This is a genomic window from Exiguobacterium sp. s143, from assembly GCF_018618895.1.
Classification (GTDB): domain Bacteria; phylum Bacillota; class Bacilli; order Exiguobacteriales; family Exiguobacteriaceae; genus Exiguobacterium_A; species Exiguobacterium_A abrahamii.
In genome coordinates this window covers 57055-114725 of record NZ_JACSMX010000003.1, presented here as the reverse complement: position 1 = coordinate 114725, position 57671 = coordinate 57055, and the positions used below count along the sequence as shown (strand labels likewise).

Genomic DNA, 57671 nt, shown 5'->3' with positions numbered 1-57671 from the left:
CCATGACACTACCGGCACTGACAGCTTCCGCCCATGGAATACCCATGATGAAAGCGAACGGTGCAAAGATGTATCCGAGGATTTCTTGGAACGAGATGTTTAGAACCATCAAGAAGATATCGTTGACCATTCCGATCAAGGCGTTGTAACCAATCAACATCGCACCGACGATGATTGCGACTTTGAATCCATCCATGATGTATTCGCCGAGCATCTCGAAGAACGTTTGTTTTTCTTCGACGATTTCAAGAATATCTTCTTCCGGATCAACCGTGTATGGGTTGATGATCGAGACGATCATGAAACCACCGAACAAGTTCAAGACGATTGCTGTAACGACATATTTCGGTTCGACCATCGTCATGTATGCACCGACGATCGACATCGAAACCGTCGACATCGCTGACGCACACAATGTGTAGAGGCGGTTTGCTGGTAATTGACCGATTTGTTTTTTGACTGTGATGAATACTTCTGATTGTCCGATCGCAGCTGAAGCAACCGCGTTGTAAGACTCAAGACGTCCCATACCGTTGACTTTTGATAGGACGAAACCGATACCGCGCATTAAGAGTGGTAAAATCTTCGTGAATTGTAGAATCCCGATCAAAGCAGAGATGAAGACGATCGGGAGCAAAACATTGATGAAGAATGGTTGTGCGCCTTCGTTCGCTAAACCACCGAAGACGAAATCAATTCCGATTGCCGCATAACTAAGCAGTTTTTCAAAGACTTTCGCGACGCCACGAATGACGATATATCCGAACGATGTATTGAGTAAAATGAACCCAAGTACGAGCTGAAGAACTAGCATGACCGCAAGCGGTTTCAATTTGATGCCTTTACGGTTACTGCTGACAAGGAGTGCCAAGCCGAAAACGATAGCTAGTCCGAGTAGTGCGATAAGATATTTCATGAAGTACCCCTCTATCTATTAGTTGTTTATCAGTTGTACATTCGTACGATGTCTGACGTTTAATCTCTTTCCAAGTAATAGAATAATCAATATTTCGAAGAACTACAAGAGGAAAAGTTCATTTAGTAACCGCTTTCGTTATTTTCATAGACTTTCAAGACAAACTTTTCCAAGCGTTCCCGAACATTGTCCTGACTAAGGTTTTGCCTTCCATATGCTTTCCACCCCGGATAGACGTCGATCGTTTCCGATCCAAAATCAAAAATAGCCCGAATATCCCAAGCGTGATCGTAAGAACGTTTCGTCTGTTTAAGGTAACTTTTTAAAAAATGATCCGCCATCTCGACGGATTCGAGCAAGGCAAGATTCAAACGACAATGCGCAAGGTCGACTTCAATAGGTCCTACACACGCATTAATCCAATCAATCGTATGACACGTTCCATTCATTTCGTATAACACATTGACCGGGTGAAAATCCCGATGAATGAACCGGATCGTTTGACTTTCGTCCGGTTCGACCGCCAGTAGCTGACGCCATCTCTCCGGATGCTGCGTCCACGTCGGAACGTGACGCTCTGTCGCATACGGCTGATAGACATACCGAGATTCTGGTACCGGTAGCGCATGGATCGCAGCAAGCATTTGTGCCAGTCGATCGACATATTGCTCATCCACCTGATCAAGCCGGATCTCTCCCGGCGAGCGGGTCATATATAACCACGGCGGGACTTCGTCTCTAACATCGGTTTGATAGTCCAACACATCTGGTGCTAAGTCACCTGCTGCTTGTAACGCAAACACTTCATGCAAGACAAGATCCGGCTCCTCATGTAGCCAGTCTTGATTCGTATGGACGCGAAGAATTCCCTCATCGACTCGAAAAACAAGGGAGGATGTCGCGCCTTTTAAGACTTCGACCTCTCCTCCCTCCTGTCCAAGCTGTTGCAAGATTTTCGTAAGGACAGCGGACGATATCATGATGTCACGCTGCCAATCAATAACTGGTCGATTTGCATCTTCTCATTCGCATGTTCGCGCAAGTCATGCAAAATTTCTTGCGGGAAGAACAGCTTCTCATCCGTCTGGCGTGACGTCGCAATGGCTTGAACGAGCGGTGAAACTTGCGAAATTTCTTTCATCTGTCCATCCTTCATCTGTAACATGATCGGTTGCTTACTGATTTCACCGTTGTCTCCATATAAATCGTAAGGAAGACGACTGAGTTTATCTTCAAGCAGATAATAGGTCGGATTCAAGCCGATTGCTTCAAACAACTCACACAGTTTATCGTGGACGAGTTCACGTTTTTCAGCCGGATAATCGACATACTTGAACAACTTCCGGTCAACGAATCGCCCCGATAGATCTGCAAGGATTGGATCCTGTTCATTCGCCCACTGCTGAAAATAGAAGTAGACGATTGTCTCATCCAGCCCAAGGAAATCACGCAACTCCATCTTCTGATCAAATAGCGGCATCAAATGGATTGGTGCAATCGCAAACGGATATGCGGACAGGTACAACTCCTGCGCCCGTTCGAGAATGGCTTTTAATAGGTAATCACTCGATCGTGTCACCGGATGCAGGTAGACTTGCCAATACATCTGATACCGCCGCATGATGTAGTCTTCGATCGAATGCATTCCGGATTGTTTGACGACCATCTGATTATGGGCTGGACGCAATACTCGAAGCATCCGCTCGAGATCGAATTTTCCGTAGCTGACACCGGCAAAGTGCGCATCGCGCAATAAATAATCCATCCGGTCGACGTCGAGTTGTGAGCTGATCATCGTAACGAGCAGTTGATTCGGGTGCGTCTTGTTGATGATCGATGCTACTTCTTCCGCAAATCCGTCTCCGACTTGGTCGAGGACTTTCTTGATTTCCGTATCCCCGAGAATGATCCGCTCCGTCCACGTTTCGTGATTAACACCGAAGACGTTCTCGAATGCGTGCGAAAACGGACCGTGTCCGACATCGTGTAAGAGTGCCGCAGCCAGCGTCAACTCCCGGTACTGATCGTCCCAATCGGCGCGACCATTGAAGACATCGATCAGTTGACGCGTGATTTCATAGACACCGAGCGAATGATGGAACCGTGTGTGCTCTGCTCCATGAAACGTCAAAAAGGATGTTCCGAGTTGTTTGATTCGGCGTAGTCGCTGAAATTCACGTGTACCGATCAGTTGCCAAATCAACTGATCACTGACATAGATATAGCGATGAACCGGATCCTTGAAGACCTTCGTTTCCTTTAATTGTCCTAATGATTGATACATATGTTTCTCTCCTTTAAATCGTGTCTATGTCGTTGTTGTTCGGTTTTGTTTCCAAGGATTCCTGTCTCCCGCGGCGCTTCGCACAGAAACTTTACACACCCTGTGCTATAATGATGTCGCAAATCTACAATAAAGGAACGAGCCTATGGGAATCGAACTCTTAAAACAAGAACATTATCGTATTTTTGATCAAACGTCACTCGGAACTGCTTTCCATGCGACACAATCGTTTGCGATGGACGACACATTATGTGCCTCTGTTGCAACAGAAGGAGCCGCACTTCGCTCTTGGATTCACCACGAAACCGTCGTCCTCGGCATCCAGGATGCCCGTCTTCCTCATCTTACTGACGGTGTAGCCGTTCTGCATGAACATGGTTTCTCGCCCGTCGTCCGTAACTCAGGTGGTCTTGCCGTCGTCCTCGACGCCGGTGTCTTGAATATTTCACTTGTCCTACCGGAACGCGGCGGCATCGATATCGACAGTGGTTACGAAGCGATGCTTGCGCTCGTCCGCCGTATGTTCGCACAAGAAACGGACGCGATCGTCGCTGGTGAAGTCGTCGGATCGTATTGTCCCGGTTCTTATGACTTATCGATTGCGGGTAAAAAATTCGCTGGTATCTCCCAGCGTCGTGTCCGTGGCGGAGTTGCCGTTCAAATCTATCTTTGTGTCAACGGAAGTGGAAGTCAACGCGCCGCTTTAGTCCGTGACTTTTACGCGGCAGCGCTTCAAGGTGAAACGACGAAATTCGTTTATCCGACCGTCGTGCCGGAAACGATGGCGTCACTCGAGGAACTGCTTGGTACTGCATTGACAGTCGAGGAGTGCTTACGTCGTGCATATGAAGCGTTACTTGCGCTCGGCGCTGATTTGACGCCCGCAACTTTGACGGAACTCGAGAATGAGCGTTTCGGCGTCAACTTGAGTCGGATGCTTGATCGAAACGAAAAAGCCCTAGGTTAAGAAAGGAGAGAACGTGATGATCCGATTGATCACAGATAGTGGTGCTGATGCACCAAAAGCCATGTTAGATGCTTATGATTTTACGGTCATGCCATTCGGCGTATTGATCGACGAAGACACGTTCTTCGATGGAGAATCGATATCTCCAAAACAACTGTATGATAAGATGCGTGACGGTGCAGCACCAAAGACATTCCAAGCAGAAGTCAGCCGGATGGTCGAGGTGTTCACGCGTCACTTCGAACAAGGGGATCCCTTCCTCTACCTCGCCTTCTCGAGCGAATTATCGGGAACATATCAAACCGCGAAGATGCTAGCAGAGGAACTCGCCGAAAAGTATCCGAACGTTCCTTATCTCGTACTCGATACGAAAACCGCTTCGACAGGACAAGGATTGTTCGTTCTCGACGTCGCAGAATACGCACAAACGCATTCGTTTGAAGAAACAGTGGCTTATGCTGAAGCCAAGGTAAATACGATTCGTCATCTGTTTACAGTCGAATCACTCGAATATTTGATGCGCGGTGGACGCGTTTCGCGAGCTAGCGCCTTCATTGGTGGCCTCTTATCGATCTTGCCACTATTGACAGTCGAAGACGGGAAGTTGATTCCAAAAGAGAAGATCCGTGGTCAGAAAAAAGTCATGAACCGGATCGTCGAGTGGATGGAAGAAGCACGTCCCGCAATTGACGGACATCGAATCATGATTGGTCATGGGGATTCGATCGAACGCGCAGAACAATTAAAACAATTGATTGAAGCACAGTTTTCACCAAGCGAAGTCATCTTGACGATCGCCGGCGCAGCGATCGGTTCACATACAGGACCGGGACTCGTCGTCATTGGGTATGACCTTCCACGTTAACGGCACTCATTTTTATCTTATAGTACGACAAAATGGGACAGACTCTGTTTAGAGCCTGCCCCGTTTTTTTATGAATTGTATCCAAAGAACAGCAGTGCCATGCTTAATCCAAGCGAAGAGACGATGAACACGATCGCCATCCCACCCATTCCGAAGACTAACAGCTTCGGTAAATCACGTCGCTTCTTCAGAAGGGCAGTCAATAACCCGACGTTGATCAAGAGGACGACGAGGAACGGAAGCAACAGCATCCAACGTTCTTGCAGTAAAAATAAACTATCCATTTCTTTGCTCCCTTCTTTCAGACTCCAAGAATGGTCGGAATAGATCCAGACATAAGAAACGGAATAAGACATAAGCGAACAGAAGTGTCGATACTACTTCGAAACCAACATATCCGACATCACGCCACGTGATTCCTGTCGTCACCCCAGCGAACCAGTACGGGAAGTCGACCGTCAACAAACTGCACATCAAAGCGAGAACGGCTTCCTGACGTGTTTGTCGATCGTAAAATGAGTAAGATACCTTCTTCATGTTAAATATATTCGCGATTCCGTCATCCGATGTGTACCCTTTGATGATTCCAATGACGCCGCCTAGTACCGCTAGTGCATACCATGGAAGCGGCCAAGCGACATGAAAAAGCAGGAGTGCGAACACAATCAATAAGACGCGGATTGCCATCAGTCTTCTCTTTTCGACGCTGCCACCGCATCATGGGAATTCAAGTTGACCGTCAACGGTTTTGCTGTTCCTTTACCGGAGAAGTTCTCAATCAACTCTTTGACATCTAATCCTGACGACGCTTTTAACGTTTCTTGCAGTGACGCCATCAAATCCGTTGCGTAACCGGTGACACGGTTCGCACCGCCACCTTCACCACTACCTGTATCAACGACTGTAATTTTATCGATGTTGCCGAGTGGTGCTGCAATCTCTTTCGCGTACTCTGGCATCATCCGAATGACCATGTCGAGGATCGCTGCTTGTCCGAATTGTTCGAACGCCTGCGCGATTTTTTCTTTTGCTTCTGCTTCCGCAAGACCTTTCAAACGAATGATCTCCGCTTCTGTTTCCCCTTGCGCCCGCTCCGCGTCCGCTTTCGCAAGACCATCCAGACGAATTCGTTCTGCATCTGCTTTTGCCGATGCCTCGATCCGGTATTTCGTTGCATCTGCTTCCGCATATTGCTTCGCACGGTCCGCTTGGGCAGCTTGCTCAATCGAGTAACGATCGGCATCGGCGCGTTTTTTGACTTCCGCATCATATTGTTTCTCACGACGGAGGATTTCGCGTTCTTCGAGCTCGATTTGTTTTTGACGCTCGATGATTTTGATTTGCATCTGTTGCTCCGTGACTTCTTGTTGCGCGCGTGCATTCTCAAGATCATACGCTTGGTCGGCTTTCGCCTTCGCAATATCTTGTTCGCGGCGGTAGTCTGCCATCTTCAACTGATTTTCTTTTTCCGCTTCAGCGATCTCGGTCGCACGTTCAAGTTCTGCTTTTTTCGCATCTTTTGAAGCTTCCGCCCGCTTGATGCGTGTCTCTTTTTCCGCGTCTGCCGTTGCGATATCCGCATCCCGGCGAACCTGTGCAATCCGCGGTTTCCCGAGGGATTCTAAGTATCCGTTCTTGTCACGGACGTCTTTGATCGTAAACGAAACGATGACGAGTCCCATCTTCGCTAGGTCTTGAGACGCGACACGCTGGACTTCTTGTGAGAACTTATCACGGTTCTTATAAATTTCTTCGACGGTCATCGAACCGAGAATCGAACGCAAGTGTCCTTCAAGAACTTCACGCGCTTCGCCTTCTCGCTCCTCCTTTGATTTTCCGAGGAACTGCTCCGCTGCCGTCGCAATCTCAGAAATCGAGCTACCAATCTTGATGATCGCTGTACCGTCAGCCATGACCGGTACACCTTGCTCCGTATAGACTTCAGGTGTCGTGACTTCGAGTTTACTCGATAACAAACTTAGTGGTGTCGCCTGTTGGAAGACAGGTAACACGAATGTCCCGCCACCTCGAATAATTTTTACTCGGTTGCCGGACTCATCGGTATTGACGTTGCGTCCTCCGAGATAACTACCGGATACGATCAACGCTTCTTCTGGACCGACCGTTCGGTACTTCGTAATGAATAAGACGATCAATGCAACGATCAACGCGACCGCGACGATCGATACGATTAATACTGGATTCATAAAAACATCTCCTTTTTCCATTGATGGGGATACGTCACGACAGACGCGACGCCTTGTTTGATTTCGATGATGAGCACCTTCGTGCCTTGTGGTAAGGCAGGTCCTTCAAACAGAACGGCTGACTTTGATACGCGTCCTGAGACGTCATCAAGTAAAATTTCACCATATCCTTCAGTCGGAATCGGCACGATGACGGTTGCGCTGCGACCTTCTAGCATCTGTTCCGAAAATCCAAGCGACTGTTCGGCTTGTGCCATCGGAACGAATAAAAAGATATGCATCAGCGTCGTCACTAATAACGCAATCACACTGCTGATGATTAAAATCAACATCGAACGAAGCGGACTGAGCTGTTCGAGTCCGAATCCGATCGCTGACGTGATGATGACAAAAGATAAGATCAACGTGGGATGAAAGATTTGGTCGACGCCTGGAATGACGTCTGAGAATAGGATGGACACAAACACACCACAAGCAGCGGCCGCTAACGCATATAAATAAAGTGTACTAACGTCCATCTTCGTTCACCTCGATGTAAGGATGTGAGCCATACAGTTCGTGGTAAGCCCTTTGATAAGCAGTCCGGTTTTCCTCAAACAATAAACGAGCCAATTCTTTGTCTCGTTGATCGATTGCCTCTTCTTGACGGCGTAAGTATTTTTTCTGTGCGGCAAAATGACGTGCTAATCTTGCCTCAATCGACGGTTCTCGTTCACGCTGCAACTCCTGTTTCATCGCTCCACTCCTTTCTGAAGTACTGGCTTTCTTTCTCTTCTACGCTTATTTTTTAGAAAATGTTTCAAAATGAATTCCATTTATTTTCCTTTCATTAAAAGAAAAAACGCTCGTCCCATATAGAGGACAAACGTTTTTGAATAACCAACGCTTATGAACGATTCGGTCGACGAACAATCAGACCGTAATAGAGGATGAGCGCCAGGCAATCTAAGGTCATGATGATTATACCCATCGGAACAGCCGATTGCTCTCCCATGATCCCGACGAGTGGTGACACGAGCGAACCGACGAGCATGGGCAAGAGCCCTAGAAGAGCCGAGGCACTGCCTGCCGTTGCTCCGTAATTTTGCATCGCTAAGGTAAAACCGAGCGTCGAGATCAAACCGACGCTTGAAACGACGAAAAACAGTGGAATCATGACGAAGATCAGCTGATCCGTTAACGTCAAGGCGAGGAACAATAAGATACTCGCACTCGCAACAATCGTCAAACTGATTCGCATCAGCCGCTCTGAATCGACACGACCCGCAAGGCGACCAGCAATCTGTGCTGCTAAGATGATTCCGATTCCGTTTAAACCGAACAAAAAACTGAACTGTTGCGGCGAAGCGCCATAAATATTTTGTAAGACGAACGGTGAACCGGAGATGTAGGCGAACATCGCGCCCATGACGAATGCTTGCGCGAACGCATAGCCAATGAAGACGCGATCCGTCAACAAACGTCCGAACGTCTTCAACGTCGTCGTCAGGTTTCCTTCAACACGTCTATCAAGCGGAAGTGTTTCCGGTAAACGGAGTGCGACAGCAAGTAACATCATCGTGCTTAAAATCGCAAGCAAGTAGAAGACGAAATGCCAGTCACCGAACCGAAGAATTTGTCCACCGATGACGGGTGCGAGAATTGGTGCTGTTCCGTTGACGAGTGACAAGGCAGCAAAAAACCGCGTCAATTCAGGTCCGTCAAACAAGTCACGAACGATTGCCCGGGAAATGACGATTCCTGACGCTCCAGCTGCCCCTTGGATGAATCGAAGCGCGATCAACACTTCGATCGTCGGTGCCATCGCACAGGCGAGAGAAGCGAGCAGATATGCGAGCAGAGCAACCATCAGCGGTCGTTTACGTCCGCGAACGTCACTCAGCGGACCAACAATCAATTGTCCGAGCGCCATTCCGAGCATACAAGCCGTCAAACTCAATTGAATCAGTGATGCACTCGCATCAAACGAGCGTGACATATCTGGAAAAGCAGGTAGATACATGTCGATCGAGAGCGGTCCGAGTGCAGCAAGCGAACCGAGGATCAAGATCAACGTTAAGCGGCGTGGGGTCATGGTTTCTTTCGTCATGACGTCACGTAATCCAAATCATGCAAGACATAAGCGAGGAAAAAGACGACCGATGGATTTTCATATGTCATCTGAACCTTTTTAAGTTGTGCGCGGTAACCGGTCTCATACTCGACCCCGTTCAACTTCCGTTCCATGTTCATTTTAATCAATGCGTCGAGTTTATCGATCACATCGACCATCTGTCCTTCGTATGTCTCGTCTTTTGCTTCAACGACGAACCGACGGAACGGTGCTCGGATTTCTTTCGGTAGATTATTGATCAACGTCTCTCCTTCTGCCCGTTCGTAAGCTTCGAAGGCTGCTGCTGTGACCGGTGTCGCATGTTTGACAGGTCCAAGAACATCTCCTGTCGTTCCTTCAACAAGATCATGACACAAGAGACGCGAGACGACTTCTTCGATGTCGATCGTGACGCCGTACTTCTCTGATTCAATCAGACCATTGAAGATACCAAGCGAGGCTGCTCGAAACGCATGTGTCGCGTCGTTATCATCAATCGTGTTGAAACGTCCTTTCCAGCGCCGAATCGTATCCATCATCAAGACGTTTTCAATGAAATGAGACATCTCGTCCTCTTCCATGACCGACTGTGTCAAGCGACGGATCGAAACGAGTGGATGTCGTTCCAGAACAGCCTGTAATTCCGCTGCCTTTTGTTCGAAAAAGACGGACTCTGTCATCCGTGCTTCCCTTCGTGCGTACAACATCGCATCGAACGTATCGATGGCTTCGACGATCCGTCCTTCCGGTGATTCATCTTCTGCATGTACGAGGTATGTCGTGAACGCTGGTTGAAGCGACTTTGAGAGTAAGGCAACGAGCTGTTCACTTGCTTGTTGTTCCATTGCCTGAATGTGTGCATGTAACGTTGGCTCTTTTTTTGTCCGGTGTTTGATTGGTCCGGTGATGACTTCGTTCATGTCATGGAATAGAGCTTTTCCGAGCAATGTCAGGCGATCGACTGGTGTTTGCCCGTCTGCTTCTTCTAAATAGCTTGCCATCAAACTGAATAAGGCAACACGAAAGCTGTGACTGGCTGCGTTATCCGGAAAACGTGGTGCATATTCATCCCACCGTGGAACGTTTTGCATCCGCGTCAGCATTCGAATGAAATTACCGTTTTGCATGAAATCTCTCCTAACGAAAGACGGACAGAGAGTACCCTGCCCGCCATTGTATTATTTTGCTGATTTGGTTGAACTGCTTCCGCTACGGAACCAACCAATGATTAAAATCAGAGCAAGTACGACCCAGAAGATCGTTTGCCATAGTGTACTCTCTGGAAACTCATGCGGCAAGACGTCGATTGACGGATGCGCGAGTGTCATGACGACCAGTTTTACACCAACCCATGCGACAAGCCAAAAGGCAGCTTCTTCGATGCCTGGTCGCTTTTGGAGCAAGACGACGAACCAGCTCGCGAAGTAACGCATGATAACGAGCCCGATGATCCCACTGAAGAAGACGACCCAGAATTGTCCTGTATTCAAACCACCGATCGTTCCACCAATCATCGGTAGTGTCGTCGCCATGGCGACAGCAGCAAGCGTTGAATCGACCGCAAACGCTAAATCAGAGAACTCAACTTTCACGACCGTCCACCAAAAGTTCGGTGAGGCTTTTTGTGAGGCAATCGTGTCCGGTACTTGGTGTTTATTCGATCGTGCCTCGACGATTCCTTTAAACGCGACATAAAAGAGATAAATCGCCCCGAGTGCTTGAAGTTCCCAAATCGTCGCTAAGTACGAAGCAAAGAAGATTGCCACGAAACGTAAGACGAGTGCTCCGACGAGACCATAGAAAAGCGCCTTTTTACGTTGATCGTCTGGTAACGGTCGGACGAGGACCGCCATGACCATCGCATTGTCGGCGGATAGTAATCCTTGCAAAATGATCAGTACGAGCCCGACGGTCGCATACTGTGTAATTAATCCAATATCCATACTAACGAATCCCCTTTATTGTTCAGTCTATTTATTATATGCCGGTCGATCGGAAAGAAAAAGATGAAAGCTCGACTCAAGTACTTAACCTTGTGTTTTATTCCCATTGTTTAAGAAAACCTAACACAAAAAAACGACCCGTCATCGACGGATCGTTTCCATTTCTTATAAGTTTTGATCAACTTTCTTTTCAGCATCTGGATTTGGTTTCGTTTTTGGTGAAGAGAACCAACCCCAAAGAGCAAGACCGACCATGACTGTCCAGAAGAAAGCCTGCCACGGTGTACTGTGGGCAAATCCTTCCGGAAGTTTTAAGGCTTCAAAGATTGTTCCTTCGATTGATGCGTGGTATTTCGGGTGTTCGAGCGCCAGAACAGCTAGCTTCACACCAACCCAGGCAACAATCGCAAACGCTGCTGTCTCAAGACCTGGGCGATCTGCAAGTAATTTAACAAAGACACGTGCTGCGAAACGCATCAAGACGACACCCATCAAACCACCTGTTAAGATGACGATGAAGTGACCTGTGTTCAAACCACCGATTTCGCCTGATCCCCAGTTTGGAAGGGCAACGGCAAGTGCTACTGCTGCAAGAATCGAATCGACAGCAAACGCTAAGTCTGCAAATTCAATCTTCGCAACTGTCCGCCAGAATTCACCTTTTGAAACTGGCTCTTCCGACTTCGGTTCTTCATCCAGCTCATTTTCAGCCCCATGGTTCTCACCGAGCTTTCTGGCTTTAACGGTCTTATAAATATGCCGTAGTCCCATGATGAGCAAGTACGCCGCTCCAAGTGCTTGGATTTGCCAAATATCGACGAGGAACGAAATCGCGAACAATGCCGCGAATCGTAAGACGAACGCTCCAGCTAGTCCATAAAAAAGTGCTTTCTTTTGTTGTTCTCCTGGTAAGTGCTTGACCATGACCGCGAGTACGAGTGCATTATCCGCTGAAAGTAATCCTTCAAGCGCGATCAAGACGAGTACGACCCAGGCATACTGTAATAGTAACTGCCAATCCATCTCTGTCATCCCTTTCTCTTACTACCTGTAAAATAAAAAAACTTCAATTATTGACCATGACGAAAAAACAATGATTACACGTTCACCTGAACATATACTATAGGATAGTATACCCGATTGCAAGTAAGTTATTCCTATAGATATAGAATGTGTCGATTTTGAGTCGTGCGAGTTTCGTTTATCGAACGTTCGTGATAAAATTCAAGACAATACTTCTAGCGATGAAAAGATGAAACACATTTGCGGAATCATCAGACTTGCTCGTCTCTAGCATTCCTGTCATGTTATTACTATTGAAACACTACAAAAGGACAAAGGGGCCAATGAATATGTCTACCTACCCGATTACGTTACCAACAAAAGAAGAGCGCCATAAGCTGTTCGGTTCGGTACCACCAATCAAAGGAACAAAACCGACTGAAAAAGATAAGATGGTCGACTTGCAAAATACACCGAAGAACTTCCTGTTCGCACTAGATGCTGTCGGAATCTCAAACGTCAAACATCCTGTCGTCATCCAAGACGGAGACAACACACAAGCGACAGTCGCGACGTTTGAACTGTCGACATCACTCGTACAAGACCGTAAAGGGATCAACATGAGCCGTTTAACGGAGCAACTTGATCAATACCATAACGAAGGTTGGACGGTCACGAACGAGTCACTCATTCAATTTGCGCGTGATTTAGCAGACCGCATGGAACAAGCGGAAGGTCAATTGACGATCCGTTACCCATGGTTCTTCACACGTAAAGCACCTGCAACAGGTCTTAGCGGCTTGATGAATGCCGAAGTATGGCAAACGGTCAGCGTCAACACGGAAACAGACGAAGCGACATTGTCTGTCGGCTTGACGATCAACGTCACGACACTTTGTCCATGTTCAAAAGAAATTAGCGAATACAGTGCTCACAACCAACGTGGTTACGTCACGATGGAAGCATCGTTACGTGATGAAGCAGAAGACTTTGACTGGAAACAATCATTGCTTGATGCTGCAGAATCCAATGCCTCAGCGCCACTTCACCCAGTACTCAAACGTCCGGATGAAAAGCGCGTGACAGAGATGGCATACGAAAACCCACGTTTCGTAGAAGATATGGTTCGCTTGATTGCTGCTGACTTGTACGAAATGGACCCAATTGCTTCGTTCTATGTCGAATGCCGTAACGAAGAAACGATTCACCAACATGACGCGATCGCACGGATCACGTTCGATAAAGACGCACAATAAGTAAGTCTGCCGTACTCCCTCTTAAACCGAGCGAGTACGGCTTTTTTGTGTGCCGGCATTGCTCTCCCTTTTGCGAGCGTTTACACTTAACTCGAATGGAGGAATGCACATGTTGGAACTGATTCCTTTTTTACTCGAACGACTCGGTATCATGATCATCTTAGCGTTCATCCTCGCCCAGTGGGGACCGACACGGCGGTTGCTGCGTCAACCGGAAGCGGGCTGGCAATTTCGTGTCCTCGTCCTGTTTTTTGCGACGTACGGTATTTTAAGTAACTATACAGGGGTCAAAGTCGACTTAGCTGAATTCTTACCTCATGCTTGGCTCGAAGAAGTCGACGGGACATCAGCGATTGCAAACACACGAACGATGATCGTCGTCATCAGCGGATTGCTCGCTGGTCCGCTCGGTGGATTGATGACCGGATTGATTGTCGGGGTTCACCGGTATTCCCTCGGCGGATTCACAGCGTTCGCTTGCGCGCTTTCCACCGTCATCGCCGGTGGTGTCAGCGGTCTCTTACGATCCTATTGGCGCGACCGCCTCAGTAGCCAAGCGTTATTGCCCGTGTGTCTGACTGCTTTTTTAATGCTGTTTGAAATGTCATTGATTTTACTATTCGCCCGCCCCTTTGATGCGGCAGTCGAACTCGTCCAGTTCATCTTCGTACCGATGACACTGATCAACGTCCTCGGTGTCTGGTTGTTCTTATCGATCATCCGTCTTGCTGCACGAGAAGAGGAAACGGTTCGGGCACGAGAAGCAGAACGGTCGTTGCATATCGCCGATTTGACGCTTCCGCATCTGACGCGTGGTCTACATATCCATACGGCAGAAGCTGTCGCGGAAATTCTGTTGCAGCAAACGCGAGCCGAAGCCGTCTCACTGACGGATCGTTCCGTCATCCTGGCCCATATCGGTATCGGGAGCGACCACCATCAAGCTGGGAGTCACTGGACGACGAAACCGACCGAGCATGTCTTGCAGGACGGACAAGTCCGTCTTGTGACGGAACGACTCGATATCGGCTGTCCCGTAACGGATTGTCCGCTTCAAGCCGGCATCATCGCTCCGCTCATCGTCGGGGAAACGACGATCGGGACGTTGAAAGTCTATTATCCTCATGCCGAATTGCTCGACGCCGTCGAAGTCGAACTCATTGAAGGGTTAGCGAAATTGTTCTCGACACAACTAGCACTCGGGAATGCCCAGCGGCAAGCCGGTTTACTGAAAGATGCCGAGATCCGGGCACTCGAAGCACAAATTCACCCCCACTTCCTGTTTAATGCGATCAATACGATTTATGCACTGTGCCGGACGGATGTCGAACAAGCACGCACGTTGTTGCTCGAATTGTCGACGTTCTTCCGCAGTAACCTCCAAGGCGCACGATCGACGAAAATTCCGCTCCAAAAGGAACTCGAGCACATCGAAGCATACACATCTCTTGAAGCCGCTCGTTTTCCGAATCGTCCGTTTCTCGACATTGATTTAGCAGACGAGACGACGTCTTTACTCGTTCCACCGTTCATCTTACAACCGTTGATCGAAAATGCGTTCCTTCATGCGTTTTCTTCTGAACAGACAGGATATGTCGGTGTGACGGCATGGTGTGAGGCAGACCAGCTGTGTCTCGAAGTCGTCGACAACGGACGCGGCATTGACGCTTCGCGCCTTGCTCGTCTCGGTCGAGAAGTCGTTCCGTCCTCGGGCACCGGTACCGCATTATTCAATACGGCAGAACGGATTCGAAGTTTATATGGTGAAAAGGGACAGTTTACGATCACGAGTGACGGTCAAAACGGCACAACGATCGCGATTCGTCTCCCGATTGAACTCAGAAAGGAGATCCAGCATGCGCACCTTGTTGATTGAAGATGAACCGCTCGCACGCGACGAGCTCCGTTATCACGTGACCGCAGCCGGTCTTGAAGTCGTCGGGGAAACCGGCAGTGTCGAGGAAGCCGAACGACTCGTTCGCTCCCTTCAACCTGACTTAGTCTTTCTCGATATCGAGCTAACGGACGGAAGTGGTCTTGAAGTCGCCAAACGCTTGAAATCGATGCCACGTCCACCAGCTTTGCTGTTTGTGACGGCATATGATGCTCATGCGCTTGAAGCGTTTGAGCTCAATGCCTATGATTACATCTTGAAACCGTATGATCCGGCACGGATTGTCCGTGCGATTGAAAAAGTTGCGCGACCGCTTCCGAAAAAAGCACCTCGACTTGAACGTTTAGCCGTTGAGACGGGCGAACAACTGAAATTATTGTCTCCTCAAGATATCGATTACATCGTCGCTGAGAACGGGAAGACGAAGATCGTCACGGAACATGAGGCGTATCCATCGAACGAGACCTTACTCGAACTCGAACGAAAGCTTCAAGATCATCGCTTTTTACGGGTTCACCGCTCGTACCTCGTCAACTTATCAGCAATCGATGCAATCGAACCTTGGTTCAACGGAGCCTATAATTTAAAAATTCATCAGATTGATGTGCCAGTCAGTCGGACGTATGTCAAACTACTGAAAGAAGCGCTCGGTATTTGAGCGCTTCTTTTTTGTGATTCAAGGTCCATTTTCAACCTTTCATCGAACGAAACCGACAACTCATCTAAAAATCAAAGAAAGCGCTTCCATAACTTGTATACTAAATCCATCATAGTTCATTCAAGAGGAGGAATTTTAGATGAGCGCTACTCCAATCGTTATTGCTGTCATCTGTATCTTATTAATCGCGTATCGTCTCTACGGCACGTTCATGGCTGCGAAAGTCTTAAAAATCAAAGATGATCGCGAAACGCCCGCTCATAAATTAGCGGATGGAAAAGATTACGTCCCAACGAACAAATGGGTCTCGTTCGGACACCATTTTGCGGCAATCGCTGCTGCCGGTCCACTCGTCGGACCTGTCCTTGCTGCTCAGTTCGGATATCTCCCCGGCTTACTGTGGCTCTTAATCGGTGCCGTCATCGGTGGAGCGGTCCATGATATGGTTGTTCTTTTTGCCTCGATGCGCCAAGACGGTCAGTCGCTGTCTGAAGTCGCTAAAAAAGAGCTGGGACCAGTCGCTGGTTTTTGTGCCGGTCTGGCGATGCTCTTCATCATCACGATCACGATGGCCGGTCTATCGATGGTCGTCTTGCACGCACTTGAACATAACCCATGGGGTACATTCGCTGTCTTCTCGACGATTCCAATCGCGATGTTCGTTGGGATTTACTTACGTAAAGGTGGCAATCTAGCACTTGCTTCAACGGTTGGTTTCTTACTGATTTTAGCGGCAATTGGTTTTGGTCCTCAGTTAACGGAAACATTCATCGGTGACTGGTTCGACCTTTCATCCCGTCAACTCGCGATTGCTTTACCGATTTATGCGTTCTTTGCCGCTGCACTGCCAGTGTGGCTCTTACTCGCACCTCGCGACTATTTATCGAGTTTCATGAAAATCGGTGTCTTTCTTGCTTTGATCGTTGGTGTCTTCATCATCAACCCGGACATTCGATTCCCAGCATTCACGAAGTTCGTTGATGGTGGTGGTCCAATCATCGCTGGTCCAGTCTGGCCATTCATCTCGATCACGATTGCCTGTGGTGCGATATCTGGTTTCCACGCCTTCGTTGGTTCTGGTACGACACCGAAGATGATCAATCGATGGAGCGACATCAAACCCGTTGCCTTCGGTGCTATGCTTGTCGAATGTCTTGTTGCCGTCATGGCATTGATTGCTGCGACATCGCTTGAAGTCGGTGATTACTTCGCCATCAACTCAACACCAGAAGTATTCGCGACGCTCGGTATGAGCACGGTCTATCTTGATGATTTATCCCGTGAAATCGGTCTCGATCTGGCAGGTCGAACAGGTGGTGCCGTCTCACTCGCCGTCGGTATGACATTCATCTTCCGCGCCATCCCGTGGTTCAAAGAGATTGCCGGATTCTTCTTCCAATTCGTCATTCTATTCGAAGCGGTCTTCATCTTAACCGCAATCGATGCAGGAACACGCGTCGCCCGTTACTTGATTCAAGATTTCTTCGGGGAGTTCTACAAACCACTCAAACGTGTCGACTGGATTCCAGGTGCGATCTTCGCTTCGGCACTCGGGACGTTCTTCTGGGGCTATCTCCTGTTTTCGGGTGACATCGGTTCGATTTGGGCATTATTCGGGGTATCGAATCAGCTGATGGCTTCAATCGGCTTGATCATCGGAACGACGATCATCTTGAAAATCGCCGATAAAAAAGTCTATGCGCTGACGACGTTCATCCCGCTCGTCTACCTTCTGATCACGGTAACGTTCGCGGATATCTGGATGGTCGCAAACGTCTATGCGAATCCCGATTCTCCAGGTTTCAGCATCTTGAATACGGTCTTGTCCGTAACGATGGGACTGCTCGCGATCGTCATCACGATCTCAGCCGTCAAGAAATGGATTGAACTGTTGAATTCACCACGTTGGGAAAATCAAAAACGATCTGCGTAAGCGGATTGGTCATATGACAAAAGGCAGTGGACGCATCCACTGCCTTTTTCGTATCTCATTTTTAAAACGGATTATAAAAGCGATTACCATCATAGAAAGTGACGACGAATGACAAAACCGTCAAAAGTAGCACACAGCCGATCGCGACATAATCGATTCGTGTCATCGTCTGTTGGTTGTACCACGTTCGCTTTCGTCCGGCACCGAATCCACGGAGATCCATCGCATTGCTGACGGTCTCAATCCGCTCCAAACTCGTAAATAGCAACGGAAGTAAAATCTGGATGCTATTGCGTGCCCGCTGCCAAAGGGAGCCGTGTGAGACAGCAATCCCTCGTGCTTCTTGAGCGTTCGCGATCGTCCGGAAATCAGATTGAACGTCCGGAATATAACGGAGCGCTAAGGAGACCGCAAATGCGATCTTATACGGAACACCAATCCGATTCAAAGAAGAAGCGAACTCCGTCGGATGGGTCGTGACGAGAAACAACACAGCAATCGGAACGATCACACTGTATTTTAAGATTAAATTGAACAGATAAAATAATTGTTCTGCGGTCATCGTAAATCGTCCGATTCCTTCAAGTAAGACGTGACGCGATCCGTAGATTGCCACGCCCTGCTCTGGTTCGAACAGATAAACAGCGAGCGCATTAATCAGGACGAAAATCGCTGTAAAGATCAAGACGAAGCGGACTTCCCGAAACTGGATACGCGACAATCGGAATAACACGATACTGACTAACCCCATTACAAGTAAGACACGTGTATCATAGGTGAACATCGTTGCTGTCGTAAATAATAAGAATCCGATCAGTTTCGTCGTTCCCGTCAATCGATGAATCGGTGACGTTTTTTCAATATAGCCAAGCATTTCTACAGCCATTGTTCCCGCTCCTTTCGCTCCGCCGTAATCACGGACTCGACGAATCGTTCCGGATCGACTTCGAGGTGTTGCGCTAGCGTAAAGAGCGATGTTTGTTTTAAATGGGCATGATGCAGCAATTGTTCTTGATTCAGCAGTCCAAATGATGTTCCAGCATAACGGATACGCCCAGCTTGCACGAGGCAGACTTGATCGCTGTATTCTAAGACGAGATGCATGTCGTGCGTGATGATGAGTAACGTCATTCCGTCCTGCTTCAATCCTTCTAAAAAGTCCATCATATCCGAATAATGCCGATAATCTTGACCGGCTGTTGGTTCATCGAGAATCAAGATATCCGGTCGTCGAACGAGAATCGAAGCAATCGTCACTCGTTTCTTCTGACCAAAACTCAGTGCTTGAATCGGCCAATTACGAAACGGATATAATCCGCAACGACGTAATGTCTGCTCGAGACGCTCGTTTTCTTCCGCCTCACTCAGTCCGAGCGCCTGCATCCCGTAGCGGATTTCCTCCTGCACGAGGTGTTTTGAAATCATATGATTCGGATTTTGCAGAACGAATCCGATCGTTCCTGCTCGCTCTGCGATCGATTGGTTCGTGATGTCGATTCCGTCAAGCAGGATCCGACCAGCTGTCGTCCGTTGGTAACCACTCAACACTTTCGCAAGCGTGGATTTTCCGGCACCATTCTGACCGACGATCGTCGTCAGTGTTCCTTTTTGAAAAGTCGCCGTCACATTCTCAAGCACCGGCGTTCCTTGACGATAATGAAACGCCAACTGATTGAGTTCAAGCAATGAAGTAGAGGTTGCAACCTCTTTTTGGGGTGCTTTCTCTAAACGCTCTAACACGTTCGTCTGGTTGAATCGCTTTAAAAAGGGATCGATGCGGCTAGGCTGATCTGAAGGTTGAACGGCAAGCCCAGCCCAGCGTGCGGCACTGACATAGAGAGGTTCACGCAAGAACGCTTCTTGCAGTTTTCCGTTACTTAAGATGACATCCGGATGATCATCAGCGATGATTTCGCCGTCGACCATGACGATGATGCGGTCAAACGGAATGACGAGTACATCCTCGATTCGATGTTCGACGACGATCAATGTGCGATTCGTATCACGTTGCAGTCGATCCATAAGCGCCATCGCCTCTTGTCCCGCTACCGGATCGAGATTCGCGAGCGGCTCATCAAACAGTAAGATGTCCGCATCTTCGACGAGGACTCCGGCTAATGCCGCCCGTTGTCGTTGTCCTCCTGATAGATCATTCAATCGTGCTTGCAAGAGCATCTCGACATCCGTCATCCGTGCGACGCGTTCGACGATCTCCTGCATTTCCGGTCGCCCAGTCTGTTTATTTTCGAGCGCAAAGGCGATGTCTTCGCCAACCGATAAACCAACGAACTGCGCATCTGGATCCTGTAACACCGTTCCAATATGCAGCGAACGATCAAATAACGATAACTCCCGGGCATCCTGCCCTTTGATCAGGACCTGTCCTTCCCACGTTCCAGGGTACGAGAACGGAATCAACCCATTGATGCACTGGGCGAGCGTACTTTTTCCTGAACCCGACGGTCCAACGATTAAGATGCGTTCGCCTGCTTGAATCGCTAATTGAATCTGCCGGAGTGTCGGTTCCGACTGACTCCGATATGTAAATGAAAAATCCTGAAATTCGATTACGTTTGTCATATCCTTCTCCCCCCAAGCTAAATGAGCTATGATCCTGCCGTCTCTTCGCACAGGATCATAGCTCATTCGGTCAAGCTTCGCGTTTCAAGCTGCCTGCTTTACTTCTTGTTTTCGCATAGGTGACGAGCAACAACGTTCCAATGACACCGACTGTCAAGATGTTCGATGTCGCAGCGACAGCCCCTTGGACGAAGACTTTGTTCGCTGGCTCCGTGTAAATTAAGATATCGAGTACCGGTGCAATGATGATCCAACCGATCGCTTGCACGATGGCTTGTGTGACATTGAATAAGACGATTTTACGTGTCGTCAATCCGCCTTCTTCTAGACGAATCCGGTTAGCGATCAATCCGATGCCAAAACCGACGAACCCGGATACGATGACCCAGCTCCACCACGGAGACCCATATAAAATCGCATCTTTTAATCCATGACCGATCAGACCGATCAAACCGGCTGTGACTGGTCCGAACAAAACTGCCATGAATGCGAGAAATGCATAGGATGTCTCAATTGACGTGTTCGGTACGCCTGTCGGAATCACAGCGAATCGACTTAAAATGATGAATACTGCTGCTCCGATCCCGGTTGCGACGATCTGTTTTGTCGTAAATCCTTTCATGTTCGATCTCCTCCTTTAATATGTTGTACGTTAACACTCCAATCATTTCCGATTCCAACCTCAAATGCATGCGCAAACGAACCTTGATTCAAGGCAAGAGCAATCTGATCCAGCGAGTTGATGTAGACGACGCCTGAACCAACCGGCACATCGGCGAACGAATGACCAAAGAGCAGTGTTTGTTCGTAAACAATCCGTTCTCGGTACGAAATCGTTACCTTGACGTGGCTACCGATGTCGAGACCCGCCTGACGGACGAGAGCGACCGGAATATTCGTCCAGACATTTCCGAAGCGAACATCGAGAATCTCGACGATACCGGTAACACCGGTATCCGACGACGAGGCAAGTGTCCGGTCGAGCAAGACGATGTCCGAAGCAGGTAAAACGGGTCCTACTTCCTCGAAGGTGATGACATGGCTCGATAACCGAGCACCCGTGAAGGCAAAGATATCTCGTCCGTGAAACGTATACGATTCACCCATTCGAGGTAAGCGATGCCGTCGATCATCGAGTTGCCTCACTTCAGCAATGTATCCGGCTTGCCAAAGATGCGTCAACGTTCCGTTATCTGGTGTGATGATGTATTGATTCGCATGCGTCCGCGCGACGACACTCTTTCGACTCGATCCGACACCTGGATCAACGACAGAAACGAACACCGTTTGCTCCGTCCAGTACGGTACCGTCTGCAGTAACCGATAGGACGCTTCCCAAATGTGGAAGGGCGGAATGTCGTGCGTCAAATCAAAAATCCGAATCTCTGGATTGATGCTATGCGCAACCCCATACATCGCACTCACTGCCCCGTCACTCACGCCAAAGTCTGATTGCAATACCAATGCTTCTGCCATCTCGTCATCCTCCTCCTGCGCGGACGTCCCCACAAAAAAGACACCACGCCCTTATCTCTCAGGACGTGATGTCTGTTCACGTGGTACCACCTTCGTTCATAGCTCAACTCACGTTCAGCCACCTCTAGGAGTACGAGACTCCCTGGAATGCTAACGGTATCCGTCCTACCGGTCGGTTCTACTAATGAACACGGTTCACGTTCTTCCGACTGCTCCGGGACCATCTTCAAATGACGAAATCGTCTCATTTCCAGCAACAGAGACTCTCTATCGATTTCTGATCACTTTACTCTTCCCGTCTACGCATGCAGATTTAGTTGTCTGAAAATTTAAATTAATAGTACAACCGTTTCATTCCTGACGCAAGGTTTTTTACTCAGAAATTTTTAAATTCGTCGTCCGGATCGTTCCCCATGGTGACACATCCGCACGGACTTCTAGTGCTTTAGCTTTCTCGTATTGTTTTCCGCTTCCCTGTTCGACATAATACTGCGTCAACTGTGGAATCGACACGTATTGGTCATAATAGTCGCCGGCGACACTTCCAAAGAATCGTTCATTCGAAATCCGGTCGATTTGAGCATAACCAGAAGCATCTGTCTTGAAGCTGACATAAACACGCCCATTTTGAATCGTCGGACCTGGTTTTAAATCCGGATACTGAAGCATCACGTATTCACCGTAAACGGGATCAAACGGATCAAACGGCTCTGCCCGAAAACGGTACGATGTTCCGAACCAGGAGGTCGCAAAAAAGCTGACGATCAACAGACCAACGGCGCACGTCTGCAATACAGGCATTAGATAGCGCTTCATGACGTCACACCTCCTCTACGGCGTAACCACCATAAGACACCGGACAATAGGAAGATGAGGAGCGCACCGATGAGGAAAAACAAAGACATGTTTAAACGATCCCACGCATAGATGACGTATATCGCGATTTGAACGAGAATGAAATAGAGGAAGGCTGGCCAGATGACGGCATGACGACGTTCTTGATACAACAGATACAGTAGCGCGGATAGTTCAACGAGAATGGCGAGTAGAATGGCCTGTTCATCAAGCCACAGGACTCCAACGAATCCAAGCGGAACGATAAACAATAAGGAGAGACGTTTTTGATAGAGGAAAATTCCTAACCCGATGGATACGATAGCTAGCAGAATCGCTTCTGTCATGGATGGTAATGCGGCATTTGATTCCGCACGTACAGACAGATAGACGATCGAACTGATGGCAGCAACGACCAGATAGACCATTTCGACGATCCGGCGATTGGACTCCTCACGAACAAGCCAGAGAACTGGAACGAGTAAAAATAGCGTCCAGACCGGCCACAGGAATCCGTCATATGATACAAGGAGAAACAAGGAGAGACCACTGAAGAAGAGAAACAGCCAGCTAAACAAAAGCGATGGCAGACGTTGACTGAAGTAAAACCAACTGAACGACAACACGACCATCAGACCGAACGACGTCCAGTCGAGATAACTCGCCTGTTCTTGACCAAAACCACCGAGACTCGTGAAGATCGTCCATCCGGAAAGGAAGGCTACGACACCGTATGCTTCATGACGCCAAAGCATATAATGCACTAATGCGGCGACAAACATACACCAACTGAGCAGTGATCCTTCCATCGGCAAGTGAAAACTTTGAACAACTACGAGAATCGAGGCGCCAAACGCTAGGATTCCACCGATTCGAAAGACGACCGGATGAAGAATACGACGACGTTCCGAAAGATCCGCCATGATGTAACAAATCCACATGAGTGCTACGACAAGTCCGATTTTCCAGCCGATCGGCATCGCTTGCCAGTTGGCAGCTAAAAAGCTGAATACAGCCAAGACGACGAAGGTCCCTCCAACAATCAACAAGAGCGGTAGACGTTGCTTTTCCTTACGATTGTTCTCATAATCGACGATTCGTTTGACGGTTGCTTCGTCCAAAAGCCCCGCTTCACTCCACTCTCTCATCTTGCGTAACTGCTTCATCGCACCCACCTCCTTCGAAGTGTTTAGATATTTATTAAATTCCCGATTTAGTACCATCTCAAGCCCGGATTCACAAGGATTCCAAGCTATTTGTTCAGTTTGTCACAAAATGGTGACAGACAAAAAAAGCAAGGAAGAATAGCTTCCTTGCTTTGTATAATCGATGGCTTAAACACGGAAACGGGCAACGAGCACCTGTAATTCTTCCGCCATATCGGATAATGCTTTGGCTGAGTGCGAAATCTCTTCCATCGCACTCAACTGTTCTTCTGTCGTCGCTGCGACTTGTTTCGACGCCGATGAATTCTCTTGCGCGATATGTGCGATTTCGGTTGCAGAGGCAGAAACCTCTTGAACGTTCGCTGCGATTTCCTCGACAGTTGCTGTCACATCTTCGATTCGCGGTGTCATCTCTTGCGTCCGTTCGAGAATCTTCTGGAATCGTTCTGCTGATGCTTCTGTCGTCGATAAACCGGCTTTCGTCTGTCCTGATACTTCTTTCATCATCGTGACTGACTGATCTGTCTCCTGCTTGATGTTTTGAATCAGCTGTGCAATCTGCTTCGTTGAATCCTGTGACTGCTCTGCTAGTTTCCGTACTTCACTTGCGACGACGGCGAACCCTTTTCCGTTTTCGCCTGCCCGTGCTGCTTCAATCGCCGCGTTCAGTGCCAATAAATTCGTTTGTTCGGCAATGCCGTTGATGACATCGACGATTTTCCCGATTTCATTCGAACGATGTGCGAGTGAGCTGATGACACCACCGAAGTTTTGAACGGAGGCATCGATTTCTTTCATCTGCTGGACGTTCTGTAGTACAGCAACCGTTCCGTTCTCGGCTTCTGTTGCCGTTGAACGTGATAGCTCTGACACATCGGTTGAGCTCTCAGCAATTCGCATGATGCCCGCTGTAATCGACTGGAGCGAAACGGCATTCGCATCGAGTTGACGTTTCGATTGATCCGCCCCTGCTGCGACCTGTTGAATCGATCCCGCAATCTGTTCCGATGCGGACGTCGTCTGGGCAGAGTTCGCCATTAATTCCTGCGACGAGCCGGCCACTTGTGTGATCGACTGGTCGAGATTGATGATGATCGAGCGGAGTGAATCGACCATGACGTTAAAGCTTTGCGCAACTTGCCCGACCTCATCGTTTGATTCAACGATGACGGGTTCCGTCAAATCACCAGATTGAATCCGTTCTGCCCCACGTGTCAAATGACCGAGTGGGCGTAAGATCGAGCGAAGGATGAAGTAAATGAAGACGGCTGCGACGAGTAACATTCCGCCGATGACAGCAAGCGTCGTCAAAAGAATGCTCGACGTCGCATCGGTGATTTCATGATCGTACAGGGTTCCGGCAACCTTCCACTTCGTCAAATCATTCGTCATGAAGTCCATCTGTTTGCCTTCATTTTCGAATTCATACGAAAATTGTCCAGCTGGATCCGCATAGAGTGGTGCAACCCAGTTCCCTGTCGCTTTTTCACCTGGTTTTAACGTTGGGTGCGTGACGAACTTTTTATTCGAATCGAGAATCGTCACATAACCTTCCTTACCGATTTTAATCTTTTTCGCGATTTCCGCGATGCGGTCGACATCGACATCAATCGCGACGACACCTCTTCCGTTGCCCGTCGTCTGCGAGAGCGTGACCATCATCTTGTTTGAGGCCGCATCAACGTAAGGATCGGTGATGACGACTTTTCCACCTGCTGCTTCCGCTGATTGATACCAGGGACGCTCACGTGGATCATAATCCTCAGGCATGACCTGTTCCGGGAAAATGTTCATATCCCCTTCCGTCGTCGCGAAATAGATGTTCGCTGCCTGCGGATGCATATCGAGATATTCCGTCATTTTTTCCTTCAACGCTGCATTTTGTTTTCCTTTTTGATAAAGCGTTCCGTCAATCCGGTCCGCAAAAAAGGCGACATCGCGTCGCATCGGATCAATGATATTCTGAATCTCATCATTCATCCGATCGACTCCACCATGTGCCGATTGTAGAATTTGCTCCGTCATCGTTTGTTTCGCCTGATTGTAGGCAACAAATCCGATCACAAGTGCTGGAATTACTAATAGGAGAATTGATGTCAGAATTAATTTTTGTTTGATGCTCATCGTGCGTTTGATCTTTTGTTCCATGTGTCACTCCATTCCCGAGTGCAAGGACTCGCTATTCTACCTTCTTTATCGGAAGAACAGCGAAGAATATTCATAGTAAAAATAATAATCGTTCATTGATTCACATGAAAAAAAGACGACCCGTATGGAGTCGTCTTCCTTGGTAACGCTTACCCTTATGCTTCTTGATCGCCCTTCCAGTTCATCATGCCGCCTTCGACGTTGACGATATCATATCCATACTGCTCGAGGAAACGACCGACGTTTTCGCTTCGCGCGCCCGCTTTACAGATTAAGTAGTAGGTTTCACCTTCTTGCAGCTCCGTATAGCGTTCACCGATTTCAGACATCGGAAGGAAGCGGACGTTCGGAATATGTCCTGCATCGTATTCATCCTGCTCCCGGACGTCAACGACGTGTAACGCCTCGCCTGCCTCTAATCGCTCTTGTAACTCATCTACATGAATCGTTTTCATTTCGTATGACCTCCTGTATGGTTCTGCCGTAAGTGTAGCAAATTCATCATCAAAACAAAACGAAACCGTTTGATACGAAGTGATGAAAAAGCGGACCCGTTTGCGGATCCGCCCATCTCATTATTCTCCTGATGCTCGACGCGTCGACTGACGTGTCTCCTTATGCATTCCCCGTGCATAATAGACAGCAATCAGAATCGCGTACCATAGTGGTCCAACGACCAAAGCGATGCGTGTACTTGCGTCAAATGCCATCAAGACGATGACACCAGCAAGTGCCGCGAGGGCAATGTAGTTCGCGACCGGGAAGAATGGAACAGCGAATTCTGCTGAACCATGTACCTTCCGCGCCCGCATCTGGGCGATCAGAATCATTGCCCACGTCCAAACGGCTCCGAACGTCGCAATACTCGTAACGATCGCAAAGACATCTTCCGGTAAGAAGTAGTTCAAAGCGACACCAACGAGCAACGCGACACCTGAAAGAATCGTCGCCAGTGCCGGGACACCGTTTTTCGAGATTTTCGAGAAACGACGTGGTGCTTCACTGTTCTCGGATAAGTTCATCATCATCCGGGCTGTCGAGAAGATACCGGAGTTACATGACGAGAGTGCTGCCGTTAAGACAACGAAGTTGATGATGCCGGCTGCTGCTGGAATACCAAGTGAATCAAATAATAATACGAACGGACTACTATTGTTCGCTCCGACTTGATTCCACGGATAAATCGATAAAATGACGAAGAGCGCACCGATGTAGAATACTAAAATCCGAAGGAAGACGTTATTGACGGCTTTTCGAATCGTTTTCTTCGGGTTCTTCGCTTCCCCTGCTGTGACCCCAATCACTTCAATTCCTAAGAACGCAAACATGACCATCTGCATGGCAAGGAGTACTCCACCGAATCCGTTCGGCAGGAATCCACCATGTGACCACAGGTTTGAAATTCCAACCGGTGTGCCGCCGTTTCCAAGACCAATGACAATCGTCAAGGTCCCTAAGATGATCATGGCGACGATCGCGACGATTTTAATCAACGCAAACCAAAATTCGAATTCACCATAAAATTTAACAGCAATGAAGTTGATGCTCGTCATCAAGACAAGTGCTGCTAGTGCCCATACCCACCCCTGAGAATCCGGGAACCATACTTTCATGTAAATACCGACTGCTGTGATTTCCGCCATACACGTAAAAATCCAGAGTAACCAATAATTCCAACCTGTTAAAAAGCCAGCTAATGGACTGACATACTTCCGGGCATACTCCGCAAAACTACCAGCCACCGGCTCCCGCACTGCAAGCTCCCCAAGTGCTCGCATGATAATGAAAATGATGACACCACCAATCAGATAACCAAGTAAGATCCCTGGTCCTGCTAATTGGATCGCTTTTGCTGACCCTAGGAAGAGTCCGACACCGATTGCCGCCCCCAGCGACATCAGTGTAATATGACGTTCTTCCAGTCCCCGATTCAACTCTGTCTGTTGTTTCATTTTTACGACGTCCTTCCCGTCTCTGTTTGTTTCTTAGCAGTTCCCCGTACCGCTACGTTGTCAGTATAAAGAAGATGTGTCGATTTTGTAAACGTTTTCAATGTATATTTCTTACCAAATCCACATACTCGGAATATTCTGATTACGTTAGCAGTATAAAAAAAGGAACCTCCTGCTACTAAGTAGTATACAGGACAGTTCCTTTCGGAAAGTTACAATTGTTAATCAACTTTAGCAAGTGGTGCGTCTACTGACTCCGACTTACTCGTCAATCGGAAGATTCCATTTAGCAATAATGCCGTTAGTGACCCTGCGACGATCGGGCTATCCGTCAAGACACGGATTTGTGACGGGAGACCGGCTACGATCTCAGGATTCGTACTGATTCCTAAACCAATTCCGAGCGCGAGTGCTACCGTGATGACGTGTTCGTTCTTCGAAAAATCGACCCGCGAAAGAATACGAATCCCGCTCGCTGCGACCGTTCCGAACATGATCAACATTGCCCCACCTAGGACAGGTTTTGGAATCAACGTCGTGAATGTCGCCACTTTTGGTAAGAAGCCGAGCAAGATTAAAAATCCACCCGCAAATAAAATGACTTTACGTGTCTTCACGCCAGTCAACTGAACGAGACCGACGTTTTGGCTGTATGTCGTATACGGGAAACTATTGAAAATACCGCCAACGATCGTCGCGACACCTTCTGCCCGGTAGCCACGTGCTAGATCCTTATCCGTTAAGCGACGATCCGTGATCTCACCAAGTGTCAAGAACACACCTGTCGATTCAACCATCGAGACGAGACCAACGAGTGTCATCGTCAAGATCGCCGTCGCATTGAATGTCGGAACACCGAAGTAGAACGGCGTCACCATTTGGAACCATGACGCTTCCGCCACCGGACTGAAGTCGATCATCCCCATGCCAAACGCAACCAGTGTACTGATCATCACAGCAATCAAGACGGCTGCTGCTTTTGAAAAGACCGTGCCGTAGCGATTCAAGATTAAAATCAAGACGATCGTTAGTCCGGCGAGTCCAAGATAACGTGCGTCACCAAAGTCCTTCACCCCTTGTCCGCCCCCGATATCGTTGATTGCAGCCGGAATCAAGGAAATCCCAATGATCGTCACGACAGAACCAAGGACGACTGGCGGGAACAAGACGGCAATCTTACTAAACCAGCCTGAGATGACGAGAATGATCAAACCACTCGCAATTAAAGCACCATAAATCGCCGTAATCCCTTGAAGACTACCGATCGCGATCATCGGACCGACTGCGGTGAAGGTACAACCAAGGACGACAGGAAGACCGACGCCTGTATATTTCGTGACGAGCACTTGTAGTAAGGTCGCTACGCCACACATGAAGAGATCAATCGCAACTAAATAAGCAAGTTCTTCTCCCGACAATCCGATCGCACTACCAACGATCAGCGGAACGACGGCTGCTCCTGTGTACATCGCGAGCACATGCTGAAGTCCGAGACTAGCGGCTTTGAAGTTCGATAGTCTCATACGGTCACCGAGTCAACGAACGTCGCTTTTCCATCCTTCAACGACTTCACGCGAGCGAGTGACTCGACGCGGAACCCGGCTTCGATTAACTTTTGACGTCCCGGTTGGAACGACTTTTCAATGACGATTCCAAAGCCGGCAACTTCCGCACCTGCCTGCTCAACGAGGCGAGCGAGACCAAATGCCGCTTCTCCGTTCGCGAGGAAATCGTCGATGATCAGAACTCGCTCACCCGGTTGTAGGTATTTTTCTGCAACCGTAATCGTACTCGTCTGTTGTTTCGTAAACGAGAAGACTTCAGCTGAAATCGTTCCTTCATTCAAGGTGACGGATTTCGTCTTACGGGCATAGACCATTGGTACCCCTAAACGGAGCGCCGTCATCATTGCCGGGGCAATACCACCTGCTTCGATCGTCAAAATCCGCGTGATACCGGCATCTTGGAAGCGATCCATGAACTCATAGGCGATTTCCCACATCAAGGTCGGATCGACCTGATGGTTTAAAAAGGCATCCACTTTCAATACTTGATCCGATAATACGATTCCCTCTTGATTAATCATGTCGTGTAGACGTTTCATACATGCATTCTCCTCTTTAAAAACGAAAAAACGTACAGCCGCTACCCGGGGGCAGCCACTGTACGCCAAAAAAGAGAGCAGTAACTCACCACCCGTAGTCGGACCGTTACGGCGATCCGGTAGAGACTCGTGGGCCAATTCCCACTATTATACGAGCGTTGCTATACGTTTACGTTTCGTGATTTTCGTGATGTGTACCATTGTACGGGGTTTAGCGAAAAAGTAAAGACTTTTTCACACCGTGCTTAGGCTTGGCGTTCTTCGACTGCTTGCGCTGCCGTGATGATCGCGAGTTTGTAGACATCCTCTTCGTTACAACCGCGTGAAAGATCGTTGACCGGTTTGTTCAACCCTTGAAGGATCGGACCGATTGCTTCGAATCCACCAAGACGTTGTGCGATTTTGTAGCCAATGTTTCCAGCTTCAAGACTTGGGAAGATGAAGACGTTCGCTTGACCTGCGACATCTGATTCTGGTGCTTTTGATTTCGCGACGCTTGGAACGAATGCAGCATCGAATTGAAGTTCCCCATCGATCGCAAGCTCTGGTGCACGTTCTTTAGCAATGCGTGTTGCTTCAACGACACGCTCTGTCTCTGGTGATTTTGCTGAACCTTTTGTCGAGAAGCTGAGCAATGCCACTTTCGGATCGATACCGAATGTTTTCGCTGTTTTCGCAGATGCAATTGCGTTCTCTGCTAGATCGTTCGCATCTGGTGCGATGTTGATTGCGCAGTCTGCGAAGACGTATTGCTCATCGTCACGTACCATGATGAAGACGCCTGATGTTTTTTTATAGCCTTCTTGCATCTTGATGATTTGAAGTGCTGGACGAACTGTATCGCCTGTTGCGTGCATTGCCCCCGATACAAGACCTTCTGCTTGCCCTGTGTGAACGAGCATCGTACCGAACGTGTTCACGTCTTTTAAGATGACAGCACGTGCTTGCTCTTCTGTTGCTTTCCCTTTACGACGCTCAACGAACGATGCGACGAGCTCATCGATTCCAACGTAAGAAGCAGGATCAATCGTATCAAGTCCCGTGACATCGATTCCGTTTGCTGCTGCTGTTTCTTCAATTTGTACACGTGGTCCGATGACGACCGGTGTGACGAGACCGTCTTTCTTCAAACGGACAGCTGCGCCAAGAACACGCGCGTCAATTCCTTCTGGGAAGACGATTTTCGGTTGGTGCGCTTTAATCTTTTGTTCTAACATATCGAATAATTGCATGAGTTTCTCTCCTTTTTAGGTAAACACGACGTCGTCGATTTGATCCATTTTCTTTTCCATCGTTTATTATACACAGTTCTCAATCGTTGTTAAAACAATTTGCAAAAAAGTTATCTAACAAAAGCACTGAAGCCATATTCACCGACTATTACAGTCATTTTCAAGAATGGTACAGAGACTATTTCCAAGCAACGTAATCTCCACTCCCCCTTTTACCCACTCTCTGCTTTTTTCATGTGTTACGATCTCATGGACAAAGACCTTTTCGGGCGAAGCGTTTCAATAGAATGTGATAAGATAGGATATGGAAAAAGACAATTTATTTCAGACTCAGGAGGTCATCCCATGCAACACCAAACATCTGAACCGACTGCTACGCAACAAGCCGCTGAAACACTCGACGGCTGGTATACATTACATGATTTCCGCCGGATCGATTGGTCACGCTTGAAACAAGTCGACGCGACAGACCGCGCGCGCATGATTGAGGAGTTCCAAGCCTTCCTCTCAGAGCTTTCTGGTGTCGAAGCGACAAAAGACGGAAGCCATGCACTTTACACGATCATCGGTCAAAAAGCCGATCTCGTCTTGATGGTTCTTCGTCCAACGATGGAACAAATCCAAGACGTCGAAGTCAAAATGCAGAAACTTGATCTCTATGATTACTTGATCCCGACGTATTCTTACGTCTCTGTCGTCGAACTCGGTACGTACCGTGGTTCAGGCGAAGGAAACCCATACGAGAACCCTTACGTGCGTGATCGTCTCTATCCAATCTTGCCACAAGCGAAGCACATCTGCTTCTACCCGATGAGCAAGTCACGTCGCGATGGCGACAACTGGTACACGCTTTCAATGGAGAAACGAAAAGAGCTCATGTATCGTCACGGTATGATTGGTCGGAGTTATGCTGGGAAAATTCAGCAAATCATCGGTGGATCAACTGGATTTGACGATTGGGAATGGGGCGTTACGCTCTTCTCAGACGACATTCTTCAGTTCAAGAAAATCGTCTATGAAATGCGTTTTGACGAAGTCAGCGCGAAGTACGGTGAGTTTGGTGAGTTCTTCATCGGGAACCGTCTCGAAAGTGAACAATTAAATACTCATTTTGCACTTTAATGTGTTGAATGACGTTTGATTGAAATATCTCATGGGAATATACTCCTTGCGGCTATAAAACAGGCTATAAAATAGTAGGTTGATTACGTAAGGAGGAATTACCATGGGGAATGCTATGAACCGATCGACACGATCGCGTGAATTGCAATTCGCTGTGCTTTCAAAAGAGCTGAAACCGGTTGCAGATCGTGTACTGGATCGCTATGAGCAAGCATTATCGAAGCTAAACAAAACACAAACGACAAAACGATGAACTCGTTTTGATACTTACGCCTACTCCATCGCGAGTAGGCGTTTTTCATACAAAAAAAGACCGTTCTTCTCCATGACGGAAGAAAAACGGTCAATCATCATAGTCCTTTGTAGGCACCAATCGCGACAAAGATCCATGCTGCGATGAACAAGACGCCACCAATCGGTGTGATGGCACCCAGTTTTGTTACATTCGTCAATGCCATGACGTACAGACTACCGGAGAAGAAGACGATTCCGGCAAGCATCAGCCATGCAGCCAACGACCATTGCGGGATCGATGCTTTTAATAAGAGTCCCCCGAGTGCTAGGATACCAAGCGAGTGTACCATCTGGTAAAGTACGCCTGTCTGCCAGTTCGCGAGCATCCGTTCCGTCAACATATCTTTTAAGGCGTGTGCACCGAATGCACCTAGTGCGACCGATAACATCATCGAGATCGCGCCAATCATAATGAAAACTTTCATGCTTATTCTCCCCCTAACCGTCGTGCTGGTAAATTCCATTCATAATAATACGATAGCATACGTAAAACGGTGATGAGTCCAAGCAATGTGAACAAATGTAGAGGATTCGTCAATTGGAAACGATCAATCACAAGTGCTGCCATGACGGCCCACATCGCATAGATCTCTTTATGCAAGACGAGTGGTTTCCGACCAGCGAGTAAATCGCGAATCACTCCACCACCAACACCAGTCAGCACAGCAGCTGAAATCGTCGCGGACAACGGCAGTCCTTTTGCTGTCGCCATCAAAGCACCTTGAATCGCAAACGCAGACAATCCGAGCGCATCCGCGAGGACGCCCCAACGTGTCCAGTGCGGCAAGAACAACTGGGGTAACATGAAGATCAACAACGCAACGAGAATCGCGACTAAAAAGAGACCACCTTGCGACCAGAGAGCGGATACCGGTACACCAATCAGTAAATTACGAATGGCACCCCCGCCGAATGCTGTGATCAAAGCAAGTAACCAGACACCGAATAAATCATATTTTTCTTCCATCGCAACAATCGCACCACTCATCGCAAAAGCGACCGTGCCGATGATATTCAATAAGTCCCAGGACATGCGCACATTTCACCTTTCTACAAAGAAATTCCAATACTTACTATACTCTCTTTTTAGTTTCCGTAAAGCATTAATTTTCTGTCACCGTTTCGACCGTTTGCGAGTGACGTTTTTAGGTAAAGTAACCTATACTGAAACAAACTGTACAGGAAGCTAGGTGACCGTATGAAACGTTGGGCGCTTTATCGCATCGTCGTCATCGTGACGATGTTCGCACGTTACATCTTTACGATCTATCGATTCACCCGGAAAAACCGGCCAGGTACGAACAACGAAGAGTTTGAGCGCATCATGATCCGGATTGCGCGTGACTATAAGAAAAAAGCATTACGGTTAGAAGGGTTACTGATCAAGCTCGGTCAGTTCTTATCGATTCGAGCCGATCTGTTTCCTCCGTCCGTCTTGATGGAACTGACCGAACTCGTCGATAAAGTTCCTTCAAGTAAACTTGGAGAGTCACGTAAGATCATCGAAGAGGATTGGGGTATGCCGATTGAAGAGATCATCTCGGACATCAGTCCCCGTCCTGTCGCTTCTGCCTCGATTGGTGAGGTGTACAGCGGAACCTTAAAATCAAATGGTAAAAAAGTTGCGATCAAAGTTCAGCGACCGAACATCGAACAAATCATCAAAACCGATTTCCGTGCCATGCGCATCGTCATTGCCATGTTACGCCGGACTTCATTAAACAAATCGACTGATTTACAAAGTCTGTATCGCCAAATGGTCTTCGTCATCGGTGATGAATTGAATTACCGAACTGAATTAAAAAACGGTCTCTACTTTAAAAAAATGTATGAGACGAATCCTGTCATCTATATTCCGAGTTATTATGAAGAACATTGTACGAATCGTGTGCTCGTCATGGAATGGATTGACGGGACACGTATCACCGATCTCGATTATTTAGCGGAACATCAGATTGATCGTGACGAACTAGCGCGTAATCTCTTCTTGAACGCTGGTGAGCAATTACTGTTCGGCGGGAAATTTCACGCCGACCCACACCCGGGCAACGTCCTCGTCCAGTCCGACGGCAAAATCGTCTTGCTTGATTTTGGGATGATTGGAGCGACGACGCCTGATGACATGCGAGCGATTCAACGAATCCTCCAATCCTTCGTCACATTAGATTATGATGCAATCGTCGATGGTCTCGAAGATTTACGATTCCTGTTGCCGAATGCGAATAAGCAAAATATCCGACAAGCAATTGAAAAAGCGGTCACGTTCTATCTCGAGAGTGATATGGAAAACGTCGACACGAAACTGATTGAGAAGGTCTTATCCGATATCGAATTGCTAGTCCGAAACGAACCGATCCAGCTCCCTGCCGAGTTTGCGTTCTTCGGTCGTGCTGCCTCGACGATTCTTGGGATTCTTCAGATTCTTTCACCGCAAATCAACCTGCTCGAGTTAGCCAAACCAATGGTTCGGCGTTGGCTCGATGACGAAGGAAAAAACCAAAATCGTTATCTCCAGATTGCCGGCTCTTACGGTGCGCGATTGCTCGCCTTCCCGCGTCTTGTTAACGATGCCTTAAGCGAACCGACACGTTGGCGCATCATGGAGCAACAAAAGTTCTCTCGTGTCGCGAACATCGAGTCACTCAAAATCCGGCAGTGGACGAGTTCGCTCGTCGGAATCATTAGTCTGCCTTTTAGTTATCTCGGCTATTATTTTACGCAGTATGACGTCATGGGCATTTCCTTGACGATCGCCGTCATCGCTTTATGGAATGGTAGACGGATCGGACGACAAATCGTCCGGATCGCCGATGAACCGTTCCGTTAAATAGAACGACAATATGCGTCCACTTCGGTGGACGTTTTTTTATTTCAGAATAATTCCTCTTTGGGCTTCGAGGTTTTTCCTCGCGTCTCGCGGGGTACAGCTTCAAGTAGAGAGATAACAATAAGGAGAGGTGAAACACTTGATTGATATTTTAATTGCCATCGTTCCTGCATTAATGTGGGGATCGTTGCCGCTCGTCGTCTCAAAAATCGGAGGTTCAACGGCGCAACAAATTATCGGTACGACTCTGGGTGCGTTGCTTTTCGCGATCGTCACCTTCTTTTTTGTCAGCCCAGAGCTGTCGACGACTGCTTGGGTCGCCGGATTCTTTTCTGGTGCCTTCTGGGCGCTCGGTCAAAAAAATCAGTTTGCCGCATTCCGTCAAATGGGTGTCTCAAAGACGATGCCCATCTCAACAGGGATGCAACTCGTCGGAACATCGTTGTTTGGTGTTCTCGCTTTTGGAGAGTGGTCAACGACAACTGCGTTGATTCTCGGAATCAGTGCCCTTGTATTGATCATTGCCGGAGCAGCTTTCACGTCTTACAAGGAAGATAAGAGTAAAGAAGATGAGAATATCGGAAAAGGACTGACGCTTCTTCTCATCTCGACTGTCGGGTATGTCGGCTACGTCGTCATTGCCCGTTGGTTCGATATCAATGGATGGGAAGCAGTCTTACCACAAGCTGTCGGGATGGTCGTGAGTGCGATTCTCCTTTCTTTACGAGAAGGAGATCTCTTCACGAAGAAAACAGCCGGCAATACAGTCGGTGGACTCATGTGGGCTGTCGGGAACGTCGCTTTACTGTTTGCCACAGCAAAAGTCGGAGTCGCAACGAGCTTCTCCTTATCTCAAACAGGAGTCGTCATCTCAACGATTGGCGGTGTCCTCTTACTAAAAGAAACGAAGACAAAGAAAGAAATGACCTTCGTCATCATCGGTTGTATTTTAGTCGTTGCTGGTGGGATCATGATTGGATTTACGAAACAATAATGAAGGAGTGAAGCATCATGTATGAAAGTTTAAAGGGAAAAGTAGCCATCGTGACAGGTGGATCAATGGGAATCGGTGAAGCCATCGTCCGCCGTTATGCAGAGGAAGGTATGCGTGTCGTCATCAACTATCGCAGTCATCCGGAAGAAGCGAAGAAAATCGCAGAATCGATTCAAAAACAGGGTGGCGAAGCCATCACGATTCAAGGAGATGTCTCAAAAGAAGACGATATGATCAATCTCGTCAAAGAGACTGTCGCTCACTTTGGTCAGTTGGATGTTTTCGTCAATAACGCAGGAATCGAGATGCCGTCAGCATCTCATGAAATGTCACTCGAAGACTGGCAAAAAGTCATCGACGTCAACTTAACAGGGGCATTCCTCGGTGCGCGTGAAGCACTGAAGTACTTCGTCGAACATGATGTCAAAGGTAGCATCATAAACATGTCGAGTGTTCATGAAATCATTCCATGGCCAACGTTCGTCCACTACGCTGCAAGTAAAGGTGGCGTTAAATTAATGACACAAACCCTTGCGATGGAATATGCACCAAAAGGAATTCGGGTCAATGCGATTGGACCTGGTGCGATTAATACACCGATCAACGCTGAAAAATTCGAAGATCCGGAACAACGAAAAGAAGTCGAGAGTATGATTCCAATGGGCAATATCGGAAAACCTGAGGAAATTTCAGCCGTTGCCGCATGGCTTGCGTCGGACGAAGCGAGTTATGTCACTGGTATCACACTCTTTGCGGACGGCGGAATGACACTTTATCCATCGTTCCAAGCAGGACGCGGTTAACCTATTTTGAATAGACAAGGAGAGAACCGCTCATGGCCACTTTTTTCTCATTGATCCGTCGCGGCAATAAGTCAGCACTTGCTGCTGCTGTCGTCAACACGATCATTGCTATCATCAAGTTCGTCGCTTATATCTTGACTGGGAACGTTGCAATGTTCGCTGAAATGATGCATACGATCGGTGACGCGGCGAATCAGTTTTTCGTCTATATCGGTTCTGCTCTCAGTAAAAAAGCACCAACGAAACGATTCCCGAACGGATTCGGTCGGCTTGTTAACCTCGTGTTACTTGCTGCAATCATCGTCGTCGCACTCCTTGCGTATGAGACGATTCGTGAAGGCATCTTGCATATCGCACACGGTCCTGGCGAAGAGACGACTGGGCTTTGGATCATTTTGACGGCACTTGGAATTGGTGTTGTCCTCGAAGTCGGCGTCTTTTATAAAGCAATGATCGAGATTGCTCATGAAACCGGGCTCAAATCCCGAGGATTGACGCTTGTCGGACAAAGCTTCACCCATCTTGGGCAGGCAAAACCAGCTACACGTCTTGTCTTCATGGAAGATCTTGTTGCGACTCTCGGTGGTATCATCGCGATCATTGCCGTTCTGATTTCGCATTACACATCGTTTTATCAAGCAGAGGGCATTGCATCGATTTTGATTGGTCTGATGATGTTCTACGTCGTCTATAATGTCTTTATTCAAAATGCTGCCGGTGCGCTCGGTGAGATTGATGAAGTACTGACTGCTAAAATCGGTGAAATCCTATTACGTGATGAAGCGGTTCGTGATATTGAAAAGCTTGAAGTCATTAAGGAAGGGGATCACTTCCATGTCGAGACAGAGATTGAAGTGGATCCTAACTTAACGATTGCCCAAGCGGACGACATCAAGGACCGGCTTGAACTTCAAATCCGAATTCTTAAAGGGATCACCGATGTCACGATTTCCTTTGATGAAGATGATAAAGTACAGCAGTATCAATCCCCCTCACCACCTGTAGAATAAACAAAAAGCCATCGATTTCGATGGCTTTTTGTTTGCATTCATTAGCGTGCAGCGCGGACGAATCCGGCTTCTTCTGCTTCTTTTTCCGTACAGAACTGTTGCTCTGGCTTCACTTCATCGTAGGACTGACCTCCCGGTACATGGTAGATTTTTTTACCCGACCGATTGATGTTGCCTTTGATGTCGCAGGATTTCATTTCTGTAATCGCTTGAGCGTCGAAGCCACGATTTGTGACGTAGCCATCGTGCTCCCAAATCTTTTTCTTCGCCTGCTTGGCTTCCTGTTCGATCTGTTTGAACATATCGACATAACGTGTGTCTGGCTCATAGACGAACGCTACACGTGCGAGTCCTTTTCGAAGTAACTCCTGATTCAACATCTTATCGCCGTACCAGACGTATGCGAGTAATCTTCCGTATCGATCAGTCCGGGAATGATCACGCTCCAACCGAATCGCTGTCCCACTCGGTAAGGTCTCTTTCGTAAATGCTGAAGCTTCCGTTCCATATGGTTGAATCGGTGTATTCGGTTTGACGGTTTCCGGTGTATCAACGAGCAGTAAACGAACGTCCTCCGTTTTCCCATCCGCCAACTTTACTTTTAACGTATCCCCATCGATGACGCGTTCGACCGTCGCCTTCGTGATTTTTTCGCCATCCGGTTGCTTAATGCCAAGCAAATCGGTTTCTTCTGATGCACAACCGATGAGAACGAATAAAAAAAGTAGACTCATCATTGCATATCGTCTCACTTCTGTTTCGCTCCTTTCCATGAAAATACGGATTCGGTCAAAGCCCGAACCCGCATACGCTATCTTGTTTATTCGTTAGTCTGCTGAAAGAACCGTTTCAACTTCATTTCGGTTCGTATAAAGTTGATAGAACGCTTCCGCTACATTTTTCGGATCAAGTGCCGTTCCACGCTTCACTTCCCCGGCAATCGTGACAGTTCCGACGTAGACACCATCTTCCTTCAACGTATCATGTAACATATGCGTCACTTGGCGAACGCCTGCCTTCCCGATTGAAAGCCCTGGTAACGATTTGATCGCTTGCATCGCAGCGCCGCCTCCAGTAATCAGGATAGCGCCGTCTTTCCGTTCCTGCATCGATGGAGCAACGAGTTGTGCGGCATGCAGTGCACCGAGTACGTCGATTTCGAACTCTTTCGTAATCTGTTCTGCCGAAACTTCGAGGACAGACGCTTGATGTAAAATCGAAGCATTGTAGACTAAGACATCGACTTGTCCGTATTGCTCCTCTGTCCATTCGATGAGTGATGCGATATCGGCTTTTCGAGAAGCATCACATTCCACTCCGACCGCTTCCACGCCCGCTTCTTTTAGTTCCGTGATGACGGCTGCGAGTGTTTCTTGTGTCCGCGCCGCACAAACGACTTGAAAGCCTTCTTTTCCGAATCGTTTACTGATTTCATATCCGTTTCCTGGCCCTGCTCCGATGACGATTACTGTTTTCATGACGTATCTCCCCTTCTCATTTCAACTGTGATGGTTATTCCCTGAATCGCGTCATTTCATTCAAAAATCGAGCAATGAAGTGCCTTTTTCTTCTTTCTCCTGCGAAACACCCATGAAACGCGCTAACATCGGATCGACTGTTGGTGTTGCCTGAGGTGTTGACGTAGGTAGCGATATCGTTGAACTTGATGTCGCCTCAGATTCAAGTAATAGTTCACAGTACGTTTTCATTGCTGCAATCTGCTCTTTCTGCGCGGCTCCTGTCGTTTGCTCAATGCGTTGCATCGCTTGACGCATCTTTTCGATGATGTGTTGTTCCGTAATCATCTTGTATTCCTCCTTATGGTAAATTGAGGGTATGAACTTGAAAAGGATGTGTTTTCCATGATTCGTACCGCTTTAGTTGGTTTTGGTATTGCCGGTGAACATTTACATGCTCCTTATTTACACGCACCTGATTATCAGTTAGTCGCTGTTCAGTCGAGTCGTCCGGAAGCAGTCGCTGCTTACGACGCGACGCTACCTGTTTATTCGACACTTGAAGCCCTGCTCGCTAAAGAACAGATTGATTTAGTCGTCATCGCGACAGCAAATGAGCTACATTATCCACTTGCGCGTCTCGCTTTGCTATCGGGCTGTGATGTACTCGTCGAGAAACCGTTCACTGTCACGCTCGAAGAAGCCGAAACGTTGACAGAACTAGCACGTGTACACGATCGGTTACTGACAGTTTATCATAATCGTCGGTATACGAAGGACTTTCGAACGCTGATGACCTTACTCGAATCCGGACGTCTCGGCACGATACAAACGTTCGAAGCGCATTATGATCGCTATCGTCCAGACGTTGAAAATCGTTGGCGCGAACAGGACGTACCCGGTGCTGGTCTCTTGTACGATCTTGGATCACACTTGATCGATCAAGCACTCGTCGCCTTCGATGAAATTCCGGATCGCGTCTTTTGTGACCAAACGATTCAACGGCAAGGTGGGATCGTTGATGACTATACACATCTGATTTTAGCATTCGGTACACGACGCGCTATCTTACACATCGGTTCCATCGTTCCGGCTGTTGGTCCTTCGCTAATGGTACATGGGACAAATGCTAGCTATTTCGTCGATGAAGTCGATACGAAACGCGCGACGTATCAATTGGCTGAAGCAAACGGCCCCCTTGAAGACTTTCCTTTTGTCTCCGGGCAATTTGGGGATTATTATACAGACCTTGCGCCAACCATTCGACAGCGAACAACCCCACCTGTCTCTCCGAAACAGGCTGAACTCGTCATGAAAATCATTGATCGTGCTCAAAAGAGTGCAAAATCGGGTACATGGATAGAAGTAGACTAACTATCCATTCAGACGAACAGGGGGAAGACAAGATGTTTTCAAGTACGGAACGGACAGCTTGGTTAGAAGAGATGGGACAAGAACTTTTAGACGTGCTCGTCATCGGGGGCGGTATCACAGGAGCCGGTATTTTGCTTGACGCACAAAGTCGAGGCATGCGGACAGGATTGATTGAGATGCAGGACTTCGCCGAAGGGACATCGAGCCGATCGACGAAACTCGTCCATGGTGGATTGCGTTATCTGAAGCAGTTCGAAATCAAACTGGTTGCCGAAGTCGGAAAAGAACGTGCCATCGTGTATGAGAACGCCCCACACGTGACGACGCCGGAGTGGATGATGCTTCCACTCGTCGAAGGCGGAACGTTCGGCAGCTTCTCGACATCAATCGGCCTACGCGTCTATGACCAGCTCGCAGGCGTCAAACGCAATGAACGCCGGACGATGCTCAGTAAAGAAGAAACATTACGTTACGAGCCACTATTACGTTCGGAACACTTAGTCGGTGGTGGTCGTTATGTCGAATATAAAACGGATGATGCCCGATTGACAGTCGAAGTCTTAAAGGCAGCCGTTGGTTACGGTGGACGTGCCGTCAACTATACGAAGGCTGAATCGCTCGTCTACCACAATGGAAAAGTTGTCGGTGTCGAAGTCCGTGACATCTTAAGTGACAAAACGTATACGATTCGGGCGAAGAAAATCATCAATGCAACCGGTCCGTGGGTCGACGAACTACGTGAAAAAGATGGTTCGAAAGCTGGGAAATCGCTCCACCTGACGAAAGGGATTCATCTCGTCATCGATCAAGCGCATTTCCCACTCCAACAGGCTGTTTATTTCGACGTTCCAGATGGTCGGATGATCTTTGCGATTCCACGCGAAGGGAAAACCTATGTCGGAACGACTGACACGAACTATAAAGGAGATATTCTTGAGCCGGGTGTCACTGTCGAGGATCAGGATTATATCCTAGAGGCGACGAATCAAATGTTCAACGTCGAGTTACGACCTGAACACGTCGAATCGACATGGTCTGGACTACGCCCACTCATTCATGAAGATGGAAAGGACCCGAGTGAACTGTCTCGAAAAGATGAAATCTTCGTCTCGAAATCCGGTCTGATGTCAATCGCTGGTGGGAAGTTGACCGGGTACCGGAAGATGGCAGAACGAATTATCGATATGGTCGCAGACCAATTCAAGACAGAAGAAAATCGGATTTACCTCGCTTCCCGTACGCACGATATCTTGCTTGGTGGTGGTCATCCACAAGGAAGTAAAGGATTTGCCCGCTACTTGAAGGAACAACAACCAAAAGGAGAAGCACTCGGATTGTCACCGAATGAGGCGACATGGCTCATCCAACGTTACGGTACGAATGTCGAACGTGTCTACGAATTGATTCGGACACGTGGTGACGAGGCGGCTCGTTATCAATTACCGTTACACTGGTTCGGCGCCCTTCTATATGGATTAGAAGCTGAGCTCGTCATGCAACCCGGCGACTTCTTGAACCGTCGTGCCTCGGCCGTCTTCTTTGATTTCCCTCACGCTGAACAGTACGCAGATGGTGTTCTCGCCTTGATGCGTAGCGAACTCGGCTGGTCGGCAGAAGATGAAGCGAGAGCCAATGAAAGCATTCGTCGTGAATTTGATGCGGTCCGCGTCAAAGGACCTGTTCCACTTTCATAACATCAGAAGACCCGATCGCCTTCAGGCGACCGGGTCTTCTTGTATGTTACTGTTCTTCTTTCGAAGCAGCGAGTTCCGCTGCCGGCATGTTGCCTGGGTGTAAATTCGAACTCTTACGTGCAAACGTAAAGTAAAGGACTAAACCAATAGCAAGCCAGATTCCAAAAGCAATCCATGTCTCGAGTTTCAAGTTGAACATCAAGAAAAGACATGCAGCGATTGCTGCGATCGGCACATATGGCATACCTGGACATTTGAACGCACGCGGGAGATCGGGCTGTGTCTTACGAAGAATCAAGACAGCGACAGAGATCAAGACGAATGCTGCGAGTGTACCCATGTTGACGAGGTTTGCGATGACATCGAGCGGAACGAATCCAGCAACGAGTGAGCTACCCAGTCCGATCATCCAAGTCGCCTTGAATGGTGTTTGGTACTTCGGATGCACTTCAGAGAACACTTTCGGGAACATTCCGTCACGCGAGATGGCGAATGCAAGACGCACCATTCCGTAAGTCATGACGAGAATGACTGTTGTGATCCCGAGGATCGCACCGAGATCGATGAATCCAGCTACCCAGCTTTGACCGGCCATTTGAATCGCAAGTGAGACTGGATGATCGACACCAGCGAACTGTTGGTACGGTACGATACCCGTCATGATGGCTGCGACGATGACGTAAAGGACTGTACAAACAGCAAGTGAACCGATGATCCCGCGTGGCAAGTTTTTTTGCGGATCGCGGACTTCTTCAGCTGCTGATGTGACGGCATCAAAGCCGATGTACGCGAAGAAGACGATTGCGGCACCTGAGAAGACGCCTCCCCAACCAAATGGTGTGAACGGTGTCCAGTTCGATGGCTCAACGTAGCCGACACCAACAACGATGAAGAGAATGACGACTGCGACCTTGATGACGACCATGATGTTGTTGACACGTTTCGTTTCCTTGATTCCCATCGACAACAATGCCGTAATGGCAAAGAGGATTAAGAATGCTGGAAGGTTGAAGTATGTCTTGGCTCCTTCGACTGCTCCAGGAGCTGCTGATAAGGCTGTTGGCACATGGATGTTGAATCCTGCAAGTAAGGACTGGAAGTACCCAGACCAACCGGCTGCAACGGCACTGGAGGCGAGTCCATATTCGAGGATCAAGTTCCAACCGATGATCCAAGCGAAGATCTCTCCCATCGTTGCGTACGTGTACGTATAGACGGATCCACTGACCGGAATCGTTGATGCGAATTCAGCGTAAGCAAGAGCAGCTAGACCACAGGCGATGGCAGATAGAATGAATGATACGATAAGTCCTGGTCCTGCAGTCAATGCTCCTGTTCCTGTCAAAACGAAGATTCCGGTTCCGATGATGGCGCCAATTCCTAAAAACGTTAAATCCATCGCGCCAAGATTTCGAGCAAGTCCACTGTTTCGTTTACTTGCAGCAATCATAGCGGAAACATCTTTTTTCCGCGTCAAACTCATGATGTCTTTCCCCCTGTACCTGTTATGATTCATCCTACGGAGCGAGTTGTCCGTAAGAACTTAATCAAAAATTTACGAAGTTTTCTGATAAATTGATATAGGTCATTATACCTATTTCTATTTTGTTGAACGCTTTCATTCGTTAAACAAAAAAATCCGTACAAAAAAGATGGATGTGTAACACATGTTACACACCCATCTGACAAGTCTCAGTTTGTTAGGTTTTTAATTTGTTTTTCGGGTCTTCACCCACTCCAAAAACACTTGGTAATCCAGCTTTGTTCGTGTCACATAGGCTTCTGACCAACGCTCGATTTGTTCTAAGAAAGCAGTGTCTGAAATACCGATGGCTTGGATGATTTCAACGTCGGCATGATGCGTTAAAATTTTTTCTTTAATCCCGGCATCCTGATCCGCCCGTGCATGCACTTTGGCGGTAATTTGACCTTGAATGCATAAGACATTCTCGAGATCATCCTGACTTTTGATATGCTTTGCTTTTAGCTTTTTCTTATACGGTGAACGCTCACGTACATAATATTCCTTTTGACCAATCGTCAAATAACCAAGATATGGATCTTCGTGTGCCTGCATCGCTTTTTGAGACGTAATGATCCGGCGTCCTTGATGAACCGTTTCTGCTTCAGGACGATAGACGGGAAGGAACAATGAAGGAACAGAAGTTTGAGCTTGTTTCATCTCTAGAATCAAATCCTCTTCCTCTCCCTCCCCCTCAATTAGGATGTAATAGCGCTCAAGACCAATCGATGCCGTTCCACTGTCTAGTTTCCGGACGATATCCTTGATTGTATAGAACGCTTCGTCACGACGATCCTCTGCGTCAATCGTCTCGATATAGGAGGACCAAGCAGACTCAATCGCCATTCGCGTCGGATCATCTATCGCTGCCATATCTGGTAATGTACAAAAACGTCTCACGCCATCCACCAGTTCCGTCCGCTCTCCCATTAATTCCTCACGTTTCTTTTCTGCTTTTTTGATCAACTTTTTGATTGGTCCTTTTGTATTTTCTCGCGTAAAACAAACATCACTCGGATCTTTTCCAAGAGCGTACTTTTTTAAATCGTGTAAGTATTCCAGGACATAATTACGAATCGCAGGAGTCGGGTCGTACCCTGCCTCTTCAGCGAATAACCGGACGGAGACCGCCATGCGAATCAAATCATATAAATAAGATCCTAAGTATCCTTCATCAAAGTCATTGACGTCGTAGATGATCTCTCCCTTCGCATTGCCATGGACACCGAAATTCTCAAAATGAAGATCTCCCTGAATCCAGGTCGGTTTATCGCGAGGCGTATCAAAACCAAGGGGGATTCGCGTCACGTCATAATAAAACAGATGCGAACTCCCACGGAAAAAGCGAAACGGACTCAAGCTCATCTTGTCGTACTTTTCCTGACGTGCTTGCTCATCGAGCTGACGGATTTCGTGATCGTAGAAATCAAGTACCTTCGCAATCGTCATTTGTCGAATCTCTTCATACACGGGTCGAAACATTCAATTCTCTCCCTTCCATTTGAAAAAAGAGCAGTCAAAACGAAATCGTTTGACTGCTCCTTACGTGTTACTCGAAATGTTTTTTATATTCCCCATATCCTGCCGAATCAAGCTCTTCAAGCGGAATAAATCGTAACGCTGCTGAGTTGATACAATAGCGAAGACCACCAAGTTCTGTCGGACCATCATCGAAGATATGACCGAGGTGACTATCCGCATTCGCAGAACGCACTTCCGTCCGCGTCATCCCGTGACTCGTGTCGAGTTCGACTTCCATCTTGTCTTCTGAGATCGGTTTAGCAAAGCTCGGCCAACCACAGTTCGACTGGAACTTATCTTTTGATGTGAAGAGTGGTGTGCCATCGACGATGTCGACATACAGACCTGGACGTTCTTCATCCCAGTATTCGTTACGGAAAGCGGGTTCTGTCCCATTCTCTTGTGTGACTTTATACTGAATTGGTGTCAGACGCTCTTTCAGTTCTTTTTCCTTACCGTGATCCTTCCACGCTTCCTTGATGAATTTCGCCCGACCTGAGCCGACACTATACATCTGATAACGGAACGGATTCTTTTTATAATAATCTTGGTGATATTCTTCGGCTGGCCAAAACGGCTTTTCTGGACGAATCTCTACCGCGACTGGACGCGAGAAGCGTCCTGATGCGTCAAGCGCTGCTTTCGAACGTTCAGCTGCTTCACGTTGTGCTTCATCGACATAAAAGATAGCCGGTTGGTACGATTCACCACGGTCATTGAATTGACCTCCGCCATCTGTCGGATCGATTTGACGCCAGAAGATATCGAGTAATTCTTCGTACGTAATAACGGACGGATCGTACGTGACTTCAACCGCCTCCAAGTGACCTGTCGTTTCCGAACAGACCTCTTTATAAGTCGGGTTCTCTGTATGACCACCGGTATATCCTGAAATGACCTGCTCTACCCCATCATATTTATGGAATGGCTTGACCATGCACCAGAAACAACCACCTGCAAATATTGCTTTTGCCATCTATCTTCCCCTCCTCTGTATGTGTCTATTTTACCTCGTTCAGAGAATGGACTCGACTTTCCTGCTCATTCAATCCTCTGGGTTCGCTTTTAGACGACGCATGACGAAGTAAATCGCCGCAAAGACAAGAAGAAGTCCTCCGAGCGAATACCAGATGTTATTCAAACGATAAATCATTTGGTACAAGGCAAGCGTCACAAGCAATAATGCGATCGGTAAGAAGGCACGCTTGAAGTGGTACCAGTAATTCACGAAGATCGCCTCCTGTTTTTCTTTCATCTTACCCGATATGTCATGTCTTCTGCGAGAGGATTATTCGGCTTGACGGTACTCTTCTTCGAGATAGGTCCGGTACTTCGCTTCCCAAGCGTTTAGCGACACACGCCATAATACGATCGTTGCAATGACAAGTCCTAACGTAACCGGCCAGAACCAAATCGATACGATTCCTGCTGTAGAAGCCAGTCCGATTTTTGAAAACAGAACGTACGTCCAAATGATGGATGTGCATAATAAGATTGAGACCGGAATCGCGAACTTCCATGGAGTGAGCTCGACAGACTGTCGTCGATTGACCTTTCTTGACTGGACGACCGGATAACGATATCCCATGAATACCATGAACAGCACTTCAATCACGAGTAGAATACCGTACCCATGAATATAGCTAATGCCATGATCCCAGCCGAGCAGTTGTTTGAAACCGAAGACGAATAAGTAATACGCGAACACGTGAAAGACGATGACGATTTTCGCCGCAATTGCCGGAATTCGTTTCATGAAAATCCCCATTAATACGATGACGAGAATCGGAATGTTGAAAAATCCTGTGAATTGCCGGATCAAACTCCATAAGCCGTCCGGCGCGTACATCAAGAATGGTGCGATGATGAAAGAGATTAAGGCAACAATCGTTCCGAACCATTTACTGACACGAATCAAATGTTCATCACTCGCCTCTTTCGCAAACACCGGCTGATAGATATCGAGGACGAAAAGTGTCGCAATACTATTTAGCAACGAGTTAAACGAACTAAAGACGGCTCCGAGTAAGACAGCCAAGAAAAATCCCATCAGCGAGACCGGCAGTAACTCCGTAATGAGTCGAGGATATGATAAATCACCGCTTGTTAGTGTGTTCCCATACAAGTGATAGGCAATGATCCCAGGAATCAGCATGAAGATTGGAACTAATAACTTCAAGAACCCTGTCATGAGGACGCCCTTCTGTCCTTCCTTCAAATCTTTTGCCCCGAGCACACGTTGAATGACATATTGATTGAGTGACCAATAAAATAAGTTCGCAAATAGGATACCCGTGAAAATCGAGAAGAACGGAACGGCATCGGTTGAGCTTCCGATTGCGTTCAGCTTTTCCGGTTGCACAGTCGCAATCGTCTTCATCCCTTGAAGTAAATTCCCGTCACCTAGTGCAATAAAGCCAAGCACCGGAACTAGGAATCCGACGAAGACAAGCCCGATCCCGTTCAAAGTATCCGAGACAGCCACCGCACGTAGACCACCAAAAATCGCATAAATCGCTCCGATGATCCCGACGACCCAGACGACTAACCAAAGGGACTGCGTATAACTGAGACCAAATAGCTCTGGAACATCGAACAGTTGCAAGACAGCAATCCCACCTGAATAAAGCATTGAAGGAATCGTGACGCACATATATCCGAGCAAAAAGAGTAAGACTGTCATCCGGCGAACCGTCTCGTCATACCGGTGACTTAAGTATTCCGGTAACGTCGAGATACCGAGCCCGAGAAACTTTGGGAGCAGATAGATGGCCATGATGATAGCAGCAAATCCTGCCGTGACTTCCCACGCCATACTCGACATGTTTCCCATGAAGGATTGTCCGTTTAGTCCAATCAACTGTTCTGCCGACAAATTCGTCAGCAGTAGCGATCCGGCAATGAAAACGCCACTTAGCCCACGCCCCGCTAAGAAGTATTCATCGACGCCTTGTGTTTTCCCACGCGTCAATCGGTAGGATATGTAGGCAACGAGCAACATGAAAAACGCTGCAGAACCTAATGTGAAAAATAATTCAGATGTAGTCATGCGTCTCCCCCTATTCTTTATTCATATTTGCTATTTTTGAATATGTATTCATTGATTCCTTTTTTATACTTTTTCAAAACTATATTTTAGAAAACGTTTTCATTTAATTGAATAAAAAACCACCTTCATTCTAGAAGGTGGTTCCGATTGCAGAAAAATGGGCTGACTCAAAAAAAGAATGACGCGTCTTTTCACGCCCTTTCCTCATGCGAGACACAAGCCAGTTTTCCCGCTCCAGTCGAGCAGGAAAACGGGTCTTGTTTGTCTCTGAAAGCACAAAATTGCGCTTTTTCCTGTAGGAGTGGCGTGTAACGTGTCATTCTTTTTTATACCGGCAGGAGAATCAGAGAAGCGTTTTGTTCACTCGACATCGCTTCCTAGGGAAAAACAAGCAAGAGCGACCCTGCAGCGAAGCGATGCTTGTCCCTGGAAAAACGATTCGAAACGAACAAAAAAGCGCAATCTTTCTCATCAGACTCATCAGAGAAAAATTGCACTTTGTCTTCAATCTCAATCACCTTCATTTATAGAAGGTGGTTCACACATTATGATTGACGTGGATGTTCCGGGAAGTCCATCTCGTCATAACGAACGATCGACGTTCGATTTTTGAATTTATGTCCTAACCAGAAGGCAAGGAATAATGGAATACCAACATACGTTGCGGCAATTCCGACCCAATCGATTTGATCCGCAAGGAATGCTGCGTAGTTTTGACCAACGATGACGAGGAAACAAAGACCGAATGCGAACAGCGGACCGAACGGGAACGCTGGTGCAACATATGGTAAGTCTTTCAACGAGTGACCTTGTGCAAGGAATCCTTTACGGAAACGATAGTGACTGATTGCAATCCCGAGCCATGCGATGAAGCCTGTCATCCCCGAAGCATTGAGTAACCACAAGTAGACTTGTCCACCAAACATCGACGTCAAGAAACAGAGTGCACCGATTGCTCCTGTTGCGAGCAAAGCGTTACGCGGTACACCGTTTTTCGATACTTTCGCGAACAACTTCGGTGCATCCCCTTGGCGAGCAAGCGTATAAAGCATCCGAGTCGAAGCATACATACCTGAGTTTCCGGCAGATAGAACAGACGTCAAGATGACGGCGTTCATGAGTGCTGCTGAGAAGGCAAGACCCGCTTTTTCAAAGACAAGCGTAAACGGACTAACCGCTACGTCCGTAATGTCATTGGAAACCAAGTTCGGACTCGTATACGGAATGAGCATTCCGATGACGAAAATCGCGAAGACGTAGAAAAGCAAGATGCGCCAGAAGACTTGTTTGACTGCTTTTGGAACATTCTTTTTCGGATCTTCCGACTCACCCGCGGCAATCCCGACCAGTTCTGTACCTTGAAAACTGAATCCGGCAACGAGAATGATACCGATGACGGCAGGAATCCCACCGACGAACGGTGCATCGCCAAGTGCAAAGTTTTTAAAGCCAACCGGTGGCTCTGATGTAAAGACACCAAGAATCATCGCAACACCGACGACTAAGAAGACGATGACGGTAACGACTTTAATCATCGCAAACCAATACTCCGCTTCCCCGAATCCCTTAACGGAGAAGTAGTTCAAGCCAATCATGAGTAAGAGGAACAAGGCACTGAAATAAAATCCAGGAACATCCGGGAACCAATATGTCATGACGATTTGTGCTGCGACGAGCTCGACTGCGATCGTGACTGCCCAGTTGTACCAGTAGTTCCAGCCGAGCGCAAAGCCGAATGATGGATCGACGAATTTCGTTCCATAGGTCGAGAAGGATCCAGCGACCGGCATATACGCTGCCATTTCACCAAGACTTGTCATGAGGAAGTAGACCATCAGACCAACGATTGCATACGATAGGAGCGCCCCACCTGGTCCTGCTGCTGCGACGGAAGCACCGGACGCAATGAAGAGTCCTGTTCCGATCGCTCCACCGATGGCGATCATTGACATATGACGGGCTTGTAATCCACGTTTTAATCCTTCTGCTGTCGAATCTGTTGTTTGTTTCACATCTAGATTGTTCATTTCGTTCGCTTCTCTCTTTAATAAATTTTTGAGAGGACACTTTTTGAATGAAAAAACAAAAAGCGCCCTCATCTTCCAGATGGAAGATGAGAACGCAACATAATAAAATGGATGCGCCTCATTCTACCGTCGTGAAAGATAGCTCTCCACAAGTAGGTGATACCCGACTTGTGACAGTATTAGACCTATTTGATCTAATCCCAATCGATCATCTTCAAAGCGATGATTGATTTCGGCAATTCTTCCTTTCAGGTCACCTCATCTGTCGCTTGACGACATCCGTAACCGTACTCTTAAGAACTGCAACCTCCATCCCACTGGTTGAGTGAGAACTGAATTAAGTTAGTTATTACTACGCCATATTACACAAAACGCCACGAAATTGTCAATTGCCTTTTTCGAATCTGGGGTAGTCGATGGTAAAAATCCGATATGTTTAGTACACTAAATGGTAGAAGTCCACTGAGAGAAAGGATGCTGCTTGCATGCCACAGGAACGTGATTTGCTAACTTATCGACTCGAGGAACAAATGCGTGTCATTCTTCGTACCCTGCGACGTGAACTTAACCGGCTATTTGAAGGAACGGCGACCCGGAGTGAGTTTTTCATCTTACGAAGCCTTTCAGAAAATGGTCCTCAGCGCCCGACGCTTCTTGCGGAACAATTTGAGCTCGCGACGAGTCAAGTCACTGCTTTGACGGATAAGCTGTATAAACAAGGATATGTCACACGGACACGTTCGACGGAAGATCGTCGTTCAATCGTACTCGCTTTGACGGAGGACGGGGAACGTGCATTTCGGGATCTCGAAATCGTCCGGAAAAACTATTTACAAGACCGCTTCGGTACATTGACGGAAGAAGAGCTCGAAACGATGATTCATGTCTTTGATAAAATTTTACAGACGATGGATGAGGATACCCTTACTTCATCTTCTTAAAAACGGTAGATTTTCTACCGTTTTTTCTATTTTGGTCTAAAGATTTCCCTCTGTCTAACCGTTATCTACTTGAGTATACTGGAAGTATATATATGGAAATCTGTTAGCTGGGGGAGTTGGGAGGATTTGTTGTCCATCATGAATCAATTCATCATTAACTTTTGTCTACTGTTCACAACGATTACTCTCTTGTTCTTACCGTTTCGGAATCAACCGCGTATTTCATTGAACTCCAAATGGAGCATTCGACTTATACTCGGAGCAGTCTCTGGTCTGATTGCGGTTTTATTGATGTTCAATGGGATCCAAATCGATGTCGCCCGTGTTGATTTACGTATCGTTCCCGTCGCGATCGCCATGCTGTTCGGTGGTTTCCCAAGCGCCATCGTTGCAGGAGCAATGATCATCGGGACACGTTACTTTTTAACACCAGTTGATCAAATGGAAGGATTTTATTTATCTACGCTGATCATCGTCTTATTCATCACGACGATTGGGATCATTCGTCGATTCGTCCATGTCTCGATGCGTCATTTTCAACTTATGGTGTTGGTCGGTATTCTCTATTCGTTACCCGCCATCTACATCTTGACGCACAGCTGGTCGACATTCTTTAAAATCTCGATTGCGTACGTCTTCTTTAATTTATTAGCTGGCTTTGTTGCCTTTCGATTACTGACGGAATTACGCCGTCACTTCGAAAACATCCAGTATCAGCAGAAACTCGCCATGACGGATGCTTTGACAGGGCTCGCCAATCGCCGTCGTCTGGATGACTCGCTATCGCTTGTCGGTTCGACCGATCAAGGCTATTCACTTGTGCTCATCGATATCGATTTCTTCAAGCATGTCAATGATACATATGGTCATGATGCGGGCGATGATGTGTTACGCCAACTCGGCATGACTCTCGCTTCCTTGACGCGTCCAGACGACCTCGTCGGACGGTACGGTGGTGAAGAATTTTTAATCATCTTACCAAGTACTTCGGCGAAAGAAGCGCAAAAAATAGCAGAACTAGCTCGGCTGACGGTCGCACGTAACCTGTTCCCGACAGCAGATGTACCTGATCTACAAATTACGATCTCACTTGGGATTTCACATTCCAGTGGTTCGCATACGTCACTTGAAGCATTACAACAGGCAGATAAAGCGTTGTATTATTCAAAAGAAAGCGGACGGAATCGGAGTACGATCTATACGAAAGAACTCGCATTCCGACAGGCTTAAACTGATTGGACACTTCCGCAGGGAAGTGTCTTTTTTACGTCCTCATTCCGTCTCTTTAGGAAAACCGATACTCTCAACCGTTCCAAAGACGATCATCCGACTTAATTGTTCTGCCATATACTCTGATGAATACGGTCGACCGTTTCGTAACCAAGAAATCAACAATCCCAACTGTCCACCAATGACATAGTTCAATAATAAGTCCCGATCGACGAACGTAGCTTCTTCTGTGATTTGCGGTCGAAACACAAGACGATAGTTATCTTTCAATGTATCGAGAAAACGGGAGATGAACGTTTTGATCGGTCCTTGAACGAGCATCGTTTGATAGAATAATTCATTTTCTTCGATATGAATGAACAAACGAGCAAAATAGCGACTCACCTGCTCGACTGTCGGAAAGACAGTTCCTGTACCCGTGATCCGAATTGCTTGTTCAAGTGCCTTCATTTGCTCCTCAACGATTTGGTCGAGCAAATCATACTTATCCGTATAGTGTGCGTAGAAGGTCGAACGGTTCACACCGGCTCCATCCGTCAGCATTTTGACAGTAATACTCGAGAAGCTGTGCGTCTTCAATAAACGAAATAATTCCATTGTAATACGGTCACGTGACCGTTTTGGTCGGGGATCACGGCTCTCATTCATCCATATTTCACTCCTTTTTCATCCTCTTTTCATTAATGAATCCGTTATCATCTATTTTTCCAACATTTTGTCGGAAATTGTCGGTTGTTTGTTAGCTAATGATCCATATAATTAACTATATTAATTACTCCTCCCCCCAGAGGAGTACTTTTTTTGAATCGATTGTACACAAGAAAGGATGCTAACACACCCATGAGTATGAAAAAATTATTGATCATCAATATCGTGACACTCATCGTTTTAATCGGTGGTGGTGTTGTCGGATACTACTATTACGATCAAGCAACGAGCTATGTCAAAACAGACAATGCGAAAATCGACGGTAAGATGATAACGGTTGCGAGCCCAAGCGCTGGTAAATTAACAGACTGGTCTGCGAAAACAGGCGAATCACTCGCCAGTGGAGCAACAGTCGGACACGTCATGACGGCACAAGCCGGACAAAAACCGACGGACCTCTCTGTTTCAATGCCCTCAAAAGCAACGATCGTTCAGTCGATGGCGACAAAGAACGGCTTCGTCGCAGCAGGTACACCTCTCGCCTATGGTTTTGACTTAAACGACCTTTGGGTCACAGCGAACATCGAAGAAACAGAAATCGATGAAATCAAAGTCGGACAAACAGTGGATGTCTATGTCGACAGCTATCCGGACACGACACTTTCTGGTGAAGTCGAGCAAATCGGTATGACGACGGCTTCCACGTTCTCAATGATGCCTTCTTCAAACGGAAACGCGAACTACACGAAAGTCGCACAAGTCATTCCAGTTAAAGTATCACTCTCGCAAGAAAAATCACTCGACATTCGACCTGGTATGAATGTGACCGTCCGCATTCATAAGGATTAAGGAGGGACGTTCATGTCTACTACCTTCTTGTTCGGATACAGTGCGTTCACGATTCTGATCATCATCGGCGTCAACTGGATCGCCCGTCGAAGTCGCTCATCCGACACGGCGCTGGCGACGGACGGACCGACTCTTGAGGAATCCCTCGAGGCGGAACCGACGATGACCGTGACACCACCAGTCGCAGCACCTTCAAAACAGGTATCGACTGAAAACGTCAGTATTCCGAAAGTACTGACGGTCTTACTCATCGGTATGTTCATTGCTATTTTGAACCAAACGTTGATTAATGTCGCGTTACCAGTTCTGATCAATGACTTCAACGTGTCGACGTCCACTGCCCAGTGGTTGACGACGGGCTTCATGCTCGTTAACGGGATTTTGATTCCGATCAGTGCCTTTTTGATGCGAAGCTATACGTTCCGCCAGCTGTTCCTCGCTTCGATGACACTGTTTTTCTTCGGATCGGTCATCTGTTCGATGGCAATGAACTTCCCGGTCATGATGATCGGTCGTGTCGTTCAGGCAGCGGGGGCTGGTATCTTGATGCCACTCGGATCAAACGTCTTCATGACATTGTTCCCACCGCATAAGCGCGGTGCTGCCATGGGAATGCTCGGAATCGCGATGATTCTGGCTCCTGCTGTCGGACCTACGATCACGGGATATGTCATCCAAAACTATGACTGGCACGTCATGTTTTATGCGATGTCGTTCTTTGGATTAGTGACGTTGTTACTCGGTACTGCCTGGTTCCGCCTGACGCAGCCACTCTCGAAACCTTCTTTTGACGCACTGGGCGTCTTATTCAGTACGATCGGATTCGGGAGCCTCCTTTACGGATTCAGTGAAGCCGGGAATGACGGCTGGGATAGCCCGATCGTCATCAGCACGATCGTCATCGGCTTAATTGGAATTGCAGCTTTTGCGATGCGTGAGCTGTCGATGGAAGATCCGATGTTGAACATTCGCGTGTTGAAGGTACCGGAATTTTCGTTCACCCTCTTTATCAATGTCATCGTTACGATGGCGTTGTTCGGTGGGATGTTACTTTTACCGATTTACCTTCAAAGCATTCGCGGTTTTTCACCGGTCGATTCAGGTCTTCTCCTTTTACCCGGATCACTGATCATGGGTATCACCGGACCGATTGCCGGTCGTTTATTTGACCGCTTCGGTATTCGTCCGCTCGCTATCTTCGGTTTGACGTTGATGACGTACGGGACATGGGAATTGACGCAATTGAACATGGATACGTCGTATTATTCCATCATGGGCATCTACATGCTTCGGTCATTCGGTATGGCATTCATCATGATGCCGATCATGACTGCCGGTATGAACGCTTTACCGATGAAGATGATCCCGCATGGAAACGCGACCCAAAACACACTTCGTCAAGTCGCCGGCTCCATCGGAACGGCAATTCTCGTCACCGTCATGACCCGTCAAACGACGGCTCACTTGGCAGACGACGCGAATCAGTTTACGACGCTCGACCCGACGCTTTCACAACATTTAAACGATCTTGGACAACAGCTGGGTAGCTCACAAGCCGCTTCAACGAGTTGGTTTACGATGCTGACGAAACAAGCAACGATCCAAGGGATCACCGATGCGTTCTGGATTGCAACCGTCTTATCTGCGCTTGCACTGATTCTGTCCTTCTTCTTGCACGGAAAAAAAGAACCGAATCTGGATTGATTGACGAAAGGGACTGACTCAAAAGTCAGTTTCCACAAAGGTAAGGGTGGCAGAATGATGATCTGCCACCCTTATCTCATAACAAAAAGAATGACGCGTTTCACGCAACTCCTACAGGAAAAAGCGCATCTTTGCGCTGTCAGAGACAAACAAGACCCGCTTTCCTGCTTGAATAAAGCAGGAAAACTGGCTTGTGTCTCGCCTGAGGAAAGGGCGTGAAAAGACGCGTCATTCTTTTTTGAGTCAGCCTCTTTTCTTATACTTTACGAAAAGTTCTTCTTTGCACTTCAGCCTTAAAATCGATACACTAGGAACAATGAGTTTCATATCTAAAGGAGATGCTTTATGGTTGCCTTTCTGCAATTTTATGCGTTCATCTTTGCTTGTTGTTTTGCTTGGCAAGTTGGTCGACCATCCCCTTGGTCACAAAAGATCGTTCGTGCCTTTTTAACAAGTGTCAACGGGCTCTTCGTATTCGCACGTGCCTCGATTTCAATTTTTTTATTGGTTGGACCACTATTACTCGTCACCTATCTTGTCTTCCCACGGTTAATCGCTTTTGAAAATGGTTTAGCGATGGTGATCAGCGTGCTTGTCATCGGACTGGTTGATCGTCTCGTCAGTCTCGTCGTTCTGCCACTCATGCGTTCCTTTTTCTTAAAACGTCAACGCGTCATGCCACAATCGGTGGAAATGGTGCTTTATACGATGGCAATGGCTGTCTTGCTCTTTATACAGCTTCATGCTGTTCCTGGCGTTCAACTTCATGTAGCGTTAACGATTTTCCTTGGTTTTACGATCTATTTCGCCCATTATCTATTTGCCCTATACCGGATTCGTCTTATGAAAAAAAAGCTAACGACTGTTGCTCAAGATCAAGACGAGGAACGAAAAGCCTCTTAATCCGAATGCAACGAAAGATGATTTCCTATCGGGAATCGTCTTTTTTTGTTTTCTGACAAATAACGTTGACAATGATAATCGTTATCATTTATAGTGAAAAAGTACTCAGTGAGGAGATGAAACGGATGCATGCCCAACAAGTGATTGAAACACGCCGGTCGATCCGGTCTTATACGGAACAACCCGTTCCGGT

The 57671-nt window shown here is 47.6% G+C and carries 56 protein-coding genes and 2 riboswitches (2 of these 58 only partly in view); of the genes, 20 read left to right on the top strand and 36 right to left on the bottom strand.

Features of this window, described 5'->3' with window-relative positions:
- The 3 genes from KNQ03_RS11905 to KNQ03_RS11895 all read right to left on the bottom strand — a co-directional run.
- Positions 1-916, bottom strand: partial view of a NupC/NupG family nucleoside CNT transporter gene (locus KNQ03_RS11905; RefSeq protein ID WP_023466789.1) — the 5' portion only. 263 nt of this gene lie to the left of the window's left edge; the window shows 916 of its 1179 coding nt (coding positions 1-916); it begins with the start codon at positions 914-916; its stop codon lies beyond the left edge, outside the window.
- Positions 917-1038: 122 nt separating this feature from the next.
- Positions 1039-1896: a phosphotransferase family protein gene (locus KNQ03_RS11900; RefSeq protein WP_214724863.1), complete on the bottom strand. Its 858-nt coding sequence runs from the start codon at positions 1894-1896 to the stop codon at positions 1039-1041.
- Entirely contained in the window at positions 1893-3200 is a 1308-nt protein-coding gene (locus KNQ03_RS11895; RefSeq protein WP_075642766.1) for an HD domain-containing protein, read from the bottom strand. Before KNQ03_RS11895 ends, KNQ03_RS11900 begins: the two co-directional genes overlap by 4 nt.
- Positions 3201-3345: 145 nt before the next feature.
- Between KNQ03_RS11895 and lipL the strand changes: the two genes are divergently transcribed.
- Together lipL and KNQ03_RS11885 are read left to right on the top strand one after the other, a co-directional pair.
- The gene (lipL, locus tag KNQ03_RS11890; RefSeq protein WP_149426668.1) at positions 3346-4167 is read left to right on the top strand and encodes an octanoyl-[GcvH]:protein N-octanoyltransferase; all 822 of its coding nucleotides are present in this window, start codon (positions 3346-3348) and stop codon (positions 4165-4167) included.
- Between the two features lie 16 nt (positions 4168-4183).
- Positions 4184-5032, top strand: coding sequence for a DegV family protein (locus KNQ03_RS11885; protein WP_214724861.1), 849 nt, complete (start codon positions 4184-4186; stop codon positions 5030-5032).
- Between the two features lie 68 nt (positions 5033-5100).
- Here the strand turns inward: KNQ03_RS11885 and KNQ03_RS11880 are convergent, their stop codons facing one another.
- From KNQ03_RS11880 to KNQ03_RS11840, 9 genes are all read right to left on the bottom strand, one after another.
- A complete protein-coding gene (locus KNQ03_RS11880) occupies positions 5101-5316 on the bottom strand; it encodes a hypothetical protein (RefSeq protein ID WP_149426666.1) in 216 nt (71 codons plus the stop codon).
- Positions 5309-5719: a hypothetical protein gene (locus KNQ03_RS11875; RefSeq protein ID WP_214724859.1), complete on the bottom strand. Its 411-nt coding sequence runs from the start codon at positions 5717-5719 to the stop codon at positions 5309-5311. The genes KNQ03_RS11880 and KNQ03_RS11875 overlap by 8 nt, the downstream gene beginning before the upstream one ends.
- Positions 5719-7239 (bottom strand): flotillin lipid rafts scaffold protein FloT, encoded by a 1521-nt coding sequence (locus KNQ03_RS11870; protein WP_214724857.1) that lies wholly within the window; start codon positions 7237-7239, stop codon positions 5719-5721. The genes KNQ03_RS11875 and KNQ03_RS11870 overlap by 1 nt, the downstream gene beginning before the upstream one ends.
- A complete protein-coding gene (locus KNQ03_RS11865) occupies positions 7236-7757 on the bottom strand; it encodes an NfeD family membrane protein (protein WP_214724855.1) in 522 nt (173 codons plus the stop codon). Before KNQ03_RS11865 ends, KNQ03_RS11870 begins: the two co-directional genes overlap by 4 nt.
- Complete coding sequence (locus KNQ03_RS11860) at positions 7747-7974, bottom strand: hypothetical protein (protein WP_050677305.1); 228 nt, start codon at positions 7972-7974, stop codon at positions 7747-7749. Before KNQ03_RS11860 ends, KNQ03_RS11865 begins: the two co-directional genes overlap by 11 nt.
- Positions 7975-8125: 151 nt before the next feature.
- A complete protein-coding gene (locus KNQ03_RS11855; protein WP_214724853.1) occupies positions 8126-9328 on the bottom strand; it encodes a multidrug effflux MFS transporter in 1203 nt (400 codons plus the stop codon).
- Positions 9325-10458 carry a YfbR-like 5'-deoxynucleotidase gene (locus KNQ03_RS11850; RefSeq protein ID WP_023466777.1) on the bottom strand — a complete coding sequence of 378 codons (1134 nt, stop codon included), beginning with the start codon at positions 10456-10458 and terminating at the stop codon, positions 9325-9327. The genes KNQ03_RS11855 and KNQ03_RS11850 overlap by 4 nt, the downstream gene beginning before the upstream one ends.
- 51 nt (positions 10459-10509) lie before the next feature.
- Positions 10510-11274, bottom strand: coding sequence for a TerC family protein (locus KNQ03_RS11845; RefSeq protein ID WP_029343196.1), 765 nt, complete (start codon positions 11272-11274; stop codon positions 10510-10512).
- Between the two features lie 165 nt (positions 11275-11439).
- Positions 11440-12297, bottom strand: a complete 858-nt coding sequence (locus KNQ03_RS11840) for a TerC family protein (protein WP_041255251.1) — start codon at positions 12295-12297, stop codon at positions 11440-11442.
- Between the two features lie 329 nt (positions 12298-12626).
- On the opposite strand from KNQ03_RS11840, the gene folE2 reads away from it, so the two are divergent.
- From folE2 to KNQ03_RS11820, 4 genes are all read left to right on the top strand, one after another.
- The gene (gene folE2, locus KNQ03_RS11835) at positions 12627-13532 is read left to right on the top strand and encodes a GTP cyclohydrolase FolE2 (protein WP_214724851.1); all 906 of its coding nucleotides are present in this window, start codon (positions 12627-12629) and stop codon (positions 13530-13532) included.
- A 109-nt stretch (positions 13533-13641) separates the two neighbouring features.
- Entirely contained in the window at positions 13642-15408 is a 1767-nt protein-coding gene (locus KNQ03_RS11830; protein ID WP_214724849.1) for a LytS/YhcK type 5TM receptor domain-containing protein, read from the top strand.
- Positions 15389-16084 (top strand): LytR/AlgR family response regulator transcription factor, encoded by a 696-nt coding sequence (locus KNQ03_RS11825; RefSeq protein WP_029343193.1) that lies wholly within the window; start codon positions 15389-15391, stop codon positions 16082-16084. The genes KNQ03_RS11830 and KNQ03_RS11825 overlap by 20 nt, the downstream gene beginning before the upstream one ends.
- A 139-nt stretch (positions 16085-16223) precedes the next feature.
- A complete protein-coding gene (locus tag KNQ03_RS11820; protein WP_023466771.1) occupies positions 16224-18017 on the top strand; it encodes a carbon starvation CstA family protein in 1794 nt (597 codons plus the stop codon).
- Between the two features lie 61 nt (positions 18018-18078).
- On the opposite strand, the gene KNQ03_RS11815 is transcribed toward KNQ03_RS11820, so the two are convergent.
- From KNQ03_RS11815 to pta, 12 genes are all read right to left on the bottom strand, one after another.
- On the bottom strand, positions 18079-18903 hold the full coding sequence (locus KNQ03_RS11815) for an energy-coupling factor transporter transmembrane component T family protein (protein WP_023466770.1): 825 nt from the start codon (positions 18901-18903) through the stop codon (positions 18079-18081).
- Positions 18894-20597 (bottom strand): ABC transporter ATP-binding protein, encoded by a 1704-nt coding sequence (locus KNQ03_RS11810; protein ID WP_214724847.1) that lies wholly within the window; start codon positions 20595-20597, stop codon positions 18894-18896. The genes KNQ03_RS11815 and KNQ03_RS11810 overlap by 10 nt, the downstream gene beginning before the upstream one ends.
- 70 nt (positions 20598-20667) lie before the next feature.
- Entirely contained in the window at positions 20668-21219 is a 552-nt protein-coding gene (locus KNQ03_RS11805; RefSeq protein ID WP_023466768.1) for an ECF-type riboflavin transporter substrate-binding protein, read from the bottom strand.
- Positions 21216-22073 (bottom strand): SAM hydrolase/SAM-dependent halogenase family protein, encoded by an 858-nt coding sequence (locus tag KNQ03_RS11800; RefSeq protein WP_029343188.1) that lies wholly within the window; start codon positions 22071-22073, stop codon positions 21216-21218. Before KNQ03_RS11800 ends, KNQ03_RS11805 begins: the two co-directional genes overlap by 4 nt.
- A gap of 372 nt (positions 22074-22445) precedes the next feature.
- Complete coding sequence (locus KNQ03_RS11795) at positions 22446-22889, bottom strand: GDYXXLXY domain-containing protein (RefSeq protein ID WP_047391952.1); 444 nt, start codon at positions 22887-22889, stop codon at positions 22446-22448.
- Positions 22886-24073: a DUF2157 domain-containing protein gene (locus KNQ03_RS11790; RefSeq protein WP_214724845.1), complete on the bottom strand. Its 1188-nt coding sequence runs from the start codon at positions 24071-24073 to the stop codon at positions 22886-22888. Before KNQ03_RS11790 ends, KNQ03_RS11795 begins: the two co-directional genes overlap by 4 nt.
- 168 nt (positions 24074-24241) lie before the next feature.
- Positions 24242-26221 carry a methyl-accepting chemotaxis protein gene (locus tag KNQ03_RS11785; RefSeq protein ID WP_214724842.1) on the bottom strand — a complete coding sequence of 660 codons (1980 nt, stop codon included), beginning with the start codon at positions 26219-26221 and terminating at the stop codon, positions 24242-24244.
- A 155-nt stretch (positions 26222-26376) separates the two neighbouring features.
- Positions 26377-26676, bottom strand: coding sequence for a rhodanese-like domain-containing protein (locus tag KNQ03_RS11780; protein WP_023466762.1), 300 nt, complete (start codon positions 26674-26676; stop codon positions 26377-26379).
- A gap of 120 nt (positions 26677-26796) precedes the next feature.
- A complete protein-coding gene (locus KNQ03_RS11775; RefSeq protein WP_214724840.1) occupies positions 26797-28173 on the bottom strand; it encodes an amino acid permease in 1377 nt (458 codons plus the stop codon).
- 221 nt (positions 28174-28394) lie between these two features.
- Complete coding sequence (locus KNQ03_RS11770; protein WP_214724838.1) at positions 28395-29696, bottom strand: nucleobase:cation symporter-2 family protein; 1302 nt, start codon at positions 29694-29696, stop codon at positions 28395-28397.
- Positions 29693-30277 (bottom strand): xanthine phosphoribosyltransferase, encoded by a 585-nt coding sequence (locus KNQ03_RS11765; protein ID WP_035399199.1) that lies wholly within the window; start codon positions 30275-30277, stop codon positions 29693-29695. The genes KNQ03_RS11770 and KNQ03_RS11765 overlap by 4 nt, the downstream gene beginning before the upstream one ends.
- Before the next feature lie 75 nt (positions 30278-30352).
- Positions 30353-30452: riboswitch (purine riboswitch) on the bottom strand.
- Between the two features lie 70 nt (positions 30453-30522).
- The gene (gene pta, locus KNQ03_RS11760) at positions 30523-31509 is read right to left on the bottom strand and encodes a phosphate acetyltransferase (protein ID WP_214724837.1); all 987 of its coding nucleotides are present in this window, start codon (positions 31507-31509) and stop codon (positions 30523-30525) included.
- Positions 31510-31854: 345 nt separating this feature from the next.
- Here pta and hemQ point away from each other — a divergent pair, with 345 nt between their 5' ends.
- Together hemQ and KNQ03_RS11750 are read left to right on the top strand one after the other, a co-directional pair.
- Complete coding sequence (gene hemQ, locus KNQ03_RS11755) at positions 31855-32631, top strand: hydrogen peroxide-dependent heme synthase (RefSeq protein WP_050677313.1); 777 nt, start codon at positions 31855-31857, stop codon at positions 32629-32631.
- Between the two features lie 103 nt (positions 32632-32734).
- Positions 32735-32884 (top strand): hypothetical protein, encoded by a 150-nt coding sequence (locus KNQ03_RS11750; RefSeq protein ID WP_023466754.1) that lies wholly within the window; start codon positions 32735-32737, stop codon positions 32882-32884.
- A 97-nt stretch (positions 32885-32981) separates the two neighbouring features.
- Here KNQ03_RS11750 and KNQ03_RS11745 read toward each other — a convergent pair whose 3' ends face one another.
- Both KNQ03_RS11745 and KNQ03_RS11740 read right to left on the bottom strand, forming a co-directional pair.
- Positions 32982-33350, bottom strand: coding sequence for a DUF423 domain-containing protein (locus tag KNQ03_RS11745; RefSeq protein WP_023466753.1), 369 nt, complete (start codon positions 33348-33350; stop codon positions 32982-32984).
- Positions 33351-33352: 2 nt separating this feature from the next.
- Entirely contained in the window at positions 33353-33958 is a 606-nt protein-coding gene (locus tag KNQ03_RS11740) for a trimeric intracellular cation channel family protein (RefSeq protein ID WP_023466752.1), read from the bottom strand.
- Positions 33959-34123: 165 nt separating this feature from the next.
- Between KNQ03_RS11740 and KNQ03_RS11735 the strand changes: the two genes are divergently transcribed.
- The 4 genes from KNQ03_RS11735 (at position 34124) to KNQ03_RS11720 (ending at position 38559) form a co-directional block, all read left to right on the top strand.
- Positions 34124-35752: an ABC1 kinase family protein gene (locus KNQ03_RS11735; protein WP_023466751.1), complete on the top strand. Its 1629-nt coding sequence runs from the start codon at positions 34124-34126 to the stop codon at positions 35750-35752.
- A gap of 142 nt (positions 35753-35894) precedes the next feature.
- Entirely contained in the window at positions 35895-36746 is an 852-nt protein-coding gene (locus KNQ03_RS11730; protein WP_174514744.1) for a GRP family sugar transporter, read from the top strand.
- Between the two features lie 17 nt (positions 36747-36763).
- Positions 36764-37549, top strand: coding sequence for a glucose 1-dehydrogenase (locus tag KNQ03_RS11725; protein WP_149426654.1), 786 nt, complete (start codon positions 36764-36766; stop codon positions 37547-37549).
- 32 nt (positions 37550-37581) lie between these two features.
- Complete coding sequence (locus KNQ03_RS11720; RefSeq protein WP_149426653.1) at positions 37582-38559, top strand: cation diffusion facilitator family transporter; 978 nt, start codon at positions 37582-37584, stop codon at positions 38557-38559.
- 41 nt (positions 38560-38600) lie between these two features.
- Here the strand turns inward: KNQ03_RS11720 and KNQ03_RS11715 are convergent, their stop codons facing one another.
- From KNQ03_RS11715 to KNQ03_RS11705, 3 genes are all read right to left on the bottom strand, one after another.
- Positions 38601-39296 (bottom strand): thermonuclease family protein, encoded by a 696-nt coding sequence (locus tag KNQ03_RS11715; protein WP_244290079.1) that lies wholly within the window; start codon positions 39294-39296, stop codon positions 38601-38603.
- 90 nt (positions 39297-39386) lie between these two features.
- Positions 39387-40037: an SDR family NAD(P)-dependent oxidoreductase gene (locus KNQ03_RS11710; protein WP_035399210.1), complete on the bottom strand. Its 651-nt coding sequence runs from the start codon at positions 40035-40037 to the stop codon at positions 39387-39389.
- Positions 40038-40097: 60 nt separating this feature from the next.
- On the bottom strand, positions 40098-40364 hold the full coding sequence (locus tag KNQ03_RS11705) for a DUF5327 family protein (RefSeq protein ID WP_050677319.1): 267 nt from the start codon (positions 40362-40364) through the stop codon (positions 40098-40100).
- 57 nt (positions 40365-40421) lie between these two features.
- On the opposite strand from KNQ03_RS11705, the gene KNQ03_RS11700 reads away from it, so the two are divergent.
- Together KNQ03_RS11700 and KNQ03_RS11695 are read left to right on the top strand one after the other, a co-directional pair.
- Positions 40422-41390, top strand: coding sequence for a Gfo/Idh/MocA family oxidoreductase (locus tag KNQ03_RS11700; RefSeq protein ID WP_149426650.1), 969 nt, complete (start codon positions 40422-40424; stop codon positions 41388-41390).
- A gap of 32 nt (positions 41391-41422) precedes the next feature.
- On the top strand, positions 41423-43084 hold the full coding sequence (locus KNQ03_RS11695; RefSeq protein ID WP_149426649.1) for a glycerol-3-phosphate dehydrogenase/oxidase: 1662 nt from the start codon (positions 41423-41425) through the stop codon (positions 43082-43084).
- 46 nt (positions 43085-43130) lie between these two features.
- On the opposite strand, the gene bcaP is transcribed toward KNQ03_RS11695, so the two are convergent.
- From bcaP to KNQ03_RS11665, 6 genes are all read right to left on the bottom strand, one after another.
- Positions 43131-44567, bottom strand: a complete 1437-nt coding sequence (bcaP, locus tag KNQ03_RS11690; RefSeq protein ID WP_047391976.1) for a branched-chain amino acid transporter BcaP — start codon at positions 44565-44567, stop codon at positions 43131-43133.
- Positions 44568-44792: 225 nt separating this feature from the next.
- Positions 44793-46088, bottom strand: coding sequence for a DUF2252 domain-containing protein (locus tag KNQ03_RS11685; protein WP_214724835.1), 1296 nt, complete (start codon positions 46086-46088; stop codon positions 44793-44795).
- Between the two features lie 67 nt (positions 46089-46155).
- Positions 46156-47103 carry a peptide-methionine (S)-S-oxide reductase MsrA gene (gene msrA / locus KNQ03_RS11680; protein ID WP_149426647.1) on the bottom strand — a complete coding sequence of 316 codons (948 nt, stop codon included), beginning with the start codon at positions 47101-47103 and terminating at the stop codon, positions 46156-46158.
- Between the two features lie 69 nt (positions 47104-47172).
- Positions 47173-47355: a hypothetical protein gene (locus tag KNQ03_RS11675; RefSeq protein WP_035399267.1), complete on the bottom strand. Its 183-nt coding sequence runs from the start codon at positions 47353-47355 to the stop codon at positions 47173-47175.
- A gap of 60 nt (positions 47356-47415) precedes the next feature.
- Positions 47416-49176 (bottom strand): solute:sodium symporter family transporter, encoded by a 1761-nt coding sequence (locus tag KNQ03_RS11670; RefSeq protein WP_214724833.1) that lies wholly within the window; start codon positions 49174-49176, stop codon positions 47416-47418.
- A 545-nt stretch (positions 49177-49721) separates the two neighbouring features.
- Positions 49722-51203 carry an amino acid permease gene (locus KNQ03_RS11665; RefSeq protein WP_214724831.1) on the bottom strand — a complete coding sequence of 494 codons (1482 nt, stop codon included), beginning with the start codon at positions 51201-51203 and terminating at the stop codon, positions 49722-49724.
- Between the two features lie 131 nt (positions 51204-51334).
- Positions 51335-51523: riboswitch (Lysine riboswitch) on the bottom strand.
- A gap of 165 nt (positions 51524-51688) precedes the next feature.
- Between KNQ03_RS11665 and KNQ03_RS11660 the strand changes: the two genes are divergently transcribed.
- Positions 51689-52144, top strand: coding sequence for a MarR family winged helix-turn-helix transcriptional regulator (locus KNQ03_RS11660; RefSeq protein WP_087682215.1), 456 nt, complete (start codon positions 51689-51691; stop codon positions 52142-52144).
- 138 nt (positions 52145-52282) lie between these two features.
- On the top strand, positions 52283-53374 hold the full coding sequence (locus KNQ03_RS11655; RefSeq protein ID WP_231884709.1) for a diguanylate cyclase: 1092 nt from the start codon (positions 52283-52285) through the stop codon (positions 53372-53374).
- A gap of 42 nt (positions 53375-53416) precedes the next feature.
- On the opposite strand, the gene KNQ03_RS11650 is transcribed toward KNQ03_RS11655, so the two are convergent.
- On the bottom strand, positions 53417-54022 hold the full coding sequence (locus KNQ03_RS11650; protein ID WP_050677328.1) for a TetR/AcrR family transcriptional regulator: 606 nt from the start codon (positions 54020-54022) through the stop codon (positions 53417-53419).
- Between the two features lie 192 nt (positions 54023-54214).
- Here KNQ03_RS11650 and KNQ03_RS11645 point away from each other — a divergent pair, with 192 nt between their 5' ends.
- From KNQ03_RS11645 to KNQ03_RS11630, 4 genes are all read left to right on the top strand, one after another.
- A complete protein-coding gene (locus tag KNQ03_RS11645; protein ID WP_035399222.1) occupies positions 54215-54871 on the top strand; it encodes an HlyD family secretion protein in 657 nt (218 codons plus the stop codon).
- 12 nt (positions 54872-54883) lie between these two features.
- Positions 54884-56575: a DHA2 family efflux MFS transporter permease subunit gene (locus KNQ03_RS11640; RefSeq protein ID WP_058265449.1), complete on the top strand. Its 1692-nt coding sequence runs from the start codon at positions 54884-54886 to the stop codon at positions 56573-56575.
- 345 nt (positions 56576-56920) lie between these two features.
- On the top strand, positions 56921-57478 hold the full coding sequence (locus KNQ03_RS11635; RefSeq protein WP_214724829.1) for a hypothetical protein: 558 nt from the start codon (positions 56921-56923) through the stop codon (positions 57476-57478).
- A gap of 125 nt (positions 57479-57603) precedes the next feature.
- Positions 57604-57671, top strand: the start of a protein-coding gene (locus KNQ03_RS11630) for a nitroreductase family protein (protein WP_214724827.1). It continues 490 nt past the right edge of the window; only the first 68 of its 558 coding nucleotides appear in the window; it begins with the start codon at positions 57604-57606; its stop codon lies beyond the right edge, outside the window.

Bases quoted from the DNA above. Each gene is read 5' to 3' on its own strand.
- KNQ03_RS11900 (WP_214724863.1), bottom strand. From the start codon at position 1,896: ATGATATCGTCCGCTGTCCTTACGAAAATCTTGCAACAGCTTGGACAG.
- KNQ03_RS11895 (WP_075642766.1), bottom strand. From the start codon at position 3,200: ATGTATCAATCATTAGGACAATTAAAGGAAACGAAGGTCTTCAAGGAT.
- lipL (WP_149426668.1), top strand. From the start codon at position 3,346: ATGGGAATCGAACTCTTAAAACAAGAACATTATCGTATTTTTGATCAA.
- KNQ03_RS11885 (WP_214724861.1), top strand. From the start codon at position 4,184: ATGATCCGATTGATCACAGATAGTGGTGCTGATGCACCAAAAGCCATG.
- KNQ03_RS11880 (WP_149426666.1), bottom strand. From the start codon at position 5,316: ATGGATAGTTTATTTTTACTGCAAGAACGTTGGATGCTGTTGCTTCCG.
- KNQ03_RS11875 (WP_214724859.1), bottom strand. From the start codon at position 5,719: ATGGCAATCCGCGTCTTATTGATTGTGTTCGCACTCCTGCTTTTTCAT.
- KNQ03_RS11870 (WP_214724857.1), bottom strand. From the start codon at position 7,239: ATGAATCCAGTATTAATCGTATCGATCGTCGCGGTCGCGTTGATCGTT.
- KNQ03_RS11865 (WP_214724855.1), bottom strand. From the start codon at position 7,757: ATGGACGTTAGTACACTTTATTTATATGCGTTAGCGGCCGCTGCTTGT.
- KNQ03_RS11860 (WP_050677305.1), bottom strand. From the start codon at position 7,974: ATGAAACAGGAGTTGCAGCGTGAACGAGAACCGTCGATTGAGGCAAGA.
- KNQ03_RS11855 (WP_214724853.1), bottom strand. From the start codon at position 9,328: ATGACGAAAGAAACCATGACCCCACGCCGCTTAACGTTGATCTTGATC.
- KNQ03_RS11850 (WP_023466777.1), bottom strand. From the start codon at position 10,458: ATGCAAAACGGTAATTTCATTCGAATGCTGACGCGGATGCAAAACGTT.
- KNQ03_RS11845 (WP_029343196.1), bottom strand. From the start codon at position 11,274: ATGGATATTGGATTAATTACACAGTATGCGACCGTCGGGCTCGTACTG.
- KNQ03_RS11840 (WP_041255251.1), bottom strand. From the start codon at position 12,297: ATGGATTGGCAGTTACTATTACAGTATGCCTGGGTCGTACTCGTCTTG.
- folE2 (WP_214724851.1), top strand. From the start codon at position 12,627: ATGTCTACCTACCCGATTACGTTACCAACAAAAGAAGAGCGCCATAAG.
- KNQ03_RS11830 (WP_214724849.1), top strand. From the start codon at position 13,642: ATGTTGGAACTGATTCCTTTTTTACTCGAACGACTCGGTATCATGATC.
- KNQ03_RS11825 (WP_029343193.1), top strand. From the start codon at position 15,389: ATGCGCACCTTGTTGATTGAAGATGAACCGCTCGCACGCGACGAGCTC.
- KNQ03_RS11820 (WP_023466771.1), top strand. From the start codon at position 16,224: ATGAGCGCTACTCCAATCGTTATTGCTGTCATCTGTATCTTATTAATC.
- KNQ03_RS11815 (WP_023466770.1), bottom strand. From the start codon at position 18,903: ATGGCTGTAGAAATGCTTGGCTATATTGAAAAAACGTCACCGATTCAT.
- KNQ03_RS11810 (WP_214724847.1), bottom strand. From the start codon at position 20,597: ATGACAAACGTAATCGAATTTCAGGATTTTTCATTTACATATCGGAGT.
- KNQ03_RS11805 (WP_023466768.1), bottom strand. From the start codon at position 21,219: ATGAAAGGATTTACGACAAAACAGATCGTCGCAACCGGGATCGGAGCA.
- KNQ03_RS11800 (WP_029343188.1), bottom strand. From the start codon at position 22,073: ATGGCAGAAGCATTGGTATTGCAATCAGACTTTGGCGTGAGTGACGGG.
- KNQ03_RS11795 (WP_047391952.1), bottom strand. From the start codon at position 22,889: ATGAAGCGCTATCTAATGCCTGTATTGCAGACGTGCGCCGTTGGTCTG.
- KNQ03_RS11790 (WP_214724845.1), bottom strand. From the start codon at position 24,073: ATGAAGCAGTTACGCAAGATGAGAGAGTGGAGTGAAGCGGGGCTTTTG.
- KNQ03_RS11785 (WP_214724842.1), bottom strand. From the start codon at position 26,221: ATGGAACAAAAGATCAAACGCACGATGAGCATCAAACAAAAATTAATT.
- KNQ03_RS11780 (WP_023466762.1), bottom strand. From the start codon at position 26,676: ATGAAAACGATTCATGTAGATGAGTTACAAGAGCGATTAGAGGCAGGC.
- KNQ03_RS11775 (WP_214724840.1), bottom strand. From the start codon at position 28,173: ATGAAACAACAGACAGAGTTGAATCGGGGACTGGAAGAACGTCATATT.
- KNQ03_RS11770 (WP_214724838.1), bottom strand. From the start codon at position 29,696: ATGAGACTATCGAACTTCAAAGCCGCTAGTCTCGGACTTCAGCATGTG.
- KNQ03_RS11765 (WP_035399199.1), bottom strand. From the start codon at position 30,277: ATGAAACGTCTACACGACATGATTAATCAAGAGGGAATCGTATTATCG.
- pta (WP_214724837.1), bottom strand. From the start codon at position 31,509: ATGCAATTATTCGATATGTTAGAACAAAAGATTAAAGCGCACCAACCG.
- hemQ (WP_050677313.1), top strand. From the start codon at position 31,855: ATGCAACACCAAACATCTGAACCGACTGCTACGCAACAAGCCGCTGAA.
- KNQ03_RS11750 (WP_023466754.1), top strand. From the start codon at position 32,735: ATGGGGAATGCTATGAACCGATCGACACGATCGCGTGAATTGCAATTC.
- KNQ03_RS11745 (WP_023466753.1), bottom strand. From the start codon at position 33,350: ATGAAAGTTTTCATTATGATTGGCGCGATCTCGATGATGTTATCGGTC.
- KNQ03_RS11740 (WP_023466752.1), bottom strand. From the start codon at position 33,958: ATGTCCTGGGACTTATTGAATATCATCGGCACGGTCGCTTTTGCGATG.
- KNQ03_RS11735 (WP_023466751.1), top strand. From the start codon at position 34,124: ATGAAACGTTGGGCGCTTTATCGCATCGTCGTCATCGTGACGATGTTC.
- KNQ03_RS11725 (WP_149426654.1), top strand. From the start codon at position 36,764: ATGTATGAAAGTTTAAAGGGAAAAGTAGCCATCGTGACAGGTGGATCA.
- KNQ03_RS11720 (WP_149426653.1), top strand. From the start codon at position 37,582: ATGGCCACTTTTTTCTCATTGATCCGTCGCGGCAATAAGTCAGCACTT.
- KNQ03_RS11715 (WP_244290079.1), bottom strand. From the start codon at position 39,296: ATGATGAGTCTACTTTTTTTATTCGTTCTCATCGGTTGTGCATCAGAA.
- KNQ03_RS11710 (WP_035399210.1), bottom strand. From the start codon at position 40,037: ATGAAAACAGTAATCGTCATCGGAGCAGGGCCAGGAAACGGATATGAA.
- KNQ03_RS11705 (WP_050677319.1), bottom strand. From the start codon at position 40,364: ATGATTACGGAACAACACATCATCGAAAAGATGCGTCAAGCGATGCAA.
- KNQ03_RS11700 (WP_149426650.1), top strand. From the start codon at position 40,422: ATGATTCGTACCGCTTTAGTTGGTTTTGGTATTGCCGGTGAACATTTA.
- KNQ03_RS11695 (WP_149426649.1), top strand. From the start codon at position 41,423: ATGTTTTCAAGTACGGAACGGACAGCTTGGTTAGAAGAGATGGGACAA.
- bcaP (WP_047391976.1), bottom strand. From the start codon at position 44,567: ATGAGTTTGACGCGGAAAAAAGATGTTTCCGCTATGATTGCTGCAAGT.
- KNQ03_RS11685 (WP_214724835.1), bottom strand. From the start codon at position 46,088: ATGTTTCGACCCGTGTATGAAGAGATTCGACAAATGACGATTGCGAAG.
- msrA (WP_149426647.1), bottom strand. From the start codon at position 47,103: ATGGCAAAAGCAATATTTGCAGGTGGTTGTTTCTGGTGCATGGTCAAG.
- KNQ03_RS11670 (WP_214724833.1), bottom strand. From the start codon at position 49,176: ATGACTACATCTGAATTATTTTTCACATTAGGTTCTGCAGCGTTTTTC.
- KNQ03_RS11665 (WP_214724831.1), bottom strand. From the start codon at position 51,203: ATGAACAATCTAGATGTGAAACAAACAACAGATTCGACAGCAGAAGGA.
- KNQ03_RS11660 (WP_087682215.1), top strand. From the start codon at position 51,689: ATGCCACAGGAACGTGATTTGCTAACTTATCGACTCGAGGAACAAATG.
- KNQ03_RS11655 (WP_231884709.1), top strand. From the start codon at position 52,283: ATGAATCAATTCATCATTAACTTTTGTCTACTGTTCACAACGATTACT.
- KNQ03_RS11650 (WP_050677328.1), bottom strand. From the start codon at position 54,022: ATGAATGAGAGCCGTGATCCCCGACCAAAACGGTCACGTGACCGTATT.
- KNQ03_RS11645 (WP_035399222.1), top strand. From the start codon at position 54,215: ATGAGTATGAAAAAATTATTGATCATCAATATCGTGACACTCATCGTT.
- KNQ03_RS11640 (WP_058265449.1), top strand. From the start codon at position 54,884: ATGTCTACTACCTTCTTGTTCGGATACAGTGCGTTCACGATTCTGATC.
- KNQ03_RS11635 (WP_214724829.1), top strand. From the start codon at position 56,921: ATGGTTGCCTTTCTGCAATTTTATGCGTTCATCTTTGCTTGTTGTTTT.